Annotated in this window: 55 protein-coding genes and 1 pseudogene (1 of these 56 running past the window's edge); 23 read left to right on the forward strand and 33 right to left on the reverse strand. The window is 67.5% G+C overall.

The genetic code is table 11. The features are described from left to right. Positions 1–225: 225 nt before the first annotated feature. Positions 226–1179 (reverse strand): SMP-30/gluconolactonase/LRE family protein, encoded by a 954-nt coding sequence (locus tag JYA52_RS18190; RefSeq protein ID WP_205654664.1) that lies wholly within the window; start codon positions 1177–1179, stop codon positions 226–228. A 203-nt stretch (positions 1180–1382) separates the two neighbouring features. Here JYA52_RS18190 and JYA52_RS18195 point away from each other — a divergent pair, with 203 nt between their 5' ends. The 6 genes from JYA52_RS18195 to JYA52_RS18220 all read left to right on the forward strand — a co-directional run bounded on the left by JYA52_RS18195 (position 1383) and on the right by JYA52_RS18220 (position 7634). Further along, positions 1383–2276 (forward strand): amino acid-binding protein, encoded by an 894-nt coding sequence (locus tag JYA52_RS18195; protein ID WP_205654665.1) that lies wholly within the window; start codon positions 1383–1385, stop codon positions 2274–2276. A gap of 252 nt (positions 2277–2528) precedes the next feature. Next, positions 2529–3902, forward strand: coding sequence for an MFS transporter (locus JYA52_RS18200; protein ID WP_205654666.1), 1374 nt, complete (start codon positions 2529–2531; stop codon positions 3900–3902). An 82-nt stretch (positions 3903–3984) separates the two neighbouring features. Beyond that, positions 3985–4668, forward strand: a complete 684-nt coding sequence (locus tag JYA52_RS18205; protein WP_205654667.1) for a GntR family transcriptional regulator — start codon at positions 3985–3987, stop codon at positions 4666–4668. After that, positions 4665–5465: an aspartate/glutamate racemase family protein gene (locus JYA52_RS18210; protein ID WP_205654668.1), complete on the forward strand. Its 801-nt coding sequence runs from the start codon at positions 4665–4667 to the stop codon at positions 5463–5465. The genes JYA52_RS18205 and JYA52_RS18210 overlap by 4 nt, the downstream gene beginning before the upstream one ends. A gap of 10 nt (positions 5466–5475) precedes the next feature. Further along, positions 5476–6897, forward strand: a complete 1422-nt coding sequence (locus tag JYA52_RS18215; RefSeq protein ID WP_205654669.1) for an amidohydrolase family protein — start codon at positions 5476–5478, stop codon at positions 6895–6897. 8 nt (positions 6898–6905) lie between these two features. Beyond that, the gene (locus JYA52_RS18220) at positions 6906–7634 is read left to right on the forward strand and encodes a maleate cis-trans isomerase family protein (protein ID WP_205654670.1); all 729 of its coding nucleotides are present in this window, start codon (positions 6906–6908) and stop codon (positions 7632–7634) included. A gap of 73 nt (positions 7635–7707) precedes the next feature. On the opposite strand, the gene JYA52_RS18225 is transcribed toward JYA52_RS18220, so the two are convergent. The 16 genes from JYA52_RS18225 to JYA52_RS18300 form a co-directional block, all read right to left on the reverse strand. After that, entirely contained in the window at positions 7708–8625 is a 918-nt protein-coding gene (locus JYA52_RS18225) for a diacylglycerol/lipid kinase family protein (protein WP_205654671.1), read from the reverse strand. Between the two features lie 145 nt (positions 8626–8770). Next, positions 8771–10144, reverse strand: coding sequence for an NAD(P)(+) transhydrogenase (Re/Si-specific) subunit beta (locus JYA52_RS18230; RefSeq protein ID WP_205654672.1), 1374 nt, complete (start codon positions 10142–10144; stop codon positions 8771–8773). Beyond that, on the reverse strand, positions 10141–10503 hold the full coding sequence (locus JYA52_RS18235) for an NAD(P) transhydrogenase subunit alpha part 2 (RefSeq protein WP_205654673.1): 363 nt from the start codon (positions 10501–10503) through the stop codon (positions 10141–10143). The genes JYA52_RS18230 and JYA52_RS18235 overlap by 4 nt, the downstream gene beginning before the upstream one ends. Continuing rightward, entirely contained in the window at positions 10503–11687 is a 1185-nt protein-coding gene (locus JYA52_RS18240) for a Re/Si-specific NAD(P)(+) transhydrogenase subunit alpha (RefSeq protein WP_205654674.1), read from the reverse strand. The genes JYA52_RS18235 and JYA52_RS18240 overlap by 1 nt, the downstream gene beginning before the upstream one ends. A 187-nt stretch (positions 11688–11874) precedes the next feature. Continuing rightward, positions 11875–12678, reverse strand: coding sequence for an IclR family transcriptional regulator domain-containing protein (locus tag JYA52_RS18245; protein ID WP_205654675.1), 804 nt, complete (start codon positions 12676–12678; stop codon positions 11875–11877). Positions 12679–12817: 139 nt separating this feature from the next. Beyond that, on the reverse strand, positions 12818–13501 hold the full coding sequence (locus tag JYA52_RS18250; RefSeq protein ID WP_205654676.1) for a 3-oxoacid CoA-transferase subunit B: 684 nt from the start codon (positions 13499–13501) through the stop codon (positions 12818–12820). 1 nt (position 13502) lies between these two features. Beyond that, on the reverse strand, positions 13503–14162 hold the full coding sequence (locus tag JYA52_RS18255) for a 3-oxoacid CoA-transferase subunit A (RefSeq protein ID WP_205654677.1): 660 nt from the start codon (positions 14160–14162) through the stop codon (positions 13503–13505). A gap of 2 nt (positions 14163–14164) precedes the next feature. After that, on the reverse strand, positions 14165–15364 hold the full coding sequence (locus JYA52_RS18260; protein WP_205654678.1) for a thiolase family protein: 1200 nt from the start codon (positions 15362–15364) through the stop codon (positions 14165–14167). Beyond that, positions 15361–15807 carry a 4-carboxymuconolactone decarboxylase gene (gene pcaC, locus JYA52_RS18265; RefSeq protein ID WP_205654679.1) on the reverse strand — a complete coding sequence of 149 codons (447 nt, stop codon included), beginning with the start codon at positions 15805–15807 and terminating at the stop codon, positions 15361–15363. The genes JYA52_RS18260 and pcaC overlap by 4 nt, the downstream gene beginning before the upstream one ends. Next, positions 15804–16622, reverse strand: a complete 819-nt coding sequence (locus JYA52_RS18270; protein ID WP_205654680.1) for an alpha/beta fold hydrolase — start codon at positions 16620–16622, stop codon at positions 15804–15806. Before JYA52_RS18270 ends, pcaC begins: the two co-directional genes overlap by 4 nt. Beyond that, entirely contained in the window at positions 16615–18099 is a 1485-nt protein-coding gene (locus JYA52_RS18275) for a lyase family protein (RefSeq protein ID WP_205654681.1), read from the reverse strand. Before JYA52_RS18275 ends, JYA52_RS18270 begins: the two co-directional genes overlap by 8 nt. After that, the gene (gene pcaG / locus JYA52_RS18280; protein WP_205654682.1) at positions 18096–18677 is read right to left on the reverse strand and encodes a protocatechuate 3,4-dioxygenase subunit alpha; all 582 of its coding nucleotides are present in this window, start codon (positions 18675–18677) and stop codon (positions 18096–18098) included. The genes JYA52_RS18275 and pcaG overlap by 4 nt, the downstream gene beginning before the upstream one ends. Continuing rightward, positions 18670–19509 carry a protocatechuate 3,4-dioxygenase subunit beta gene (gene pcaH / locus JYA52_RS18285; protein ID WP_307869481.1) on the reverse strand — a complete coding sequence of 280 codons (840 nt, stop codon included), beginning with the start codon at positions 19507–19509 and terminating at the stop codon, positions 18670–18672. Before pcaH ends, pcaG begins: the two co-directional genes overlap by 8 nt. Before the next feature lie 78 nt (positions 19510–19587). Then, positions 19588–21525: a bifunctional sugar phosphate isomerase/epimerase/4-hydroxyphenylpyruvate dioxygenase family protein gene (locus JYA52_RS18290; protein ID WP_205654684.1), complete on the reverse strand. Its 1938-nt coding sequence runs from the start codon at positions 21523–21525 to the stop codon at positions 19588–19590. Then, positions 21525–22406: a shikimate dehydrogenase gene (locus JYA52_RS18295; RefSeq protein ID WP_205654685.1), complete on the reverse strand. Its 882-nt coding sequence runs from the start codon at positions 22404–22406 to the stop codon at positions 21525–21527. Before JYA52_RS18295 ends, JYA52_RS18290 begins: the two co-directional genes overlap by 1 nt. 149 nt (positions 22407–22555) lie before the next feature. Continuing rightward, complete coding sequence (locus tag JYA52_RS18300) at positions 22556–23443, reverse strand: IclR family transcriptional regulator (RefSeq protein ID WP_205654686.1); 888 nt, start codon at positions 23441–23443, stop codon at positions 22556–22558. Positions 23444–23666: 223 nt separating this feature from the next. Between JYA52_RS18300 and JYA52_RS18305 the strand changes: the two genes are divergently transcribed. Beyond that, a complete protein-coding gene (locus JYA52_RS18305; RefSeq protein ID WP_205654687.1) occupies positions 23667–24986 on the forward strand; it encodes an MFS transporter in 1320 nt (439 codons plus the stop codon). A 139-nt stretch (positions 24987–25125) separates the two neighbouring features. On the opposite strand, the gene JYA52_RS18310 is transcribed toward JYA52_RS18305, so the two are convergent. Further along, positions 25126–26193 (reverse strand): ATP-dependent DNA ligase, encoded by a 1068-nt coding sequence (locus tag JYA52_RS18310; RefSeq protein WP_205654688.1) that lies wholly within the window; start codon positions 26191–26193, stop codon positions 25126–25128. Positions 26194–26276: 83 nt separating this feature from the next. On the opposite strand from JYA52_RS18310, the gene JYA52_RS18315 reads away from it, so the two are divergent. Together JYA52_RS18315 and JYA52_RS18320 are read left to right on the forward strand one after the other, a co-directional pair. Beyond that, on the forward strand, positions 26277–27248 hold the full coding sequence (locus tag JYA52_RS18315; RefSeq protein WP_205654689.1) for a TIGR03885 family FMN-dependent LLM class oxidoreductase: 972 nt from the start codon (positions 26277–26279) through the stop codon (positions 27246–27248). After that, the gene (locus JYA52_RS18320) at positions 27245–28939 is read left to right on the forward strand and encodes an alpha-amylase family protein (protein WP_205654690.1); all 1695 of its coding nucleotides are present in this window, start codon (positions 27245–27247) and stop codon (positions 28937–28939) included. Before JYA52_RS18315 ends, JYA52_RS18320 begins: the two co-directional genes overlap by 4 nt. A gap of 22 nt (positions 28940–28961) precedes the next feature. Here the strand turns inward: JYA52_RS18320 and JYA52_RS18325 are convergent, their stop codons facing one another. Continuing rightward, positions 28962–30692, reverse strand: coding sequence for an alpha,alpha-phosphotrehalase (locus tag JYA52_RS18325; protein ID WP_205654691.1), 1731 nt, complete (start codon positions 30690–30692; stop codon positions 28962–28964). 170 nt (positions 30693–30862) lie between these two features. Then, positions 30863–34009, reverse strand: a complete 3147-nt coding sequence (locus JYA52_RS18330; RefSeq protein WP_205654692.1) for a glucan 1,4-alpha-glucosidase — start codon at positions 34007–34009, stop codon at positions 30863–30865. Positions 34010–34161: 152 nt separating this feature from the next. Here JYA52_RS18330 and JYA52_RS18335 point away from each other — a divergent pair, with 152 nt between their 5' ends. Continuing rightward, positions 34162–35415 carry an ROK family transcriptional regulator gene (locus JYA52_RS18335; RefSeq protein WP_205654693.1) on the forward strand — a complete coding sequence of 418 codons (1254 nt, stop codon included), beginning with the start codon at positions 34162–34164 and terminating at the stop codon, positions 35413–35415. A 154-nt stretch (positions 35416–35569) separates the two neighbouring features. After that, the gene (locus tag JYA52_RS18340; RefSeq protein ID WP_205654694.1) at positions 35570–35806 is read left to right on the forward strand and encodes a hypothetical protein; all 237 of its coding nucleotides are present in this window, start codon (positions 35570–35572) and stop codon (positions 35804–35806) included. A gap of 5 nt (positions 35807–35811) precedes the next feature. Here JYA52_RS18340 and JYA52_RS18345 read toward each other — a convergent pair whose 3' ends face one another. The 4 genes from JYA52_RS18345 to JYA52_RS18360 all read right to left on the reverse strand — a co-directional run bounded on the left by JYA52_RS18345 (position 35812) and on the right by JYA52_RS18360 (position 38574). Beyond that, complete coding sequence (locus JYA52_RS18345) at positions 35812–36099, reverse strand: MoaD/ThiS family protein (protein ID WP_205654695.1); 288 nt, start codon at positions 36097–36099, stop codon at positions 35812–35814. A 9-nt stretch (positions 36100–36108) separates the two neighbouring features. Continuing rightward, on the reverse strand, positions 36109–37251 hold the full coding sequence (locus tag JYA52_RS18350) for a WD40/YVTN/BNR-like repeat-containing protein (RefSeq protein ID WP_205654696.1): 1143 nt from the start codon (positions 37249–37251) through the stop codon (positions 36109–36111). A gap of 60 nt (positions 37252–37311) precedes the next feature. After that, positions 37312–37602: a hypothetical protein gene (locus JYA52_RS18355; RefSeq protein WP_205654697.1), complete on the reverse strand. Its 291-nt coding sequence runs from the start codon at positions 37600–37602 to the stop codon at positions 37312–37314. Positions 37603–37722: 120 nt separating this feature from the next. Continuing rightward, a complete protein-coding gene (locus JYA52_RS18360; protein WP_205654698.1) occupies positions 37723–38574 on the reverse strand; it encodes a LysR family transcriptional regulator in 852 nt (283 codons plus the stop codon). A gap of 338 nt (positions 38575–38912) precedes the next feature. On the opposite strand from JYA52_RS18360, the pseudogene JYA52_RS22565 reads away from it, so the two are divergent. Continuing rightward, positions 38913–39473, forward strand: a pseudogene (locus JYA52_RS22565) (EamA family transporter); the annotation flags it as partial. Positions 39474–39530: 57 nt separating this feature from the next. On the opposite strand, the gene JYA52_RS18365 reads toward JYA52_RS22565, so the two are convergent. Continuing rightward, a complete protein-coding gene (locus JYA52_RS18365) occupies positions 39531–40745 on the reverse strand; it encodes a multidrug effflux MFS transporter (protein ID WP_205655262.1) in 1215 nt (404 codons plus the stop codon). Positions 40746–40937: 192 nt separating this feature from the next. Between JYA52_RS18365 and JYA52_RS18370 the strand changes: the two genes are divergently transcribed. Further along, the gene (locus JYA52_RS18370; RefSeq protein ID WP_205654699.1) at positions 40938–41822 is read left to right on the forward strand and encodes an MmyB family transcriptional regulator; all 885 of its coding nucleotides are present in this window, start codon (positions 40938–40940) and stop codon (positions 41820–41822) included. 102 nt (positions 41823–41924) lie between these two features. Here JYA52_RS18370 and JYA52_RS18375 read toward each other — a convergent pair whose 3' ends face one another. Further along, positions 41925–42125: a hypothetical protein gene (locus JYA52_RS18375; RefSeq protein WP_205654700.1), complete on the reverse strand. Its 201-nt coding sequence runs from the start codon at positions 42123–42125 to the stop codon at positions 41925–41927. A gap of 166 nt (positions 42126–42291) precedes the next feature. Here JYA52_RS18375 and JYA52_RS18380 point away from each other — a divergent pair, with 166 nt between their 5' ends. The 4 genes from JYA52_RS18380 to JYA52_RS18395 all read left to right on the forward strand — a co-directional run bounded on the left by JYA52_RS18380 (position 42292) and on the right by JYA52_RS18395 (position 46068). Further along, the gene (locus tag JYA52_RS18380; protein ID WP_205655263.1) at positions 42292–42801 is read left to right on the forward strand and encodes a universal stress protein; all 510 of its coding nucleotides are present in this window, start codon (positions 42292–42294) and stop codon (positions 42799–42801) included. A gap of 268 nt (positions 42802–43069) precedes the next feature. Beyond that, positions 43070–43429 carry a metal-sensitive transcriptional regulator gene (locus tag JYA52_RS18385; protein ID WP_205654701.1) on the forward strand — a complete coding sequence of 120 codons (360 nt, stop codon included), beginning with the start codon at positions 43070–43072 and terminating at the stop codon, positions 43427–43429. A 56-nt stretch (positions 43430–43485) separates the two neighbouring features. Then, positions 43486–43716, forward strand: a complete 231-nt coding sequence (locus JYA52_RS18390; protein ID WP_205654702.1) for a heavy-metal-associated domain-containing protein — start codon at positions 43486–43488, stop codon at positions 43714–43716. Positions 43717–43758: 42 nt separating this feature from the next. Further along, a complete protein-coding gene (locus tag JYA52_RS18395) occupies positions 43759–46068 on the forward strand; it encodes a heavy metal translocating P-type ATPase (protein ID WP_205654703.1) in 2310 nt (769 codons plus the stop codon). 28 nt (positions 46069–46096) lie between these two features. Here JYA52_RS18395 and JYA52_RS18400 read toward each other — a convergent pair whose 3' ends face one another. Beyond that, the gene (locus tag JYA52_RS18400) at positions 46097–46369 is read right to left on the reverse strand and encodes a DUF2277 domain-containing protein (RefSeq protein ID WP_205654704.1); all 273 of its coding nucleotides are present in this window, start codon (positions 46367–46369) and stop codon (positions 46097–46099) included. 212 nt (positions 46370–46581) lie between these two features. Between JYA52_RS18400 and JYA52_RS18405 the strand changes: the two genes are divergently transcribed. Further along, positions 46582–46845 (forward strand): hypothetical protein, encoded by a 264-nt coding sequence (locus JYA52_RS18405; RefSeq protein ID WP_205654705.1) that lies wholly within the window; start codon positions 46582–46584, stop codon positions 46843–46845. A gap of 91 nt (positions 46846–46936) precedes the next feature. Here JYA52_RS18405 and JYA52_RS18410 read toward each other — a convergent pair whose 3' ends face one another. Next, a complete protein-coding gene (locus JYA52_RS18410; RefSeq protein WP_205655264.1) occupies positions 46937–47974 on the reverse strand; it encodes an EamA family transporter in 1038 nt (345 codons plus the stop codon). A gap of 97 nt (positions 47975–48071) precedes the next feature. On the opposite strand from JYA52_RS18410, the gene JYA52_RS18415 reads away from it, so the two are divergent. After that, positions 48072–48617, forward strand: a complete 546-nt coding sequence (locus JYA52_RS18415; RefSeq protein ID WP_205654706.1) for a CGNR zinc finger domain-containing protein — start codon at positions 48072–48074, stop codon at positions 48615–48617. A 22-nt stretch (positions 48618–48639) separates the two neighbouring features. Here JYA52_RS18415 and JYA52_RS18420 read toward each other — a convergent pair whose 3' ends face one another. The 3 genes from JYA52_RS18420 to JYA52_RS18430 form a co-directional block, all read right to left on the reverse strand. Continuing rightward, entirely contained in the window at positions 48640–49011 is a 372-nt protein-coding gene (locus JYA52_RS18420) for a hypothetical protein (protein ID WP_205654707.1), read from the reverse strand. An 85-nt stretch (positions 49012–49096) separates the two neighbouring features. Then, complete coding sequence (locus JYA52_RS18425; RefSeq protein WP_205654708.1) at positions 49097–49693, reverse strand: hypothetical protein; 597 nt, start codon at positions 49691–49693, stop codon at positions 49097–49099. Positions 49694–49759: 66 nt separating this feature from the next. After that, the gene (locus JYA52_RS18430) at positions 49760–51112 is read right to left on the reverse strand and encodes an MATE family efflux transporter (protein WP_205654709.1); all 1353 of its coding nucleotides are present in this window, start codon (positions 51110–51112) and stop codon (positions 49760–49762) included. 140 nt (positions 51113–51252) lie between these two features. Between JYA52_RS18430 and JYA52_RS18435 the strand changes: the two genes are divergently transcribed. Beyond that, positions 51253–51687, forward strand: coding sequence for a DoxX family protein (locus tag JYA52_RS18435; RefSeq protein WP_205654710.1), 435 nt, complete (start codon positions 51253–51255; stop codon positions 51685–51687). 110 nt (positions 51688–51797) lie between these two features. Then, positions 51798–52781 carry an acyl-CoA thioesterase gene (locus JYA52_RS18440; protein WP_205654711.1) on the forward strand — a complete coding sequence of 328 codons (984 nt, stop codon included), beginning with the start codon at positions 51798–51800 and terminating at the stop codon, positions 52779–52781. Here the strand turns inward: JYA52_RS18440 and dnaB are convergent. After that, a complete protein-coding gene (gene dnaB, locus JYA52_RS18445; RefSeq protein WP_205654712.1) occupies positions 52778–54157 on the reverse strand; it encodes a replicative DNA helicase in 1380 nt (459 codons plus the stop codon). The genes JYA52_RS18440 and dnaB overlap by 4 nt on opposite strands. Positions 54158–54863: 706 nt before the next feature. Between dnaB and JYA52_RS18450 the strand changes: the two genes are divergently transcribed. Beyond that, positions 54864–55301, forward strand: a complete 438-nt coding sequence (locus JYA52_RS18450; protein WP_205654713.1) for a hypothetical protein — start codon at positions 54864–54866, stop codon at positions 55299–55301. A gap of 4 nt (positions 55302–55305) precedes the next feature. Then, positions 55306–55872 (forward strand): hypothetical protein, encoded by a 567-nt coding sequence (locus JYA52_RS18455; protein WP_205654714.1) that lies wholly within the window; start codon positions 55306–55308, stop codon positions 55870–55872. A gap of 30 nt (positions 55873–55902) precedes the next feature. Here JYA52_RS18455 and JYA52_RS18460 read toward each other — a convergent pair whose 3' ends face one another. Then, on the reverse strand, positions 55903–56141 hold the 3' portion of the coding sequence (locus JYA52_RS18460) for a TFIIB-type zinc ribbon-containing protein (RefSeq protein ID WP_307869440.1). It continues 130 nt past the right edge of the window; 239 of the gene's 369 nt are visible here — the last part of the coding sequence; its start codon lies off the right edge, out of view; it ends in the stop codon at positions 55903–55905.

The following is a 56141-nucleotide window of genomic DNA, read 5'->3' on the forward strand; positions in this document are numbered from 1 at the left end:
ATCGCGTTTTTCTCGTCAACAGTGAAGCGACGATTGGAATGGCGGACAGGAATAACAAAATCCATCAAAGACCTTCCCCGCCCCGAGTGCCCCGTCCGGTATAGACAGAAACCTGTCACACAAGAGCCTGACACACAGGGGCCCCCGGCCGGTCGTGCGGGCGCAGGCCGGTCATGCGGGCGCAGGCCGGTCGTGCGGTGAAAAGGCGGATGACGCGGCGTGCAGCTAGTTGCGGGCCCTGACCACCACGACTTCGAACGTCTTCGCGTTCGGGACCATGAACTTCGCGTTCACGGCGGCGAGCTTATCCCCAAACAGGGCTGCCGTCGTCGGGATGTTGAAGTTCTTGTTCTTGATGACTTCCTTGACGGTTCCAGAACGGTCGCGGAAATCCACGGAGACGCGGCTGATCTGGTTGAGGAAGTTCTGGACGGCCCAGATGGTGCTGCCCTTCACCACGATGCCGTCGACATTCGGCAGGGTCAGGCCCTTGATCTGGGCGCTCGCTCCGGTCCTGGGGTTGACGGTGTACAGGGCCTGGTTCCCGGAGTGGGCCACCACCAAGGTGCGGTCATTCCGCGCACTGGCGATGCCGTTCAGGTTGAACTGATCGGCCGTGTCAGCTGCGGGCCCCGTCAGTTTCAGCGTCCGGACCGTGCCGAGGCCGCCATGGTCGCCCACCGGCACGAAGTAGAGCTCGGCCTGCTGCGAGTTGGTGAACCAGGCGCCGCGGTCGGTGAGTGCGACGTCGTTGATAAAGGCTGCCTTCCTGGTCAGCTGGATCGTCTTGACGGTCTTGCGGTCATCCGTGTCATACACGTAGGCCTTGCCGGACGCGCCGCCGGCCACGAAGAGGAGGTCGTTCTCGTTGTCAGCCTTCATGCCAACGGCAACCCGGCCGTCAGGCACGTCGATGAACTTCTTGGCGGTTCCTTTGTGGATGTCACCGCGGAAGATGTCTCCCGTGGCGAGGTCCCCCGCGAAGAACGTGCTGCCTTCGCCGGCGGTGATGCCTTCCGCGCCCTTGGCGCCGGGAAGGACGATGACCGGGAGCCGGTCCTTTGAATTGTCCTCGCCGGCCGACGCGATGGGAGCCGGGACGAGAAGAGCCGCGAGGGCCACCAGTCCGGCGGCGGCACGGCGGCGTGCGGAACCTGGATTTTTTGTACTGAAGCGCATGATGCTCTCCGGAGTTGGCTGATTTTCCGTGCGAGCTGGCCGTTGTACGGAAGCTCCGCACGATGGTCCCTTCAGTGTAGATTCGGCCGATATGCCTGACCAGATGCGCAAAACAACCGGCAGCGCCGCCGCCCGGCACATCGTTCCCGAGTTCGGAACGCGGGGGCAATGAGTCCGTAACAGCAGCACGGCAGGATGCAAGCATGAAGCCTAAAGCACCGGTCCCTGCCACGGCTGACTTGAGCTGCGAAGTCTGCGGGCAGATGCCTGAGCCGCCCAAGACCCGCCTCACGGTGGCCAACGTTGCCGTGATGCTTCCCATCGAACTGCTGGTGCATGCCCTGGTGGTGCAGACGCACCTGCCCTATGTGGCCAAGGTCCTGGTCCTGACGCTCACGGCCACGGTCCTGGTGATCTGGGTGGCGGAGCCGTCCGCGGCACGGATCTTGCGCCGCTGGCTCCACGCCCCGGCGCTGCGGCACCGGCGGCGGCTCGGCACCGCGCCCTCCCTGTGGCGGGCACGGACCATCCTGCGGGACCAGCCGGGTTCCCTGAAGAAGATCACACGGTCGCTCGCGCTGCTCGATACCAACATCCTGAGCATCCACGTCCACCCGGTGCGCGGCGGCGTCATGGATGAGTTTGTGCTGTCCGCCCCCGGTGAACTCAGCGAGCGCCAGCTGCTTGACGCACTGAAGGACGGAGGCGGCAGGCAGCCGCAGGTGTGGCCGACCACCGCCCTGGCGATGGCTGACGGCCAGACCAAAGCGCTGAGCCTGGCGGCGCGCATCGCGGCGGCTCCCGATGAGCTTCCGCTGGCCGTGGCGGAGCTGCTGTCCGCGCGGATCCTTGATCCGGAGTCGGAAACCGCCCGGATTCCGGGAGAAACGAACGACGCCGGCACCCTCCTTAAGATCCCCACCGCCTGGCACGGCCCCATCACCTTCTACCGCCCCGGCGAACCGTTCACGCCCGCCGAGTCCGCCCGCGCGCATAGGCTCGCGGAGCTCGCCGAGATCCTGGCCCACGTACCTGCTGGATCCGCGGCGGAGTCCGATCCGGGTCCGGCACCGGCACCGGCACCGGCAGGGTTATAGCCGCACGCGGCAGTCACAATCGGTATTTAGCCGCCATCCGGCTCAAGTTCACAAAAACCCTTGACAGTGTGCCGGGTCACTTCTACCTTTGATTTTGGGATCCCAAATAGGGATCCCAAATCAGCGCCTGGCGCTTCCGGAACCGCCGCTAGAGGCCCCGCTCAAAGTTTTCCGCCGCCCAATCCGCGGCCGCTCGTCCACATCATCAAAGCTCGTTCCCCTGTCCGTGAACTTCCCTGTAAAGGAGAAGCTGTGTCTATCCCCAATACCGAAACAGCGACCACCGAGGCTCAAGGCACCACCGAAGCCCCGGTCGGCGGCAAACCCGGCAAACCCGGCAAAGACGGTGTGCAACGGCGCACCACCGTCCGCTGGAAGCTGTTCCTGCTCCTTTTGGTGCTTGTCGCCGTGAACTACATCGACCGCGGGTCCATTTCCGTGGCCCTCCCCATCATCCAAAAGGAATTCAACCTTGCACCGGAGCTGGTAGGCCTGCTTCTGTCCGCCTTCTTCTGGACCTACGCCCTCATGCAGATTCCCGTGGGCTGGCTGATCGACAAGTTCGGCCCGCGCAAGGTCATGACGGCGTCGTGCGTCGGCTGGGGCGCGGCCACGGCCGCCTCCGGCATGGCCGGCGGCTTCCTCAGCATGTTCATCGCCCGGATGGGCATCGGCGTCACCGAGGCCGGCGTCATGCCGGCCGGCGGCAAGCTCAACGCGATCTGGATGCACAAGTCCGAACGCGGCCGCGGCGCCACCATCCTGGATGCCGGCGCTCCGCTGGGCGCAGGTCTTGGCGGCATCATCATCGCCGGCCTGATTGCCTCCACCGGCAGCTGGAGGTGGGCTTTCGTCATCGCCGGTGCCGCCACGGTCCTCATGGGCCTGGCCGTCTGGTGGTATGTCCGCGACAATCCCCGCGAGCACCGCGGCGTCAACGATGCCGAAGCCGCCTACATTGAAGCCTCCCACGCAGCAGAGGATGCAGAAGCTGAACTGGACGGCAGCAAGGGCAAGCGCGCCCTGCTCCCCTACCTGAAGTTCCGCTCCTTCTGGGCCATGTGCTTCGGCTGGCTGGGCTTCAACGGCGTCTTCTACGGCCTCCTGACCTGGGGGCCGCTCTACCTGGCGCAGGCCAAGGGCTTTGACCTGAAGACCATCGGCTGGTCCACGTTCGTCATCTTCGGTGCAGGCTTCGTCGGCGAAATCCTGGGCGGCAGCATCGCCGACAAGTGGCGGGCAGCCGGCGCCTCGGCCAACCGCGTCATGCGCACCCTGCTGGGCATTTCCAGCGCAGTGGTCATCGGCGGGCTGGTCGGCGTCACCGTGGTGCCCGACCCCACCACCGCCGTCGTCCTGCTCTCCCTGGTCATGTTCTTCCTCCGCTGGGTGGGCCTCTTCTGGAGCATCCCCTCCATCCTGGGCGGCCGGACTAACGCCGGTGTGCTCGGCGGGGCGATGAACTTCAGCGGCAACATTTCCGGCTTTGTCACCCCCATCGCCGTGGGCCTGATTGTCGGCGCGACCGGCTCGTACACCTGGGCGCTGCTGTACTTCGTGGGATCCGCCATCGTGATGGGAGTGTCCGTGCTGACCCTCAACTACAACAAGCGGCTTCCTGTCTAAGCTGGCAGTCCTAAGCCAGCCACGCACCGCCTCCTCCCGCCGCCGGGAGTGCAAGCCCCCCAAGAATCCGAAAGAGAGCACCATGCTTACCGCAGAAGAGACCCAGGACAAGGAACGCCCCCTCCGCGAGGCCGTCCGGGACACCCTCCGCACCCGGATTTTTGAAGGGCACTACGCTCCCGGCACGCGGCTGGTGGAACGCGACCTCGCCGCTGAATTCAACGTGTCCCGGCTGCCCGTTCGGGAAGCCCTGCGCATGCTCCGCCAGGAAGGCCTCATCAGCGACCGGGGAGCGCGCGGCGCGGAAGTCAGCACCCTCAGCCCCAAGGACGTCGAGGACCTGTTCGACGTCCGGCAGTCCCTGGAGGTGCTGGCCTGCCGGCTTGCCGCCGTCCGCGCCACCCGGGAGGACCTGGCCGGCCTCAAAGGCCTGCTCGACGAGGCGGAGCGCTGCCTCGCCAAGGGCGCCGTGATGGAGGCGCACCGGGCCAACAGCGAATTCCACGACGCCATCACCGGCATCGCCGACAACAACTTCCTCAAATCCGCACTGGAACCCCTCCAGGGACGCATGCACTGGCTCTTCCGCCATGTCAGCGACCTGCCGGAACTGATCCAGGAACACCGCGAACTCTACGATGCGATCGCCAGCGGCGACCCGGACCGGGCGGCCGCGCAGTCGGCGTCGCACATCGGCAAGTACCGCGAGCAGTTCCCCGAGGACTTCCGGAAAACCGAACCCACGCTGCATCGGAAGAAAAAATGAAACTGCTCGTCATCAACCCCAACATCAGCGACGATGTCACCGCCCTCATCGAGTCCGAGGCCCTGCGCTCCGCAGCCCCGAAGACGGAACTGGTGGTCCGCACGGCCGGCCACGGCGTGGAGTACATCGAGACCCGCTTCGAGGCCCTGATCGCGGCAGGCGCCGTCGCCGAGATCATCGCCGAATACACCGGCAGGGTCGACTCCTCCGCTGTCGACTGCCCTCCTATCGACTGTGTCGTAGTTGCCGCCTTCGGCGACCCCGGCATGCCGGCCCTGAAGGAACTGGCGGACGTGCCGGTCATCGGCATCACCGAGGCGGCCCTCTGCGCGGCGGCCCTGCAGGGGCACCGCTTCTCCATCATCGCCATCTCGGACCGGATCCGGCCGTGGTACCTGGACTGCGTCGAGCGGTTCGGCCTGGGCGGCCGGCTGGCGTCCATCCGCTCCATCAACGAATCGCTCAACGCCATCGGCTCCGTGCAGCAGGACTTCAGGGAAACCCTGCTGGCACTCAGCCGGCAGGCCGTCACAGAGGACGGGGCCGACGTCGTCATCCTGGCAGGCGCTCCCCTCGCCGGGCTTGCCCGTGAACTTCAGGGGCAGATTCCCGTTCCGGTGGTGGATGGCATTTCCGCCGGCATCCGCATGGCGGAAGCCGTGGTGGGGCTCCAGTCCGGACCCCACCGCGCCGGCGCCTTCGCCCCGCCGCCCATGAAGGCCCGCAGGGGGCTGTCAGAGAATCTCGACGCCGCCCTTGCGTCAGCCCAGACTGCGCCCGCCGCTTCAACAAACTAGGAGGACAATGATGTCCCGCACCCCAGAACTCGTCGTCGCCAACGGCACCGTGGTTAACAGCTTCGGCCGCCAAAACGCCCACATCGTCGTCCAGGACGGCACCATCGTCCGGCTGGTCCCAGCCTCGGAGCCGGTCCCCGAGGCTGAGCGCACCATCGACGCCGCCGGCCGGCTCGTGATCCCCGGCGGAGTGGACGGCCACTGCCACGTGGCCCAGGTGACCGGACGCTTCCGGACCCTGGACGATTACAAAACCACCTCCACCGCGGCGCTGTGGGGCGGCACCACCACCATCATCGACTTCGGCATCCCCCGCGACGCCCAGGAAACCCCGCTGGCGGCCGTGCTGCACAAAAAGGAGCTGGCGCAGGAATCCCGCTGCGACGTCGCGCTCCACGGTTCGGTGGTCAGCTGGGACGAGACCGTGCCGTGGCAGCTGGGACAGCTGGCTGCCGAGGGCGTGCGGTCAGTCAAGATGTACACGACCAACCGCGGCACCACCATGGCGGACGGGGACACCATCCTGAAAGTCATGCGCGAGATGGTGCGGCTGGACGGCCTCACCTACATCCACGCCGAGCACGACCCCATCATCGCGGACTGCACCGCACAGCATGCCGACGACGGCCGGATCGGCATCGAGCATCTGCACCGGACCCGCCCGGAACTGGCCGAGGAGATATCGGTCAAGGAAACCCTGGCCATGGCCGAATACACCGGGGCTCCCGTGTACTTTGTGCACCAGTCGACGCCCGGCGCCGTGGACCTGGTCGCCGAGGCCCGCAGCGCCGGCCAGGAGGCGTATTCCGAGACCTGCCCGCACTATCTGACCCTGGATGACACGGTGTACGGCTCCGCCTTTCCCGAGTGGTACGCCTGCTGCCCGCCGATGCGGAGCGCCGAAACCGTCGCCGCCCTCAAGGAGCGACTGGCTGCCGGCGCCATCCACACGGTCTCGTCGGACCACTCCTGCTACGACCTTTCGCAGAAGCGCGAGCGCACCGATGACATCCGGGCCATGCCGCACGGCCTGCCCGGCGTGGAAACGCGGATGCCCGTCACATTCACCGCCATGATGGAATCCGCCCGCAACACGGTCGAGGACTTCGTTGAGGTCTTCTCCGCCGGGCCCGCCCGGATCAACGCGGTCCCGGGCAAGGGGGCCATCGCCGAGTGCTTCGACGCCGACCTTGTGATCTTCGATCCCGCCGAGGAACGCACCGTCGACGGCGGCAGCCTCCACATGGGCACGGACTTCTCCCCGTTCGACGGCGTCCGGCTCACCGGCTGGCCCGCCGTCGTGGTCGCCGCCGGGCGCGTGGTGGTGGACGCCGGAGCCTTCCACGATCCCGGCCCGGTGGGCCGCTTCGTGGCCCGCAACGGCTTCCGCGAGCACACAACAGCACCGGCCGCTACCCCCGCGACAGTCTAGGAGCACGCATGCCATCCACAACACGCAAGACCCGCATCGGCATGATCGTGCCGTCCTCCAACACCTGCCTTGAACCGCAGAGCTACCGCATCCTGGGTGACCGGGACGACGTCACCATCCACTTCACCCGGATCCCCGTGACCCGGATAGCCCTGGACGATTCCTCCGACAAGCAGTTCGATCCGGCCGTCATGCGCGAAGCGGCCGGGCTCCTCGCGACGGCGGACGTGGACGTCATTGCCTGGAACGGCACCTCAGGGTCGTGGCTGGGAGCGGACCACGACAGGGAACTGGTGCGGGAGATTTCCGACGCCACCGGCATACCGGCCACCACGTCCACGCTGGCCTACCTGGAGGCGTTCCGGCAGTTCGGCACGGAGCGGATCGGGCTGTTCACGCCTTACACGGAGGACGTGAACCTCGCCGTCATCGCGTCCTACGAGCGGGACGGCATCAAGACGGTGGGACACCGCGGCCTGGGCCTGAGCGACAACGAGTCCTTCGGCCGGGTCACCGACGAGGAGATGCGCCCCGGCTCGCTGGAACTGGCGGCGGCAGCGCCGGACGCCCTGGTCTACCTGTGCACCAACCTGTACGGTGCCAACATCGCAGCCGAAGTCGAAGCCGAAAGCGGTGTCCCCGTACTGGATTCGGTGGCAGTGACCCTGTGGCACTGCCTTAAGCTTGCCGGGTCCCCCTTGCTCGCACCAAGGTGGGGCAGGCTGCTGGCGGACTGACCCCAGCAGCCCAGACAAGACAGACGGCGGCGGGGTGCCCACTGGGAGCGGCCCGCCGCCGTCGACTCAAAAGCTACATGCGAATCTTGAGCGCCCCCGGCTCCAGGCGGATGGCGAGGTGTTTTCCGGCGCCGACGTGGTCGCCGTCGAGCTGGAACTCCTGTTCGTGCTCCAGGGTCACCTCTGCGCTCTTGCCTTGGAAGTACTCGGCTGATTCCTTCTCGTTCTTCCTGCGGCCGAAAATGCCGGCAATCACGCCCAGCCAGCCGAACCTGCCGCGCGGGGCGAGGACCAGCAGGTCTAGGAGGCCGTCGTCGATCTTCGCCTCCGGGAAAATCTCTATTCCTCCCATGATCCGGCCGCAGTTGCCGATCATCACACTGCGGATCCGGCGTTTGACCGGATGCTTGTCGTCCACCTTTATGGTGGCCCTGATGGGCTTGCCGGGAAGCTTGCGGATGCCCGCTTCAACGTAGGCGAGCCAGCCCATTCGGTCCTTGAGGACGTCCACGGTGTCCGCCATGATTGCGGCGTCATAGCCGACGCCGGCCATCACAACGAACACGTTCTCGTCCTCCGAGCGGTCGAATCTGCTCCTGACCACGTCCACTGTGCGTTCCGTGCCGTTCAGCACGTCATAGGCGGCCGAGACGGGGTCAGAGATGTCAACGCCCAGGTTGCGCGCCAGCAGGTTGCCGGTTCCGAGCGGCACGAGCCCCAGCGGGGTGTCGGTGCCGGCGAGCACCTCGGCAACGCAGCGCACGGTTCCGTCGCCGCCGGCGGCGATGACGACGTCGACCCCCGCCTCCAGTGCCTCGCGCGTCTGCCCCACACCCGGGTCCTCAACGGTGGTCTCCAGCCACAGCGGCTCGGCCCAGCCCTGCGTATCGCACAGCCGGATCAGCGAAGCGCGGAGGTCGGCGCCAACGGCCTTGGCCGGGTTGATGACCACGGCGGCCCGTTGCGGCGGGGAGGCGTTGTTCGCTGTCATGATGTCCTTCTGCTGGTGAGGGCGGCAAAGCCACGGAATCAAATCGTAGCCGGGTTCCGCATCAATGCGCAGCATGCTTTCTTTAATTCGGCCGTTACTTCAAGCAGTCGCCTTGCTCACATGGGCGTCACCGCTCCGGGCACTCTTACAGCGCCTTGACGGCCCCTAGCACCTTCGTCAGGGACTCCTTGGCGTCGCCGAAAAGCAGGGTGGTCTGCGGCTCGTACATGAGGTCGTTCTCGATCCCCGCGAAGCCAGGGCGCAGCGAACGCTTGAGGAAGACCACCTGCCGCGCATCGGCCACCTCGAGGATCGGCATGCCGTAGATGGGCGAGCCGGCGGACGTCTTGGCCGCGGGGTTGACGACGTCATTCGCGCCGACCACCAGCGCCACGTCGGCGGTGCGGAACTGGGAGTTGATTTCGCCCATCTCCTTGAGCGACTCATAGGGCACATTGGCTTCGGCCAGCAGCACGTTCATGTGCCCCGGCATGCGTCCGGCGACCGGGTGGATGGCGAAGTCCACGCTGATGCCCCGGGACTCCAGGGCCAGGGCGAGTTCGGCGGCGGTGTGCTGTCCCTGCGCCACCGCGAGGCCGTACCCGGGCACGATGATCACCCGCTGCGCGTAGCCCAGGAGCACTGCCACGTCCTCCGCGCTGGAGGAGCGCACGGGGCGGTCGCTGACCGCCGTCGATCCCGCCGTCGAACCTCCCCGGAATGCCCCGAAGAGGATGCCGGCAACACTGCGGCCCATGGCCGCCGCCATGGCCCGGGTCAGGATGGTGCCCGACGCGCCCACCAGCGTGCCCGCCACCACCAGGAGCACGTTGCCCAGCACCAGGCCGGACGCGGCGACGGCGAGTCCGGTGAAGGCGTTGAGCAGCGAAATGACGATCGGCACGTCCGCCCCTCCGACCGGCAGGACCAGCAGCACGCCGGCCACCAGGCCGAGCAGCAGGAGTACCAGGGCGAGCGCCAGCGAACCGCCCAGGACGACAGCGGCCGCGGCACCCACCGCCGCCAGCAGCACGGCGCCCATCACGGCCGGCAGCCCCGGGAACACCACCGGGCGGGTGGTCATCAGCTCCTGCAGCTTGGCGAACGTGACGGCGGAACCGGAGAAGGAGACGGCACCGACCAGCAGCGTGAAGACGACTGCGAGGCGCATCCAGCCGTCGTCGGCCGCCGGGAGCTCGAGGAGCGCGACTAACGCGGCCGCACCGCCACCCACCCCGTTGAAGAGCGCCACGAGCTGCGGCATCTGGGTCATCTTGACCCGCCGGGCCACCGGAGCGGCCACGCCGGATCCCACCGCGATGGCGCCCAGGATCCACGGGATGTTGTCCAGCCGGACGGAAAAGAAGACGGTCACGACGGCGACCAGCGCACCAAAGGCGCCGATGAGGTTGCCGCGGCGTGCCGTGCGCGGCGAGTTCAGGCCCTTGAGGGCGAGGATGAAAAATACGGCCGCCGCGAGGTAGAGCAGCGACGTCAGCGTGGGGTCAAGGAGCGTCACTTGACACTCTCCTTGCCTTCGCGGGACATGTCTTTCTGGGCCGTGCCCTTGCGGGACGTGCCGGGCTGTTTCTCCACCTTGCCCGGGCGTCCCCTAAACATTTCCAGCATCCGGTCCGTCACCACGAAGCCGCCGACAAGGTTGGCGGTGGCGAGCACGACGGCGAGGAGCGCGACGGCGAGCACCCACGGGTGTGCGGCCTGGCCTGCCACAATGATGGCACCCACCAGGATGATGCCGTGGATGGCGTTGGCCCCGGACATCAGCGGCGTATGCAGCGTGCTGGAGACCTTGGAAACCACTTCGAAGCCCACGAAGACCGCCAAAACGGTGATCGTGAGCAGGCTGATGCCGTCCATCAGACCACCCCCTCGTTCTCTGACGCCTTCTCTGTTTCCGCGGCGAGCACCGCGAGCGCCTCCGCCGTGGGCTGATGCCGCACCACGCCGTCGTGCGTCAGGCAGGCACCGGCAATCACATCGTCGTCGAAATCCGGCGCGACTGTGCCGTCACGCGTCATCAGGGCCAGCAGGTTGGCCACGTTCTTTGCGTACAACCGGGAGGCGTCGGTGGGCATGGCGGACGGCGCATCCTTCAGGCCCACGACGGTGACGGCGCCCCGGCCGTCGGCGGTGGGGAACTGGACGTCCCGGCCCGGCAGGGAGCCCTCCACGTTGCCGCCGGACTCCGCGGCAAGGTCGACGACGACAGATCCCGGACGCATGCCCTGCACCATCTCCCGGGTCACCAGGAGCGGTGCGCGCCGCCCGGGGACGGCCGCCGTCGTGATCAGCACGTCCGCCTCGGCGACGTGCGGCGCCAGCAGCCGGCGCTGCAGGGCACCGCGGTCGGCGCTGAGCTCGCGCGCGTAACCGCCGGACGCCTCCGCCGTTTCAAGGTCCAGTTTGATGAACGTGCCGCCCATCGACGTGACTTCTTCCGCAGAGGAGGGGCGGATGTCATTGGCCGAAACGCGCGCCCCGAGCCTCTTCGCCGTGCCGATGGCCTGCAGCCCGGCCACGCCGACGCCGAGCACCAGCACCCGCGCGGGCGGGACGGTTCCTGCCGCCGTCATGTAGAGGGGAAAGAACCGCGGCAGCCGGATGGCCGCCTCCAGCACGCAGCGGTAGCCGGCCACGAGCGCCTGCGAGGACAAGGCATCCATGGACTGGGCGCGGGAGATCCGCGGGACGAGTTCCAGGGCGAACGACGTGACGCCGCTGTCGGCGAGTTCCCTCACGGTGGCGAGTTCGGACGACGGCGACGCCAGCCCCACAGTGACGGTCCCCCGGCGCAAGGCGGCCGCCGTCGGAAGCTCAAGCGGGCGGACATGGGCGTACACATCGAGTTCCCCGAGGTCCAGGTCCTGCACCACCATGGCGCCGGCCTGAAGGTAGTCGTCGTCACCGTGCCCCGCGAAGATTCCTGCCCGCGACTCCACCTGCACCTCAAGGCCCAGTCCCGTCAGCTGCTTCACGGTCTCCGGCGTCGCGGCGACCCGCCGCTCGCCCTCCCGGCGCTCACGCGCTATGCCCAGCTTCACCCGCCACTTCCTTCCAACGGGTGCAGCGGCGCTTACTCTCCGGAGCGGCGCTGCTGCACGTAGTTGGCTAGAGTCTATGGCCCCCGGGCGCCGGAGGGTACGCCAACGATGGGGGCAAATTTCGCGGGGAGCTGGGCTGATTTGCCGCCGGGCCTAGAGAGTGAACCCAGCTGCTGAGGACGGGCTGCTACCTGCCGGTGGAAAAGTCGGCGGAAATCTTTTCTGCCGTGGCCACGATTTCCTTCCGCACGGATTCCAGGAACGCCTCCGGATCGGGCTTGGCTGCCACGGACTGGGCCTGCAGGGAAACGTTGACGGCGGCCACCACCTTCGGGCCGTGATAGACGGGCGCGGCCACGGACATCAGCCCCAGTTCGAGCTCCTGGTCCAGCAGGCACCAGCCTTGGGCCCGTACTGTATCGAGGACGGCCAAGAGTTCCTTCACCGTGCCGATGGCGCGGGGCGTGAGCGGCTTGATCTCCGCCGCGGCCAGGTATTGCTTGAGCTGCTCGGGCGGGAGCGCTGCGAGGAGCACCCTGCCCATCGAGGTGGCATAGGCGGGAAACCGCGTGCCCACCGTGATGCCGATGGTCATGATCCGGCGCGTGGTGACCCGGGCGATGTAGGCGATGTCGGTTCCGTCCAAAACGGCCGCCGACGTGGACTCGCCGAGCTTCAGGGACAGCTCCTCGAGGTGCGGCTGCGCCATCTGCGGAAGGGACAGCCCTGACAGGTAGGCGTAGCCGAGCTGCAGCACCTGGGCCGTCAGCGCGAAGGTCTTCCCGTCGGTGCGGACATAGCCGAGCTCCACGAGGGTGTGCAGGAAACGGCGGGCGGTGGCCCGGGTCAGGTCGGTGCGGGCGGCCACTTCGGTGAGGGTCATGACGGAGTGGTCGGTGTCGAATGCCCGGATCACGGCCAGCCCGCGCGCCAGCGACTGCACGTACTGGTCACTCGCTGCCGGTGCGGTCCCTGCTGCTGCGTCGCTCATGGTTACCAATCCTATGGGCGCGAACGGACACTTAAGCCCCACCCTCCACGCGCGAACTGGCAGCTAATGACCTCAAAAGACGGATTTGAGGGCATTTGCTGCCAGTTCGCGCCGGAAGGAAGGATGGAATTAGGCGGGGTTAGCGTTCGACGGCGGGGGCTGCTGTGAGGGCGACGGGCACCAGGGCCTGGAGCTCCTCGAGGGTGCAGCCGAAGGTCTCGCGGACCTGGACGCCGTCGGGGCCCGTGAGGAACACCGCCTTGTCCGTGTACACCCGCGTCACGCAGCCCACTCCGGTGAGCGGGTAGGTGCAGGCCTCCACGATCTTCGAGGCGCCGTCGCGGGTCAGGAGCGTCATCATCACGAACACGTCCTTCGCGCCCGTGGCCAGGTCCATCGCCCCGCCCACGGCAGGAATCGCGTCCGGCGCCCCGGTGTGCCAGTTGGCGAGGTCGCCGGTGGCGGAGACCTGGAACGCGCCGAGGACGCAGATGTCCAGGTGCCCGCCGCGCATGATCGCGAATGAGTCGGCGTGGTGGAAGTAGGACGCCCCGGGCAGCTCGGTGACGGGGATCTTGCCGGCGTTGATGAGGTCGCCGTCGATCTGGTCCCCGGTCGCCTCAGGGCCCATGCCCAGCATCCCGTTCTCGGTGTGGAGCGTGATGTTCTGCTCGGGCTGGAGGTAGTTGGACACCAGGGTGGGCTGGCCGATCCCGAGGTTCACGAACGAGCCGGGCTTGATGTCGCGGGCCACCAGCCGGGCGAGGTCGTCGCGGCCCAGGGGCTTGTCGCTGGTCTGGATGGACGCTGTCTGGATGCTCATGTCAGGCCACCTTCACAATGCTGTTGACGTAGATACCGGGGGTCACGACGTTCTCCGGGTCCAGCCCGCCGGTCGGCACGATCTCCGACACCTGGGCAATGGTGTGCTTCGCGGCGGCGGCCATGATCGGGCCGAAGTTGCGGGCGGTCTTGCGGTAGACGAGGTTTCCGACGCCGTCGGCCTTGAGCGCCTTGATGAGGGCAACGTCGGCGTGGATGGGGGTCTCGAAGACCTGGCCGCGGCCGTCGATGATCCGGGTTTCCTTGCCCTCGGCGAGCATGGTGCCGTAGCCGGTGGGGGTGAAGAAGCCGCCGATACCGGCGCCCGCGGCTCGGATGCGTTCGGCAAGGTTGCCCTGCGGCACCAGCTCCAGCTCGATCTGCCCGGCCTTGTACATGGCATCGAAGTGCCAGGAATCGGACTGCCGCGGGAAGGAGCAGATCATCTTCCTCACCCGGCCTTCCTTGATCAGCAGCGCCAGGCCCTGGTCGCCCTGGCCGGCGTTGTTGTTCACCACGGTCAGGTCCGTGGCGCCGCCGTCGAGCAGTGCGTCGATCAGTTCGAACGGCTGCCCGGCGTTGCCGAACCCGCCGATCATCACGGTGGAGCCGTCCTTGATGCCGGCCACGGCCTCGCCGACGGTGTCAATGAAATTCAGCATGGTCAGCCCTTAACTCCCGAAGTTACGTTTTCCAGCACCACGGCCAGGCCCTGGCCGACGCCGATGCAGATCGCCGCGACACCCCAGCGTTCGCCGGAGGCCTGCAGTGACCGGGCGAGGGTGCCGAGGATGCGGGTGCCGGAGGCGCCCAGCGGGTGGCCCATGGCGATGGCGCCGCCGTGGCGGTTCACGATCGTGGGGTCGATGCCCCAGGCGTTGATGCAGGCCAGGGACTGTGCGGCGAACGCTTCGTTAAGTTCGACGGCGCCCACCTGGTCCCAGCCGATGCCCGCCTTTTCGAGGGCCTTGTTCGCGGCCTCCACCGGGGCGTAGCCGAAGTACTGGGGATCGTTCGCGTGCGCGCCGCGGCCGGCGATCCGGGCCAGCGGTTCCATTCCCAGCAGCCCGGCGGCGCTCTCGGATCCGATCCAGGCCGCGGAGGCGCCGTCGGACAGCGGGGAGGCGTTGCCGGCGGTGACGGTGCCGTTCTCGGTCCGGAACACCGTCTTCAGCCCGGCGAGCTTCTCGGCCGAGGACCCGGCACGGATGCCCTCGTCCCGGACCAGGTCCGTGCCCGGCACCGGGGCGACGAGGTTGTCGTAGAACCCCTCGTCCCAGGCCGCGGCGGAGAGGTTGTGCGAGTTCGCGGCGAACTCGTCCTGCTGCTCGCGGGTCACGCCGTACTTCTCCCGCAGCCGCTCGGTGGCCTCGCCCAGCGAGATGGTCCACTCCGCCGGCATGGCCTTGTTCACCAAGCGCCAGCCCAGCGTGGTGGAGGCCAGGGTCATGTCCCCGGCAGGGTAGGGCTTCTCCGTCTTCGGCAGCACCCACGGCGCCCGGGACATCGACTCCGCCCCGCCCACCAGCACCAGCTCGGCGTCGCCGGCGTTGATCTGCCGGGAGGCGATGATCGCCGCATCCAGGGACGACCCGCAGAGCCGGTTGACCGTGGTGCCGGGGATCGAGACCGGCAAACCGGCCAGCAGGGTGCCCATCCGGGCGATGTTGCGGTTCTCTTCGCCGGCGCCGTTGGCGTTGCCGAACACCACCTCGTCGATCCGCTCCACGTCGAGCTTCGGGGCACGCTTCACGGATTCACCGATCACGTGCGCTGCGAGGTCATCCGGGCGGACGGCGGCGAGGCCGGAGCCGAACTTCCCGAACGGCGTGCGAACGGCGTCGTACACAAAAGCCTGGTTCATGCGGTCTGGTCCATTTCTGCTGTATCGATTTCTTTGAAGACCTGCTGCGCGGTCTTGAAGGCGGTGTTGGCGGAGGGAACTCCGCAGTAGATGGCGGTCTGCAGCAGGATTTCCTTGATTTCGTCCCTGCTCAGGCCGTTGGTGATGGCCGCGCGGAGGTGCATGGCCAGTTCTTCCCAGTGTCCGTGCGCCACCATGGCGGTGATGGTGACGGCGGAGCGCATCTGGCGGGGCAGGCCCGGACGGGTCCAGATACCGCCCCACGCGATGCGGGTGATCATGTCCTGGAAGTCCTCGGTGAAGGCGTCCTTGTTGGCGTTGGCCCGGTCCACGTGCGCGTCGCCGAGCACTTCGCGCCGGACCACCATGCCGCCGTCGTAAATCTCCTGGCTGGTGGCGTCCGGCTGGACCACACCGTTGCGGGCTGCTTCGCTGCCGCTCATTTGGCTGCTCCTCGGGATTCGGCCCAGAAAATGAGGCTCCGCAACAGCTCGGCCACGTGGGCGGGTGCCTCGGCCGGTGCCAGGTGCGCCACGCCCTCGAGGGTGGCGGCGGAAGCGGTGCCGCCGCCGGCGGTGATTCCGGCCGCCACCTCTTCGGCGAACGACGGCGGCGCAACAGAGTCCTCCGCGCCGGCCACCACCTGGGTGGGGACGGTGATGCTGCCGAGCTCGGCCCGGACGTCGAAGCCTGCCAGGGCCCCGCAGCAGAAGGCGTAGCTGAAGCGGTCGGTGTCGCGGAGGGAGTGCAGCAGGCGGCTGCTCAGCTCCGGTTCGCGGTCCATGAAACCGGGCGCGAACCAGCGCCCGGCCGAGCCCTGGATCATCACGGCGGTGCCCTGCGTGCGGACGGTTTCCGCGCGTTCCTGCCAGGCTTCGGGCGTTCCGAGCTTGGCGCCGGAGCACTGCACGGAAAGGCTCTTCAGCCGGTCCCCGTGCTTGATGGCAAGCTGCAGGCCGGTGGCCCCGCCCAGCGAAACGCCGGCATAGTGGAACGTCTCGCCGGGGGCGATCGAGTCGACGAGTTCGACGACGGCGTCCGCCAGTTCCGCGACGCTGAACGGTTCCGTAGCGGCCGGAGAGACGCCGTGGCCGGGCAGGTCCCAGGCGACGACGTCGACGTCGTTGGCCAGGAGCGAACCGGCCTGCGCCCACACCACCGACGAGGTGCCGAGCGACGGCCCCACGATGAGGAGGGGTTTGTCGCCCAGCGTGCGCTGGGGAGAAAGCAGCACTGCCTTCAGTGTTGGTCTAGCCACGGGAGTCTCCGTTTCCGTCTTTTTCGGTTGGGGTCGGCGCAAAGTCCGGGAAGGCGGCCAGGATCCGCCGCGAGATCCCGGCGGCCTCGCCGAGGTAGCTGGCGGGGTTAAGCAATTCCTCCAGCCGGGCGTCCGAGAGTGTGTCTGCCGGGACTGCCTCGCGGAGCAGCCGCCGGTAGGTGTCCGCCTGCTCGTCAGCGGGAGCCTGCAGGGTCCGGTCGACGACGGTCTGCAGCTGCTGCTTGCCGTCGGCGCCGGATCCGTCAGCGGAAAGCAGCGGCGCCACGGCGGCGGTCACGCCCTCGCTCAGGAGCAGCGGCCCGGACAGGTCCAGGTTGCGGCGCATGCCCTCCGGGAAGACCTGCAGCCCTTCGGCGAGTTCGCGCAGGTGTCCGGCCGCACCCAGTGCCAGGGCGAGCAGCTGGCGCAGGGCCGGCCATTCGCTGTGCCAGGCGCCGTCCGGGCGTTCGTCGTTGAAGGTTGCCGCCGCAAGGTGCAGCTGGGCTGCCAGCGCCGGGGCCTGGAGTGCGGCGCTGCGCACCAGCACGGACAGCACCGGGTTCTGCTTTTGCGGCATGGCGGAGGAAACGCCGCGGCCCGGCGCCCGGGGTTCGGCCACCTCGGCCACCTCGGGGCGGCTCAGGAACAGCACGTCGGAAGCGATCTTGCCGAACGCGTCCACCACTCCGGCCAGGGAATCCCCCAGCGAGGTGACGGCGAGCCGGTTGGTGTGCCACGGCGCCGGGATGGCAGCGAGTCCCAACTGGCTGGCAAGGTCATCGGACAGGGCGAATGGATCCGTGGCCGATCCGGCCGTCAGCACGGTGCCCGCGGCCAGGGTGCCCGCCGCGCCGCCGGTCTGGACGGGCAGCTGGAGGACCTCGAGCCGGCGCGCAGCGGCGGCCAGCCCGTGGAACCACTGCGCTGCCTTGAGCCCGAACGTGAACGGCAGCGAATGCTGCGTCAGGCTCCTGCCTACGCACAGCGTCTCCGCATGCTGCTCCGCGAGGCGGGCGAGCGCCGCCGTCGTGCCTTTCACGTCCGCGAGCAGCGCCGAAACGGTGTTCCGCGCCAGCAGCATGAGTGCGGTATCCAGCACGTCCTGGCTGGTGAGCGAGGTGTGCACCGCACGCAGTGCACCAACACCGGGTGCACCGGCACTCCCGGTGTCCAGGGCCTTGACCTGCGCGCGGAGGTCCGCCAGCAGCGGGATGACCGGGTTGCCGCCGCCCTGCGCCCGCACGGCAATGCCGGCCGGGTCGTAGCGGGACGCGTCGGCAGCGTGGGCCACGACGGCCGCGGAGCCGGCCGGAGCGAGGTCGTGCTTCTCCAGCACCGCAGCCCAGCCGGCCTCGACGGCCAGGATCGCAGCCAGGACGGCACGGTCGCCTGTCAGCGCCGCCACCAGGGGCGACGCCGAAACGGGACTGAGCAGCCCGACGTCACCGTCGCTGCCGGCCGGCTGGGACGTGGTCACTGTGCGGCACCCTCGGTTCCGGTTCCCTCGAAGTCGAGGAAGACGGTTTCGCCCTCGCCCTGGAGGCGGATGTCCCAGGTGAGTCCGCCGTCGGCATCGCGGCGGGCGATCAGGGTCTTGCGGCGCTCCGGGTCCAGCGAGGACAGCAGCGGGTCCGCCGCCAGCGCTTCCTCGTTCTCCGGCAGGTAGATCCGGGTGAAGAGGCGGTTCATCAGGCCACGCGCAAAGACGGCGACCGAGATGAAGGCCGCGGCACCGGGTTTGGTGGGTCCGGGGTTCAGCGTGGTGAAGGTGTACACGCCGGAATTGCCCACGGCGCTGCGGCCGAAACCGGTGAAGGTGTAGCCGTCGCGGACCAGCGAGCCGGTCCGGCGGACGATGTTGCCCTCGGAGTCCGGCTGCCAGATTTCCAGGATGGCGTCGGGGATCGGGTGGCCGGCGCCGTCGTACACGGTGCCCTGCAGGCGGAGGGAACCCGGGGAACCCGGTGCCAGCAGCTCGCGGTCCTTCTCGTAGGGCAGGGCGTAGCCGTAGAAGGGGCCCACCGTCTGGCCGGGTGTTGCGGTCAGCTTACTCATGATCGTCACCTTCCGCCCCGAGGGCTTCATTTTCGGTCCAGGTCCGCTTGGAACCGGTCAAGACGATGTCCCAGTTGTACCCCAGGGCCCATTCCGGCTCGGTGAGGTCGTGGTCGTAGGAGGCCACGAGGCGGTCGCGGGCGTCCTGGTCCACGATCGACTGGTAGATCGGGTCCAGCGGGAAGAGCTGGTCGCCCGGGAAGTACATCTGGGTGACGATGCGCTGGGTGAACTCCGTGCCGAACAGCGAGAAGTGGATGTGCGCGGGCCGCCAGGCGTTGAGGTGGTTCTTCCACGGGTAGGCGCCGGGCTTGATCGTGGTGAAGCGGTAGGAACCGTCCGGGCCGGTGATGCAGCGGCCCACGCCGGTGAAGTTGGGATCCAGCGGCGCCGGGTGCTGGTCGCGCTTGTGGATGTAGCGGCCGGACGAGTTGGCCTGCCAGATTTCCACGAGCTGGCCGGCCACGGGGCGGCCGTCGCCGTCGAGCACGCGGCCGGCAACGATGATGCGTTCGCCCTGCGGCTCGCCGTTGTGCTGGATGGTCAGGTCTGACTCCAGGGCGTGCACGTCCTGGTGGCCGAACGCGGGGGAATGCAGCTCGATGGTCTCCGGGTCCGCGTGGTGCAGGCTCTTGGTGGGGTGGCGCAGGATGCTGCTGCGGTACGGTGCGAAGTCCAGCCGTGGCTGGGTTTCCTTGGGCGCACCGCCCTTCAGGGCCTCGGCGTAGGCCTCGCCGAGCGCCTTGATCTCGGCGCTGAGATCCTGCTGGGTTTCGACGCGGGGCGCCGGAGCAGGGGCAGCCTGGGGGGCCGGCTTGTGCAGGTCGGTCACTGCGTCGGCGAGGTCCTCGGTGAGCGCGTCAGCGTTGTACGTCTCAAGATTCACGTCTTCAGGCACAGCAGCCTCCTTTCAGTGGGTGGTGGAGTGGGTTGAACTGGTCAGTTGGTGCAGGTGGTCGTACTGGACGGCGTGGCGCACCGGGGCGTTCGGCGCCCCGTAGCCGTCATAGCTGCCGCGGCGTTCCACCATTTCGAAGAACACGCTGCCCACCGTGGCGGTGTAGAAGTGCAGGAACTCACCGTCCCCGTCACGGTCGTAGAGCAGGTTCAGCTCCTGGAGCGTCGCCAGGAACGCGGGGTCCAGCCCGAAGCGGGCGTCCAGGTCCTCGTAGTAGTTCGCCGGGATCTGCAGGAAGTTCAGGCCCCGCTCCCGTGCGGAGCGTGCCGTGGCCACTAGGTCATCCACCGCGAACGCGATGTGCTCCTGGTAGGTCTTGTGCCGCGTCCCGTCCTGCTGGAGGAGCGGAGCCAGGTTCAGCACCAGCCGCACCGCCCGGTCCGAGGTCTGCATGACCTGGGAGCGGACCAGTCCGCTGGGGCTGGCCACCTCGGCGTAGGGCTGCGGTTCCAGGGCGAGGGCGCTGGTGTAAAACAGGACGGCCTCGTCGAAGTGCTGCCACGGCTGGGCCAGGTTGACGTGGTCGATCACGGCGCTCCGGCCGCCGGAGTGCACCTCAAGCCCCTCGCCGAACCCGCGGGGCTCGCCAAATTCGTTGATCCAGGCCGCGGTCCCGTCGGGGCTCCCCTGGCACAGGAAGATCTCGGTGGAGTCCGGGGCGGCGAAGCCCTGGAACACCTCCTCGTTGGCCTGGCTCTTGCGCGGCACCGCCGGCGCCTTGAGCTGCTGGGCGCGGGCCGAGGCAATCACCGGCGAATCGACGTCAAAGCCGAGGGCGGCGATGGCCGGCGCGGCAGAGCCCGATGGGGCCTGTTCGTTGATGATCACCCGGGCGTGGCCCATGGTCCACAGCTGCACGTCCTTGGTGCGGTGCCGGCCGTTGAACTCGAAGCCGAGCTGGCCCAGGACGGTTTCCAGGGCGGCCGTGTCCGCTGCCTTGACCTCGGCGAAGTTGAAGCCTGCCGGTTCGGCGACCTGCGGGAGCGTGGCCAGTTCCATGGGATAACGACGGCGGGCAGGGGCCGGAGGACCACCAGCAACAGTGCCCGCGGCGCCGTTGGCAGCGTTCGCCTCGAGCCACTTGGCGCTTTGTTCCTCGAGCCAGATCAGCGAGCGCATGGCGTCAACGGCGGTGCGTTCGACGTCGGACTGGCGGAAGACGTCGTTGAAGACCTCTAGGGACACCGGGCCGGTGTAGCCGGCGCGGACCACGTGGCCCATGAACTTGGCCAACTCGAACTGGCCCTCGCCGGGGAAGACGCGGTAGTGACGGCTCCAGGACAGCACGTCCATGGAGAGCTTGGGGGCGTCCGCCACCTGGACGAAGAAGATCTTCTCGGCGTTGATGACCTCGATGGGCGCGGTGTCCCAGTCGCGGGCCAGGATGTGGAACGAGTCCAGGCACGTGCCGAGGTTGGGATGGCCCACCATTTCCACGAGACGGTGCGCATGCTCGTAGTCATTGACGTACTTGCCCCAGGCGAGTGCCTCGTAGGCCACCCGGACGCCGTGGTCACCGGCCAGTTCCGCCAGGGCGGCGAGCTGCCTGGCGCGCAGCCCGTCGTCGTCGATCGTGGCGGTGGCGACGTTGGAACAGACCAGCATGGTGTCCATGCCCAGCCGGGACATCAGCCTGAACTTGGCGTCAGCGCGGCGGAGGTTGGCGGCCAGCAGGTCCTCGGGAACACTGTCAAAGTCGCGGAACGGCTGGTACAGGTCCAGGGTGAGGCCCAGGTCGGCCGCCATCTTGCGGACGTCCTCCGGGCTCAGCGGGGAGGTCACCAGGTCCTGCTCGAAGATTTCAATGCCGTCGAAGCCCGCAATGGCGCAGGCCTGCATCTTTTCCTTGAGGGTGCCGGACAGGCATACGGTGGCGATGCCGGTTCGCATCAGACAGCCACCTCTTCCGCGGCGATGAGCTCCAGGAAGTGCGCGCGCATCCGCTCGGCGTCGGCGTCGAGGCCGGTGAAGATCCGGAAGGCGTCGGCGGCCTGGCCCACCGCCATGCGTCCGCCGTCGAGCACGTCGCAGCCTTTGGCGCGGGCATCCCGGACCAGTTCGGTTTCGATGGGCCGGTAGACGATGTCCGCCACCCAGTGGCGGGGCTCCACGAGCGCCATGTCGAGCGGCGTGCCGGGGTGGGCTGCCATGCCCACGGGGGTGCAGTGCACCAGGCCGTCGGCCTGGGCCATGAGCTGCGGCAGCGCCGCCGTCGGGCGCCCTGTGATGACGCGGTCCGGGAAGAAGACGGCCAGTTCGGCGGCCCGTTCTGCGCTCCGCGCCGGGTCCATGTCCACGAGGTCCAGCGTCTGGACGCCGGCGGTGAGGAGGGCGTAGGCGACGGCGGAGCCGGCACCGCCCGCTCCCAACTGGACCACGCGGTCCAGCTTCGCGTCGGGGAGGCCGGAGGCGAGGGCGGCGGCAAAGCCGGAGAAGTCGGTGTTGTGGCCGATAAAGCGGCCGTCCTGGATGACCACGGTGTTGACGGCACCCAGGCGTTCGGCGTCGGGGGCGATCTCATCGAGGTGCTCAAGGACCAGCTGCTTGCACGGGTGCGTGATGTTCAGCCCGTTGAAGCCCATCCGGGAGGCGCTCTGCAACAGGTCGCCGATGGACGTGGCGGGAAGGCCCAGCTCCAGGAGATCAATGGGGCGGTACAGGTAGCGCAGCCCCTGCAGATCGCCTTCGCGTTCATGCATGTGGGGAGAGAGTGACGGCATTACGCCATCGCCGACCAGTCCCACGAGGTAGGACTCAGTTCGATTGCTCATGCGTGCGGCTCCTTTGACAACGGCACACGGCCTGCGGGGCGCGGAAGGCGCCGTGCCGGCCAGGTGATAGGGATTACGGTACAACAAAAGTTCATATGATGCACTCTTGTTCTCTATACGAACAAAATCAGCAGGGAGTGGGCGTGAGATCAGCGCTGCGGCAGCCTGGCGGCCAGCTCCGCCGCGGCGTCCTGCAGCAACGGCACCAGCGCCACGAGTGCCTCCAGACTGAGCCGGAACACGGGAACGGCGGTGGCCAGCGAAGCGAAGGCAACACCCTGGGAGTTGAAGACCGGCACGGCCACGGCACGCATGCCGAGCTCGTTTTCCTCGTCCATGACGGCATAGCCCTGGCGCCGGACCTTGTCGATTTCGGCGCGGAACTGGGCGCGGTCGGTAATGGAAACTTCCGTGAGCGGTTCCAGCGGCAGCTCCGCCAGGAGCCGTTCCCGCTCGGAATCCTCGGCGAACGCAACAAGAGCCTTGCCCACGGCTGTCGTGTGGAGGGCCCCGAGATGGCCGGGGTCGCTGGTGACGCGGAAGGTCTGCGGCCCGTCCACCTTGTTCACAGTGAGGTGGTGGATGCCGTCCCGCACAGACAGGATGGTGGCCTCCCCCGACTGCTCGGTGACGCGGCGCAGGATGGGGAGCGCGGTGCCGGCAAACCCGTGGTGGTTGGACACCCGCTGACCCAGCTGGAAGATGCGCAGGCCCAGGTGGTAGCGGCGGCCGTCCGGCTCGTAGTCCACGAATCCGTCGCGGGTCAGCGAGCCCAGCAGCCGGTAGGTGGTGCTGAAGGGCAGGTCCGCCCGGCGGGAGAGGTCGGACGCGCTGGCGCCACGGGGCTCATCGCCGAGCAGTACGAGCAGGCCCAGGGCCTTGCCCACCATGTCCGTCCGGGAGTCACCCTTCGCGGATTTTGCCGGCTTGGCCTGCACCCCCGGCTCATTGGCCGGCTCATTGACTGACCCTTCTGCCGGTGCTTCTTCCGGGGACTGGATGCCGGCGTCGCCGCCTGTGGCTTCTTTCACACTCATACCTCGATGTTGCCACAATGTGAGAGCTATTTCTAGATCGTGAATAAGATTCTTGACAGGTGACTGCCCTCACAGTCATCATTGCTGTATCGCACAAGTAGCTCTCACCATGTGGCTACTTCGTCCGGGTCCGAGGACCTCCAGCCGCCCCTTCCCCACCACGGACGGCGGCTGCACCACTCCTGATACATCCGCGACAACGTCGTCACACCGAAGGAACACCATGAGCCAGACACTCCCGTCCGCAGAGCCGGGCACCGTTGCCCCGGCCGGGACCCCGAAGAAGGCAGCCCTTGCCAGCTTCCTCGGCAGCGCCGTCGAGTACTACGACTTTTTCATCTTCGGCTCCGCCGCCGCCCTGATCTTCCCCACGGTCTTCTTCCCGAATGCTGACGCGAATGCAGCCATCATGTCCTTCGCCACCTTCGGCTTCGCCTACGTGGCGCGGCCGGTCGGCGCCGTCATCCTGGGCCACTTCGGCGACCGGGTGGGCCGGCGCAAGGTCCTCATGTTCACGCTGCTGCTCATGGGCGCGTCGACGTTCCTGATCGGCTGCCTCCCGGACTTCAACACCGTCGGCTGGTGGGCCCCGGCCCTGCTGGTGCTGGCCCGCCTCTGCCAGGGCCTCTCCGCAGCCGGCGAGCAGGCCGGTGCCTCCTCCATGACCCTGGAGCACGCCCCGGACAACCGCCGTTCCTTCTTCACCTCCTGGACCCTCACCGGCACCCAGGGCGGCCAGATCCTCGCCGCACTCGTCTTCATCCCGGTCCTCGCCCTGCCCGACGAGATCAAGTACGGCATCGGCTGGCGCATCCCGTTCTGGCTCAGCGCCGTAGTGGTGATTGTGGCGTTCTTCATCCGCCGCACGCTGCACGAGCCGCCCGCCTTCGAGGAAGCCCAGAAGACCGCCCAGATCGCCAAGCTGCCCGTGGCCGACCTGCTGAAGACCCACTGGCGCGATGTCCTGCGCGTCATCTGCTGCGCCTTCATTGCCGCCGTCTCAACCGTGTTTGGCACCCTCGCCATCAGCTACGCCAAGACCGTGGCCGGCGTGGACGGCACCACCACCCTGTGGCTCGTTGTCGGCGCCAACCTCGTGGCCCTGGGCACGCAGCCGCTGTTCGGCCGGCTCGCCGACAGGATCGGCCGCAAGCCCGTCTTCATCTACGGCGCCCTGTCCAGCGCCATCCTCACCCCGGTCTTCCTGCTCAGCCTCGAATCGGGCAGCGTGCCGCTGATGTTCCTGGCCGCCATCGGCTTCTTCTCCTGCGGCTACGCAGCCTCGAACGCCGTCTGGCCGTCCTTCTACGCCGAGATGTTCAGCACCAAGGTCCGCTTCTCCGGCCTGGCCATCGGCACCCAGCTCGGCTTCCTGATGGCCGGATTCGCGCCGGCGATCGTGGCAGCCATGGGCGGCATCAAGCCCGGCGGCTGGGTCCAGATCAGCGTCTTCACCGCCGTCATCTGCACCATCGCCGCGGTCTCTGCCCTGACGGCCAAGGAAACCTTCAAGGTTCCCACCCAGCAGCTCGGCCTCAAGTAACCCGGCTGGCACCCGACCGGCCCAGGTGCGCCCCGCCGTCGTGACCCTGTTTGCCCGCTAAACACCCCGCGACACGGCGAATCGCCGCCTCTGCGGCCGGTTTAGCTTCAAAGAAGGTCACGACGGCGGCCCGTCCCGTTTAAGTTGCCAGCACCTCGGCGAGGTCGAACTTCACCGGCTCCTCCAGCTGCTCATAGGTGCACGACTCCGGCCCGCGGTCCGGGCGCCAGCGCACGAACTGGGCCGTGTGGCGGAACCGTTCGCCCTCCATGTGGTCGTACTTCACTTCAAGCACCCGTTCGGGACGCAGCGGCGTGAAGGACAGATCCTTGCCGGCGCTCCAGCGGCTGCCCTCGGCGTTGCGCGGGGTGCGGGTGCCGTCCTCCTGTTTGGCCCAGGCCCACGGGTGGTTGTCGAAGTCAGTGACGAGCGGCTGCAGTTCCTCGAAAAGGTCCTTCCGCCGCTGCATCGGAAAGGCGCCCACCACGCCCACGCTGGCGAGTTCACCGTCGGGCCTGTACAGACCCAGCAGCAGCGATCCGATGGCGTCCGGGCCGCTCTTGTGCAGCCGGTATCCGGCCAGGACGCAGTCCGCCGTCCGCTCATGCTTGACCTTGAACATGACCCGCTTATCCGGTTGGTACACGCCGTTGAGGGGCTTGGCGATGATCCCGTCCAGCCCGGCACCTTCAAACTGGTGGAACCATCGCCCGGCCAGCTCCCGGTCCTGCGTGGCGGCGGTCAGGTGGATCGGCGGGCCGGCGCTGGCCAGGACCTGTTCCAGGGCGGCGCGGCGCTCCGCGAAAGGCCTGCCGCTGAAGTCGTCGTCACCGAGTGCCAGCAGGTCGAAGGCCACGAACTTCACCGGCGTCTGTTCGGCCAGCATCTTGACCCTGCTCGCCGCCGGGTGAATCCGCTGCTGCAGGGCGTCGAAGTCGAGCCGGTCCCCGGAGGTACCCACCAGCACGATCTCGCCGTCGAGCACGCATTTTGGCGGCAGGTTGGCCTTCAGCGCCTCCACGAGCTCGGGGAAGTAGCGCGTCATCGGCTTTTCGTTGCGGCTGCCGATCTCCACGTCGTCGCCGTCGCGGAAGATGATGGACCGGAACCCGTCCCACTTAGGCTCGTAGCTCATGGCCCCGTCCGGGATGGCGGCCACCGATTTGGCAAGCATCGGAGAAACGGGGGGCATGACCGGCAGCTGCATAGGCCCCATTCTTACCCGGGTCCCGCAAAGGCGCCACCCCTGGAGCCCTCGACACTGGCACCGGGCCCCGGTAGACATTAACGATGGCAGCCATCGGTTTTCACGCGTCGCATGAACAGATCAGCCCGGGACAGCTTTTGAAGGATGTCCAGCACGCGGAGGAGGCCGGTTTCGACGCCGCCATGTGCTCGGACCACATCGAACCCTGGTCCGCCCGGCAGGGGCATTCCGGATTCGCCTGGTCCTGGCTGGGGGCGGCACTGGCAACCACCAAGATGCGGTTCGGAGTGGTCAACGCGCCGGGCCAGCGGTACCACCCCGCCATCGTCGCCCATGCCGCCGCCACGCTGGCCTCCATGTTCCCGGAACGGTTCTGGGTGGCCCTGGGCAGCGGGGAGAACATGAACGAGCACATCACCGGAGACCCGTGGCCGCTGAAGGAGACCCGGCAGCAGCGGCTCGAGGAATGCGTGGACGTCATCCGGCGGCTGCACGCCGGCGAGGAGGTCACCCACCACGGCCTGGTGACGGTGGAGCAGGCCCGGATCTGGGACGTTCCGGAGCCCCCGCCGCCGCTCATTGCGCCGGCCATCAGCGTGGAGACGGCCAGACGCTCCGCCGCCTGGGCGGACGGCCTGGTCACCGTGAACCAGCCCCATGACAAGCTCCGGGAGATGCTCAGCGCCTACCGCGACAACGGCGGCCGCGGCAAGGCGATCCTGCAGATCCACCTGTCCTGGGCGCCCGATGAACAGGATGCCGTGGCCATTGCCATGGACCAGTGGAGGTCCAATATCTTTGCCCCGCCCATACCCTGGGACCTGCCCACCGCCGCCCATTTCGACGGGGTCAGCACCGACGTCGGCGAGGAACAGCTCCGCAAATCGGTAAACGTCTCCGCCAGCCTGGACCAGCATGCCGAGTGGCTCGGGGAATACGCAGGCCTCGGCTTCGACGAGCTGTATCTCCACTTCGTGGGCCAGGAGCAGGCCCCGTTCATCGACGCGTTCGCGGACAAGGTGCTGCCCCAGCTCCGGGAGGTGCGCACCGCATGAGAATCGCTGAAACCTCGGACCTGTGGTGGAAGAACGCCGTGATTTACTGCCTCGACGTCGAGACTTTTTTCGACGACGACGGCGACGGCACCGGCGACTTCGCCGGACTCACCCAGCGCGTGGACTACCTCGCGGCGCTGGGCGTGAGCTGCATCTGGCTCATGCCCTTCTACCCGACCCCGGACCGGGACGACGGGTATGACGTCACCGATTTCTTCGGCGTCGACCACCGGCTGGGCACCATGGGCGACCTCGTGGAGTTCATCCGCACCGCCAAGGACCGCGGCATCAGGGTGATCGCGGACTTCGTAGTCAACCACACCTCAAACCAGCATCCGTGGTTCCAGGAGGCACGGAAGTCCGTGGACAACCCCTACCGCGACTACTACGTGTGGCGCAAGGACACCCCGCCGGACACCTCCTCCGAAGTGGTGTTCCCGGGAGAACAGACGTCCATTTGGACCCAGGACGACGCCACCGGCGAGTGGTACCTGCACATGTTCAAGGAGCACCAGCCGGACCTCAACGTCACCAACCCGAAGGTCCGGAACGAGATCGCCAAGGCAATGGGACTGTGGCTGGAGCTGGGGCTGGAGGGATTCCGGCTCGACGCCGTGCCGTTTTTCCTGGAGACCCGCGGGCAGCCGAAGGATGAAGCCGCGAACATCGATCCGCACGACTACCTGGCTGCCCTGCGCAGTTTCCTCGGCCGGCGCAACGGCAGCGCCGTGCTGCTGGGCGAGGTGAACCTGCCGTACAAGGAGCAGCTCGAATACTTCGGCGGGGCCGAAGGGAACGAACTGAACATGCAGTTCGACTTCATGTCCATGCAGCACCTGTACCTTTCGCTGGCCCGCGGGGACGCCCGGCCGCTTGCGGAGACGCTGAAGGCCAGGCCGGCGCTGAATCCGGACAACCAGTGGGCCATGTTTGTCCGCAACCATGACGAACTGACTCTGGACAAGCTCAGTGACGGCGAGCGTGAGGAGGTCTTCGCCGCGTTCGGCCCGGAGAAGAACATGCAGGTGTACGGCCGGGGCCTCCGGCGCAGGCTGCCGCCCATGCTGGGCGGCGACGCCGGCCGGATCCGGATGGTGTACTCGCTGATGTTCTCGCTGCCGGGCACCCCCGTGCTCTATTACGGCGAAGAAATCGGCATGGGCGAGGACCTGCGGCAGAAAAGCCGTGCCGCCGTCCGCACGCCGATGCAATGGAACGACGAAAAGAACGGCGGCTTCTCGGACGCCAAGGTCTCGGACCTCGTGCAACCGATGGCGCGCGGGGACTTCGGCCCGGAGAAGGTCAACGCGGCGGCGGCCAAGCGGGATCCGGGCTCGCTGTGGAATTTCATCGCCACGCTCATCCAGCGCTACCGCGAGTCACCGGAACTGGGCTGGGGCGACTTCGCCGTCATCGACCAGGCTGAGCCGGCGGTCTTCGCGCACACCTGCAGCTCCGCCGGGGCCACCCTGCTGCTGCTGCACAACTTCGGTGAGGATACCGTGAAAGTCAGCGGGAACGTCGGGCCGCAGGACGGCCCGCCCCGGGCCTTCAAGGGCGCGGTCCTTTTGGACCTGTTCGACGGCGGCAATGAAGACCTGGAGCCCGACGGCGGGTTCACCGTCGAGCTGGGGCGCTACGGCTACCGCTGGTTCCGCGTGCACAAGCCCGGCGACAGGCTGGCTCCCTGAGGCCCGCCTTTAGAAGGGCCGGCTACAGGTTCCGGCGGAACACCTTCACTTCCCAGGGCCGCAGCCCGAGGCCGGGCGCTGCCGGGTAATTTCCGAGCACCTGCTCGGCGTCGCCCCAGGAGCCGTCAACGCCGGCCGACTGCTCAGTTCCCGAAAAGTTGCCCAGGACCAGCAGTTCGGCGTCCGGCAGGGAGCGCCGGAACGCGTAGACGTGTTCGTCGTCGGGCAGCAGCATCGTGAAGTCACCGTAGGCCACCACCGGATCGGCGTGGCGCAGGGCGATCACGCGGCGGTAGAAACTGAAGACTGAGGCGGGATCGTCCACCTGCGCTGCGGCGTTGATGGTGTTGGCGTTCGGATTGACCGCGATCCACGGCGCGCCCGTGGTGAAGCCGCCGTGGCGGCTGGCATCCCACTGCACGGGGGTGCGGGCGTTGTCCCGGTTCAGCGGAGCCAGGGCCGCGAGGACTTCGGCATCGGTGTGGCCGAGGTGGGTGGTCGCCTCCCGGTGGTGGTTGAGAACCTCGATGTCGCGGTAGTCGCTGATGGCACCGAACGCCATGTTCGTCATGCCCAGCTCTTCGCCCTGGTACACGTACGGGGTGCCGCGGTGCAGGTGGAGGACGGCGGCCAGCATCTTGGCGGACTGCTCGCGGTATTCGCCGTCGTCCCCGAAGCGGGAGACGGCCCGGGCCTGGTCGTGGTTGCCCCAATAGAGGCTGTTCCAGCCGCGCTCCCCCAGGGCTTCCTGCCAGCGGCCGAGAGATTTCTTCAGGTCGGTCAGCAACAGCTTCTTGGGCCGCCACTTGTTGCCGCCCTCCTGGTCCAGGGCCACGTGCTCGAACTGGAACACCATGTCCACTTCCCGGCGTCCGGGGTCGGTGAACAGCACGGCGTCATCCACCGTCACCCCGGGCATCTCACCCACGGTGAGCAGGTCCTTGTCCCGCCCGGCAAACACTTCCTGGTGCATCTCCTGCAGGAATTCATGGATGCGGGGGCCACAGATGTAGTGCGGGCCGCCGTCGCCGTACAGCATGCCGTCGGCCCGGGGACCGTCCGGCAGGGACTGGTCCTTGGAGATGAAGTTGATGACGTCCATCCGGAAGCCGTCCACGCCGCGGTCCAGCCACCAGTTCATCATGTCGTAGACGGCGGCCCGGACCTCCGGGTTTTCCCAGTTGAGGTCCGGCTGTTTCCTCGAAAAGAGGTGGAGGTAGTACTCCCCGGTCGCGGCGTCGTACTCCCAGGCAGAGCCGGAGAATGCGGAACCCCAGTTGTTGGGCTCTGCCCCTGCCGTGCCGGGCTCCGCCCCTTCCCGTGCGGGCCGCCACCAGTACCAGTCCCGCTTCGGGCTGTCCTTGCTGGAGCGCGACTCCGCGAACCAGGGGTGCTCGTCGGAGGTGTGGTTGACCACGAGGTCCATGACCAGCTTCATGCCGCGGGCGTGCAGGCCGTCAAGCAGCTCATCCAGGGTTTCCAGGCCGCCGAAGACGGGGTCAATGTCCCGGTAATCGCTGATGTCGTAGCCGTTGTCATCCTGCGGCGAGCGGTACACCGGGGAAAGCCAGACGACGTCGACGCCGAGCTTCTGCAGGTAGTCCAGCTTGCCGATGATCCCCCGGAGATCGCCCACGCCGTCACCGTCGGAATCGGCGAAGCTGCGGGGGTAGATCTGGTACACGACGGCACTCTTGAACCATTCCCTGCCGGCCCGGTAGGTTGCTTCTTCCTCGGTTTCCTCGATGGTCATGGCTGGTTCCTCCCGGTCGGCGGCGTAGGGGCTGCGGGCCCAGTGAAAGTCTTGTCCGGGAAGATTCCCGGGTCAATCCCTGCCCACGGCAACGCCGGCACCCGCCCGGAAAGGCGGGTGCCGGCGTCGTTATTCTGAACGGCCAGGGAGTAGCGTCGCCGGAACCGCAGTTACGGCTGGAGGCCCAGCATCGGCACCACCACGGGCGAGCCCGCGCGCCAGTCCAGCACGGCTGCCTGCGTCTGGCCTTCGCCGACGAGGACGTCCAAGGCGTTGGGATCGCCGGTGTCCGTGTCCCGGGACGGGATGGTGCCGTCGAAGACACCCGCTCCGCCGCCGAAGCGCCATTCCTTGATCCAGGCCGGGTCGCCGGCTTCCCAGTAGGCGCCGTCGTAGACGGGCCGCACGTTGCCGATTCCCTCGCCGGCCTCGGCGTTGCCGAACATGGCCACGGACATCCGGGCCGTCGCGGGATCCAGCCCGCCGAGGGCCGCCTTGGGCACGCGGGTCACGATCTGCCGCGCCTCGGGGACGCCCAGGAGCGAGACCGCGGAGATGCGCGTGCCGTCCGGTGCGTACACGCCGGCGCCGTCGAACCGGCCGTCCGTGACGATCACCGAATCCCAGGCATGCTCCAGGTTGATGTTGGTGCCGGGCAGTCCCGGGGTGGCCCCGCCCTCGCCCTTGCCCAGGTAGATATTGACGCGCTGGTGCGAGATGGCCTGGCCGCCCCAGGGGTTGGTCACTTCGCCGGCGACGGTGGAGACGAACGCGTAGTCATCGCCGGCGTCGTAAACGTCCACTCCGGTCAGGTCAAAGGCGCCCGGAACGTATGCGCTGTTGGTCGGGTACCTGTAGGTTCCGGGGCCGTTGTCGTCGCCCGCAGGGTCGCTGAGGGCGCCGATCCGGCTGCCGTAGTAGAGGACCGTGCGGTCCTCGACGGCGGTGCCGCCGTCATGCGCGACCGCCGCGACGGTGATCTTGTTCCTGGCCCCGGTGAGCGCGACGTCGAGGGTGAACGTTCCGTCAGTTACCGGCGCTTCCGTGGCAGTCCCGTTCACGGACACGTACACCTTCGCAGCGCTTGTGGTTCCGCGGACGACGGCGGTGGCCGAATCCGCCGTCGACAGCGCCTCCGGTGCGGTAACGGAGAGTTCCGGGCTCGAGAGCGGGGCTCCGGCGGCGTAGCGGGCGGCAACATTCCGTGGCGTTTCCACGGGGGCGCCGGCCTTCACGCCGGCGGCCAGGCGGACGTACTGGGCCATGGCCCAGGAGAGCGGCGACGCCGATCCGGTGCTGCGGCCCAGTTCGTGGCCGTAGGAGGTGGGCTCGTCCCGGTCCCAGACCTGCTCGGGGATCATGTAGCCGGCGTTGGCCGCGGAGTGCATGGTCTCCAGGTACGGCAGTGCGTCCTGGCCGTTGGCGAGCGCGTACTCGCCGCGTTCACCGCTGAGGAGGGGCCAAAGACGGCCGATGCCCGTGCCGTCCCAGGGCGAGCCGTCGGCCTTTTCGCCGTACCCGTCGTAGGTGTAGCGGTGCCACATGCGGCCGCCGGGGGTCTCCTGGGAGATCGACGCGTCGGTCTCGGCCAAAGAGTCCGCAACGTGGGGGTCCGCCGGTGCCTTGACGCCGAGCCGGACGAATTCCAGGAAGCCGCCGTCCAGGACGGCATTCTCAGGGTGCACTCCGGCGCCGTTCCCCCAGTCCCGGGTGGCGCCGTCGTTCGGGTTGCCGGTGGCGCTGATGCGCAGGTAGTACTTGCCGTCGCCCACCGGCCCGTTCGTGGTGAACATCCACTTCTCGGTGCTGCGCTGCCACTCGTCTGCGGTGGCGCGGTAAACGGCGGCGGAACCGGCGTCGCCGTTCTTTCCGGCGATATCCGCCGCTGCGGCGAGTGCTGCGATCTGGGAGGCCAGCGTGGACGTCGAGTAGCCGCCGGTCTCCTCCCAGCGTTCCTGCGGTGTCTTGGGGCCTGCCGCAACGAGATAGTCGGCTGCGGGCTTGAGTTCGTTGCGGTAGAAGCCGGCGTCGGTGCGGCCGATCTGGTTGGCCAGCAGGATGGGGAACGCCGTTTCATCCAGCTGGATGCCGTTCTGGCCGATCGTGCCGTCCACACGTGAGGTCTGCGGGAAGTGGCCGTCCGGCTGCTGCTGGTACGTGAACAGCCATTCGACGCCGCGGGCTGCAGCCTCCTCGTCGCCGGCGGCAAGGAGGGCGGTGACCGACTGGTACATGTCCCGCGCCCAGACGGCGTGGTACCCCTCGCGGTGGGTCTCGGCGCTGGCCGCCTGGCCCCACGGGATGGTCAGCGAGGCGATGAAGGCGCCGGGGAAGGTCTTGTCCTCGTGGGACTTCACGGTCATGAGGGAAACGTCGTACTGCGTGCGCAGTGCGCCCGTGAGCGACGTGGCGGGCTGGTCAAGGGAGTTCAGGTACTTCTTCCACTCCCCCGTGTAGCTCTTGCTCACCTTCTTGTAGCCGGTGCCGAGGCTCGCCTTGGCGGTCGCGAGTGCCTCGGCTGTGTCCGCACCGAAGCCGAGGGCGAGCGAGAACTCGGTCTTCCCGCCTGCTGCCAGTGGAATCTGGCCGGTCTGGGAAATGTTGCCGGGGCCGGCGGTGGCGGACGCGTTGTCCAGCCGGCCGTCCGCGGCGAGGTCGGTCCACCCGTCGCTGGTTCCCACGTAGCCGTTGGAGACGGCGCCGAACCCCACGGAGGATACGAGCGCGGTGGCAACGGGAGTGGCTGCGTCGGCGAGGTCGGAGGCGAGGAGGGCGCCGCCGGACACGCTGCCGGAGTCGCCGCCGGAGGTCCCGGCCAGCGACGGGTCGGAGAGGACAAACAGCTGGTAGTCGCCGCCGTCGAGCACTTCGAACGTGACGCCAAGCATCACGGTGGAGCGCCGGGGGTCGGTGACGTAGGTCTTGGTGAGCCGCCAGCGGCCGGCGTTGTCCGTGGTGGTCTGGCGGTAGCTGAGGGCTTTCGGATCGGCAAGTTCAACGGTGCGGGTGGTCTGCTCACTCTCGCGCTGGGCGGTGCTGCCGTCACTGACGGCGAACTGCAGCTCCCGCGTATTCGGGGTATCGGCCCGAGGGTAGTAGACCTCGCTCATGGTGCCTTCGGTCAGGGTGTACCAGACCTTGGAGGCGGGGTTGAGGGACGTGCCGACGCCCTCCTTGTCCCCCTTGGTCCAGGTGGCGGCGGCTCCGGGCGAACCGGGCGGCTCGGCTGTTTCCGCGAGGGCGGGGCTCAGGCCCAGCGCCGAAACGGCCACCGCCAGGGCGGTGGCACTGCAGGCGGATTTGAGGCGTTGCTTCATTGCTCTCCTCGGTGAGTGCGGGAATTGTCCGGCCAGAGGACCCCAGAAGCCTCTAAGCCAAACCGTGGACGGGGTTTATTAATAGCTTTAATAAACCGCTGCCAGCTAGTATGGGAGAGCATTTGTCCGGACGTCAAGGGGGTGGGGAAAGTATGTCGCCGAAGCGAACGGCCGCCACCGCTCCCGTCCTGCGGCGGATCACCGCGGAAGCCGTACTGCAGGCGTTGGTGTCCGGCGACGAGCTGACCGCCGGGGACCTCATGTCGGCTACCGGCCTGTCACGGCCCACGGTGCACTCCGTCTGCGACGAACTGATCGGCCGCGGCTGGGTGACGGAAACCGGGGCAGCTCACGCTCCGGCGTCGGTCGGGGAACGCACCGCGATACAGGTGGCGGCGAGCACCGGCGGCAGGCCCTCGCGCCGGTATGCCCTGAACGCCGGTGCGGGGCTGGTTGCCGGCATCGACTTGGGAGCCACCAAGATTTCCTGCTGCCTGGCCGATCTCCGGGGACGGATCGTGGTGGAAGCCACCGAACCGTGGCGGGACGAACACGTCGGCGCGCCCGAGCGGGTCATGATTGCCCGGCGGATCATGAAGGAGCTGCTCGCCGAAGCCGGCGGGGATCCCGGCCGGGTGCTGGCCGCGGGGATGGCCGTTCCGGCCCCGGTCACAGACGACGGCCATGCGGTGGCCCTTGAGTCCTATCTGCCAGGCATGGCAGCCCTGGACCTGCGCACGGCGCTGCGGCCGGATTTCGACTGGCCGCTGCTGGTGGACAACGACGCGAACCTGGCCGTGATGGCGGAGCGCTGGCGGGGTGCCGCCCGGGGGGTGGACAACGTCATTGTCCTGCTTGCCGGATGGCGCCTCGGGGCCGGCATCTGCCTCGGCGGACGGCTGATCCGCGGCGCGGGGGCAGCGGGTGAGATGCGCTTCCTGGAGCTCGTCGAGGGCGTGGGCAACACCGACGCCGTGGGAGGCATGTGCCGGGAGCTTGGTGCCGTCGCCGCTGCCGAGATTATCGCCGGCGACCGCCCGGCAACACCGGAGGACAGCGTCCTCGTGGAACTGTGCGCCGGTGACCCGGAGACCGTCACGGCCGAGATGGTGGTGGAGGCTGCCCGCCGCGGCGACCAGGCCGCCGTCGACGTTGTGGACGTCGTCATGGAACGCACGGCGCGGGCGGCGGCGGTGGTGAGCACACTGCTGGACCCGGAGCTGCTGGTCCTGGCCGGCGGGCCAGCCGACGCCGGCGACGTGCTGCTTCCAGTTTTCGACCACCATCTGGGCAGGCTGAACTCGGTTCGGCCCAGGCTGGCGGCATCCATGCTCGGGGACCATGCGGCGCTTATGGGGTCCGTCCGCGCGGCGCTGGACCACGCATTCGAACACCTCCTTGACTAGCCCCTGCGGACGGCAGCCGCTTTCCCCGCGAAACGGGCCCGGCGCCTGAAACTAACCGGGCCCTAACGGGCAGGAAACGAAGGCGCAACAATGTCCCGCCAGACTGGACTTGCCGGCAATAGCAGGCGCCAGCTCCAGCCCAGGAGGCCATGCCATGTTGAAGGAAGCCAAAGCACACACGAGGCGCATCCGCGCCCTGGACCAGCTCCACCGCGGGGATGAGATCGAAGCCCGCCTCTCGGTGGGCCCCAATTACGACGACGTCATCATCCGCCGCGGCAGCGTCGAGGAGACAGCGCCCGGGATCGGTGTCGTCTGGATCATGGACCATCACACGGGCATGCGCAAAGCAATCAATGCCGATGAGTGCAGCGTTTGGCGCGTCGCCTGAGCCAGCTATCCCCCGGCCACGGACTGGATGATCAGCACTTCCTGGCCCCCAGCAACTTCCGTGTCCAGGCCTTGCAGACGACGGACCTCGTCACCGTTCACGTAAATATTCACGTAGCGGCGGAGGGCACCGGTTTCGTCCCGCAGGCGCCTGGCCAGCACCGGGTAGTCCCCGGTCACGGCATCGAGCAACCAGCCCACAGTCACCGTCCCGTCGGCGGGCGCAGTCAGCAAGGACTGCCCGCCGGCGAGCGGCTGGAGGACGCTGGGAAGCACCACGCTGATCTCAGCCACAGACGGACCTCATGCGGACGACGCCACCGCAGCATCCGCCACAACCGCGGCATCCACCACAACCGCGGCGCGGACGCACAGGACGTCCGGCAGGTGCGATGCCACCTCCGCGAAGGTTTCGCCCTCGTCGGCGCTGGCGTACACGGCACCTCCGCGCGTGCCGAAGTACACGCCGACCGGCTCGGCGGCATCCACCGCTGCGGCGTCACGGAGCACGGCGTTGAACTCGGACTGCGGCAGGCCTGCGTCCAGCCGCTTCCAGGTTCCGCCGGCGTCGTCCGTGCGGTGCACGGCGAGCTTGCCTTCGGGCGGAATCCGCTCGCCGTCGGCCTTTAGCGGAACCACCCATGCCGTGCCTGCCCTCCGCGGGTGGGTCAGCATCACAAACCCGAAATCGGCGGGCAGGCCCTCGGCAATGGATTGCCAGCTTTCCGCGTTGTCGTCAGTGCGGTAGACGCCGTGGTGGTTCTGCGCATAGAGGCGGCCTTCGACGGCGGCATCCGCGGCGATCTTGTGCACACACTGGCCGAATTCCGGGTTGGGGTCCGGCATGAAGTAGGCCGAAATGCCCCTGTTTCGGGGCTCCCAGGACGTTCCGCCGTCGAGTGAACGGTAAACGCCGCCGGTGCTCATGGCCACATGCACGTTGTCTCCGGACGGGTTGACGACGATCGAGTGCGCGGCGGCGCCGCCGTAGCCTGCGCCCCATTCACTGCGGTGCGGGTGGTCCCACAGTCCACGGTTGAGTTCAAAGTGCTGGCCGCCGTCGGTGGACTTCCAGACCGAAATCGGCTCGGCACCTGCCCACACCACGCCGGGCCGCGACTCGGCATCGGGGTGGATCTGCCAAATGCGTTCCACGGCGGCGTCGGTGCCTTCGGGAAACTTGATGGCGCCCTGTTCCGGTTCGGTCCAGGTGGCGCCGAGATCATCCGAATGGGCGACGGTGGGCCCCCAGTGTTCGGAGCGCACCCCCACCATGATCCGGGTTCGGCCGTCCCGTGTGTCGATTCCGATACTCGGGATCTCACTCATCAGGAAGTGCGGGCCGGAGAAGGACCATTGCCTGCGGTCCTGGCTGGTCGCCAGCCAGAGTCCTTTTTTGGTCCCGATCGCTAAGAGGTACGTCTCTGGGGTAGCCATGAAGCCCATCGAACCACTCAGGCCGGGCAGCCGCAATGGTTTTTCCCGGCAATCAGTGGACGGGACAGCTCAGCCCTTGGACAGGAACCGCGTCCGGGCCGCGGCCCGGAGCGCGCCGCGCCGGCGCTTGCGCCACCAGCGGCGGACCAGGTCGACGGCGGCCAGCAGCCCGGCCAGCGGGGACAGCACAGCGACGGCGTAGACGAAAAGCAGCCAGGTCAGTGTCGCGAGGGGCGGCTGGCTCCTGCTCAACAGCGACAGGCCACCGAACAAACCCGCGGTCCAGAAAAGCACCACAAACACCAGCACGGCTGCCGCCGGAAAGTACTCATTCCGCACGACCTTCATCAGGGTCCTCATGCCCGTGCCCCCACCCTTTCCCCACAAATGGCCTCTTCGTTCCAGTATGCGACGCGCCGGGCGGAGTTCCTGCCGCGCCACGGTTGGATGTGAGCAAAGAGACCGCGGCCGGACGGCAGGTCAGGCGTAGAGGCCGGCCAGCAGCCCAATGACCTCTGTGCGCTCACGGGGCGGGTCGGTTCTGGACCACGCCAGGTAGACAGGCACCGGCGGGGCGTCGCGCACCGGCCGGTAGACGACGCCCCGGCGCCTGTACTGGTGGGCCGTTGATTCGGCAGAGATGCCCCGGGCACGGCCGCTTCCGATGACAGTCAGCCAGTCGTCAATGTCATCAATCTGCACAACGTGCCGGGGCCGTTCACCGTCGGGCCAAAGGTCGAGTCCGGTGCTTCCGGTGCGTGCATCCAGGGCCAGCGGACGGCCTGCCACCTGGGCGAGTGAGACCGACCGTTTCGCGGCCAGGGGATCATCGGCCGCCATAGCGCAATAGCGCTTCTCGAGGCCAACAAGGACAACGTCGTAGGCCGCGGTGTCCGGGACACGCCGCAGGATCGCGAAATCACTCCTTCCCTCGGCCAGGCCGGCCGTGGAACTGTTCGTCCGCACGAGGAGGACTTCGATGTTCGGGAAAGCCGCGGCCCACCTGCGCTGGAACTCGACCGTGTGCTTCCCGAGTGCGGACCAGGCATACCCGATACGGATCGAGTTCCTGCCGGTTCGGGCATCACGTTCCAGGAGCTCCAGGACCGACAGTGCCTGCCGCGCGTGACGCACGGTGCGCTCCCCCGCGGGCGTCAGCCGGACGCTGCGCGTGGTCCGCTGCACCAGGCGGACACCCAGGGTCTCCTCGAGGGCCGCCACATTCCGCGAGACCGCCGCCTGGGACATGTTCAGGTCTATGGCAGCGTCGGTGAACGTTCCTGCATCATTTAGCGCAACCAGGCACCTCAGCTGGCGAAGTTCAACACCCATGCTGCCACCCTATTCATGCATTGAACGCATGAATAGCCCCTTCTATGCATTTCTCGTATCGCCCGGACCGGGCACATGCTTTTTTCATGAGCACATCCAGCACGGGCCCATCGGAGCGGAAGAAGGGGACCGCCACCCTCGTTGCCAGCGCCCTGTCGACGCAGCTCGGCGCCGCCACCGGATCGCTGGCGTTCCCCGCCATGGGACCGGTGGGCGTCGTGGCGGTGCGCCAGGTCATTGCGGCGGCAGTCCTGCTGCCGCTCGTGCGGCCGCGTCTGCGTACGCTGACTTGGCCGCAGTGGTGGCCCGTGCTCCTGCTGGCCGTCGTCTTCGGAACCATGAACCTGGGCTTGTACGCGGCCATCCAGCGCGTGGGCCTTGGCCTCGGTGTGACGCTGGAGTTCCTCGGTCCCCTCGCCGTCGCCCTGTCCGGGTCCCGCAGCAGGGGCACTGCCGTGTGCGCCATCGCTGCCGGGGCCGGCGTCGTGGCCGTCACCCAGCCGTCGGCCTCCACCGACTACCTCGGCGTGGGACTCGGCCTGCTGGCCGCAGGCTCCTGGGCGGCCTACATCCTCCTCAACCGCACCATCGGAGAGCGCATCCCGGGCGTCCAGGGAGCTGCAGCCGCGACGGGCGTTTCCGCCCTGCTGTTCCTGCCCGTCGGGCTCGTCATCTTTTGCAGCAGCCCGCCCAGCAGCTTCGCCGTGCTGTGCGCTGTGGGCGCCGGAGTGCTCGCGTCCGTCGTGCCGTACCTGGCGGACCTGCTGACACTCAGGCATGTCCCCGCCACCACGTTCGGTGTCCTGATGAGCATCAACCCCGTCTTCGCCGCATTGATCGGAGCGGTCGCACTGCACGAAGGGATCAATGCACTCACCTGGGCCGGCATAGGCATCATCGTGTGCAGCAACGCCGCCGTTCTGCTGCTTCCTCCCCGGACGGGTATTCGAGCCGGCCTAGATCCTGCCCTCGACATCCTGGCCCTCGCGGCGCCTGCCGACGAGTGCGAGGCAGAATGCAGCCGACGCTGCGGAGACGAACGCGACGATGCCGAACGGAACCGCATTGTCGGCGCCGCCGATGCCAACCAAAGGTGCGGCTAGCCCGCCAAAAGCGAACCGGGCCAGTCCCAGAAGTGAGGAGGCTGTGCCTGCGACGTCCGGATAGTCCTTGAGCGCCAGCGAGGTGGCCGGCGGGCTGGTGACGGCCACGCCGCTGACCATCGTGAACAGGGACAGGACGATGGCGCTCAGGGGCAGGTGCAGGAGTGCCGTCGCGAGCAGGCCGAGGGCACCGGAAGTGGCCATGGCCAGACCCATTGTGAGGGTTCCCCTTTCGGACCAACGCTCGGACAGGCGGCCGGCGAAGAAGCCGAAGATGACGAAGCCGAGCGAGTTCAGGCCGAACGCGAAGGAATAGCCCTGCGGGGACAGCCCGTACACGCCCTGGAGAATGTAGGTTGCCCCGCTCAGGTAGGCGAAGATCGCGGAGTAGGTGCAGCCTGTGATCAGCACCGCGCCAACGAACACCCGGTCAGCAAGGAGCCTGCGGAAGTCGTTCAGGGTATGGGAGAACCCTCCGGTGACGCGTCGGTCGGCCGGCAGCGTCTCCCGGAACACCACCAGGGATGCCACGAGGATGGCGACTCCGACGGCGGCCAGGAACAGGAAAACTCCCCGCCAGTCCGTGACGGTTGCGAGCTGGCCCCCGATGACCGGGCCAATGATGGCCGCGAGTCCTCCCAGCACTGTCAGGCGGCCATAGAAGCGCAGCAGCTTGCCGCCCGAGTAGACGTCCCTGCCAGCGGCTTGGGCGATGACGATGCCTACAGCCCCGGCGAGGCCCTGTACGAACCTCGCGGCTATGAGTGTTTCGATGGTTGGGCTGAGCGCACACAGGGCTGATGTGACGGTGTACGCGATGACTCCAACGAGCAGGGGGGTTCGCCGGCCGAAGCGGTCCGACAAGGGACCGGCGATTATCTGGCCTATTGCCAGGCCGAGCAGGCAGGCCGTGATGGTCAGCTGGGCAACTGAGGTCGTGCTTTGCAGCTCTGCGGTGAGGGCTGGAAGGACGGGCAGATAGAGGTCCATGGAGATGGGACCGAAGATTGTCAGCAGGCCGAGTACCGCCGCCAGCGGGCGGCCGACGGTCTGTTCACGTGCGGTCATCGGGGTGTGGACGGCGGTCACGCTGGCTCCGTTCTGGGGTAGGCGCGGCCCGGGCGTCGCGGGCTGCCTTCAAGAGTGGGATGAGGTTCAGATCCAATGGAACAGGTTCACGCCATATCCAGCGAGGGCTCTGCTTATCCGGGTACTGGCAGTACCTCGCTGCCGGCCGGCGCTCCGCGGTAGCGTGGAGGCGTGGACAACAGGATGGCGGTACGCGAGTTCCTCGCCTCGAGACGGGCCAAGATCACTCCAGAAATGGCCGGGCTGACCTTTGTGCACGGCCGACGCCGGGTCCCCGGCCTCCGCCGTGAAGAGGTGGCCATGCTCGCCGGGGTCAGCGTGGATTACTACACGAAGCTCGAGCGCGGGAACCTGGCCGGCACCTCCGAAAGCGTCCTCGACGCCATCGCCAGGGCGCTGAAGCTTGACGATTCCGAACGCGAGCACCTCTACAACCTTGCCCGTGCAGCCGGGCCCTCCGCCAGGACCCGGCAACGCCCCCTTCAAAGCGGAACGGTCCGTCCCACCCTGCAATTCATGCTCGACTCCATCACAACGTCGCCGGCCATCATCGGCAACCACTACATGGACATCGTGGCGGCCAACCAGCTCGGCTATGCCCTGTACTCGGAGATGTACCGCGGATCCACGAGGCCTGCCAACCACTCCCGGTTCATCTTCCTCGATCCCACGGCCCGGGACTTCTACCCCGACTGGGAGCTGGCAGCCAACACCAACGTGGCATTGTTGCGCACGCAGAGCGGGCGCAATCCCTTCGACAAGCGCCTGGCCGACCTGGTCGGGGAACTGTCCAAGCGCAGCGAAGACTTCCGTAAGCGCTGGGCCGCCCACAACGTCCGGCGTCATCACGCCGGGATCAAGGTCTTCCGCCACCCGGTGGTGGGAGAACTCGAACTTGCCTACGAATCCATGGAGCTCGCCATGGATCCTGGCTTCAGTCTGATCATCTACCCCGCCATTCCCGGATCCCCCTCAGATGAAAGACTCCGCCTGCTCGCCAGCTGGGCAGCAACTGAACGAATCCAGGACCTCGCCGGCGCACCCCAGGGAGCATGACTCTGACACAACGCCAGACGTGACCCTGAATCGGACGCGACAAAGCCGCCGCGTATCTGGCAAGCGTCAGTTCACCGGGCTGACCGCAGCGCCACTGGCGCGTCAGTCCACAAATTCCGACTGTGTCTCGATGAAATCCCACTCGGCGTCGGTCAGGACGCTCTGCGGGGTCTCCGGATGCGGGCCCCCGGCTTCTGCGATTCCCTGCATGACAAAGAGCGGAAGCTCCTCGGCACGGAGGTGTTCCCTGAGCCACTCTTTGCTCTTCAGATCCAGATCAAGCCACCACATGTAAATCTGCATGTCCGCCGCCTCTCTACGACTCAACGCTATGCGCGCGGCACGCCGGATACAAGGGACGCACAGCATTCAGCCCGCAGGCCGGCCGGAGCCCCTCCGTGCACCCCCTACCGGACGAACGCCCAGCTCAAAGGCTAGTCAATCCACAGCGCGGGGAACACAATTGAGTATGCCTCCAGAGCGCTTCAGCGGCCCGCCTCCCCTGCTCGTCGGCGTAGTGCCCGGCCAGCATCCCGAAGTGCTTCAGACCGCCGTCACCCTCGCCCAACAGCTGACGGCACCCCTGCTCTTTGCCTACGTGGACGAGGCCAGCTACCTCGTGGAGTGGGATCCGGCGCGTTCCACGCACCGCCTCTCCCTCCATCCGGACAAGAACGACGACGACATCCGGTCCGTGACGGAAGACCTCAAGTCCGTCATTGTCTCCGCCGTCCGGCCCGGGACACCCACGGAGTGGACCCTCCGCACCCTGGCCGGCGATCCGGCGAGGGCACTCGGAAGGCTCGCGGCGGAGGTGAACGCCCCCATGATCATCGTGGGGACGCCGGAACGCGGGTTCGGGCACCGCATTACGGAGCTCCTCAACGGCTCCGTCGCCGCCTGGCTCACCCACCATCAAAGCCGTCCGGTCCTGGTGGTGCCGTTCAAGATGCCCGCCCACGAAGAACAGCCGGAATGAGGCCTTTCAGGGTGAAATGCCCGCATTTCCGCCGTCCCGAAAGTAAAGCGAAAGTAGTTATTCGTGGTGGTGGCGAACGCCGTTACGCCCAAGTAGGCTGGAGTTCGCAGGTTGATCCAGCGCCTGCCTAAAGACCGCTCCGGAGTGCGTATCCCCCAATAACGCACTCCGGAGCTTTTTTGTGCCCGGGTAGCGCGGCGCCCAACGACTGCATCAGCGCGGCAGAACTCCCGTTGACTGATACCCCCTAGGGGTATAGCGTGGAGACATGAGCACTCCCGAAGGACCAACGGCGGCGGTCAGCGAAGAGTCGGCGACCGAGGAATCACCGCCTCAGCACGGCTATACCGCGGACAAGGATGCCTACTTGCGCAGGCTCCGCCGCATCGAAGGGCAAGTGCGGGGAATCGCGCGGATGGTGGAGGAGGACAAGTACTGCATCGACATCCTGACCCAGGTCGCGGCCGTCACCAAGGCGCTGCATGCGGTCAGCCTCGGCCTCGTCGAGGAACACATCGGCCACTGCGTCATCGGCGCCGCCTCGGAGCCCGATCCCGGCCTGCGGGCCGAGGCGATCGACCTCAAAGTGAAGGAAGCCGCGGACGCCATTGGGCGCCTGCTGCGGTAACGGCAAAACCATCCATCCGGCCGGCCCACGCGTCGGCCCATCACAAGGAGCCAGCAATGAGCACCATCTCCACCATCGTCCACGTTTCCGGGATGACCTGCGGACACTGCGTGTCGGCCGTCAGTGAAGAGCTCGAATCGCTCGACGGCGTCGAGGAGATCGACATCGATCTCAATGCCGGTGGCGTCTCCAAGGTCACCATCACCTCTACGCAGGAACTGTCCCCGTCCGAAATCGGCGAAGCCGTAGCCGAAGCCGGCTACCTCGTTGTCGCCAACGAGGCCTAAAGCCCACTCCCTGCACCCACGCACAGCCGCCCAGGAGCCGCTATGAGCGCCGACCAACTGCCCAGCCGACCCGACAACAGGGTTATCGAACTCGAAATCGAGGGGATGACCTGCGCATCCTGTGTCAACCGGGTGGAAAAGAAGCTCGGCAAGCTCGACGGTGTCCAGGCGTCGGTTAATCTCCCGCTGGAGTCTGCCCACGTCACGGTTCCGGCCGGCATCACGGACCAGCAGATAACAGACCAAGTGGCATCGGCAGGCTACAAGGCCACGATCAGACGGCCCGAGCATGCAGAGCATGTCGCCGGTGGCGTCGCTCACGGCGGCCACGAGGACCACATGGCCCACGGCGGCACCGCCCAAGCACTCAGGCCCCGCGTGATCGCCGCGGCCCTCCTGACCGTTCCGGTTTTCCTCATCTCGATGCTTCCGGCCTTCCAGTTCCCGAAGTGGGGCTGGGTTGCCGCTGCCTTGGCTTTCCCGGTGGTCACCTGGGCGGCGTGGCCGTTCCACCGGGCGGCGGCCATCAACGCCAGGCACCTGGCGTCCACCATGGACACGCTGGTGTCCCTCGGCGTCATCGCCGCCTATGCCTTCTCGGCCGGGCAGCTCCTCGCCGATCCACGGCTGACCGAGCATCCCGGCATGGAAGGGATGAGCGGGTCCGGAGGCCTGTACTTCGAGGTCGCCGCCGTGGTCACCACCTTCTTGCTGCTGGGCCGCTTCCTCGAAGCGAACGCCAAGGCAAAGGCAGGCGATGCCCTCAAGGCGCTGCTCAATCTCGGGGCCAAGGACGCCACGGTCCTGGCCAACGGCTCCGAAGTGAAGATCCCCGCCGATCAGCTGGCCGTGGACGATGTCATCGTGGTGCGCCCGGGCGAGAAGATCGCCACCGACGGCGTCGTCATCGACGGCTCGTCCGCCGTCGACGCCTCCCTCGTGACCGGCGAAGCGGTGCCCGTTGAAGTGGGCCCCGGCAGCCCCGTCACGGGCGCCACCATCAATACCTCCGGCCGACTGCTGGTCCGCGCCACCCGCGTCGGAGCGGAAACGACGCTGGCCCAGATGGGCCGCCTCGTGGCCCAGGCACAGACCGGAAAAGCGCCGATCGCGCGCCTCGCCGACCGCATCAGCGCAGTCTTTGTCCCCGTGGTCCTCGCCATCGCAGTCCTCACCTTTGCCGTCTGGCTGCTGCTTGCGGGTCCGGACATCACGGGTCCCGAGTTGCGCGCCTCGTTTACGGCGGCAGTCGCGGTGCTGGTGATCGCCTGCCCCTGCGCGTTGGGCCTGGCCACCCCGGTGGGTCTCCTGACCGGCACCGGCCGGGGCGCCCAGCTCGGCATCCTGATCCGCGGCCCGCAGGTGCTGGAGGACACGCGCACCGCGGACACCATCCTGCTGGACAAGACGGGCACCGTCACAAGCGGTCACCTGGCCGTCGATTCCACCGTTGCCTTCGAACCGTTCAGTGAGGCCGACGTGCTGCGGCTCGCCGGTGCCGTGGAAGCCGCCTCCGAGCACCCGATCGCCCACGCCATTGCTGCTGCCGCGCGCGCTGCCGTGCCCGCGGCAGCAGTGTCCGACGGCGGCCAGCTCCCCGCCGTCGTGGGCTTCCGTTCCGCTCCCGGCGGCGGAGTGGCGGGAACGGTGGAAGAGCGGCCGGTCGTTGCCGGGCGGACCGGCTGGCTCCAGGAGAATGGCGTGTCCCCGGATCCGGCAATGCTCGGCGCACTGGGAGCCGCTGAGGATTCAGGGGCCACCGCCATCTGGGTCGCCGTCGACGGCGAGCCCGCCGGCATCATCTCTCTGCGGGACACGATCAAGCCGGGCTCCGCGGCCGCCATCAGCCGGCTCCGGCGGCTGGGCCTGCGGCCCATCCTGCTGACCGGGGACAATGGTGCGGTGGCCGCCCACGTGGCCGCCGCCGTCGGAATCGCGGCGGAGGACGTTTTCGCGGGCGTGCTGCCCGAGGGCAAGGTGGACGCGGTCCGGCGGCTGCAGGCCGGCGGCGCCACGGTGGCCATGGCCGGCGACGGTGTCAACGACGCCCCTGCCCTGGCACAGGCGGACCTGGGCATCGCGATGGGTTCCGGCACGGACGTGGCCATTGAGGCGGCGGACCTGACGGTCATGGGCAACGACCTCGGTCAGGTCGCAACCGCCATCGAGCTGTCCCGCCGCACCCTGGCCACCATCAAGACCAACCTGTTCTGGGCGTTCTTCTACAACGCCGTGGGCATTCCGGTGGCTGCGCTCGGACTGCTTAACCCGATGATCGCGGGCCTGGCCATGGCTGCCAGTTCCGTGCTCGTGGTGGCGAACTCCCTGCGGCTGCGCGGATTCGGCCGGTAGATTCCCGCCCGATTCCCCGTTCCGCCGTTCAGGCGGCGCCGAAGCGGACGGCAGCCCTGGCCTTCGCCTTTGCGGCTTCCTCGGCCCGGTCCTTGGCCGGGGCATGCGTCACGAGGGCATCGAGCAGGTGCTGCGTCGCGTGCGCCACCTCATGCACGGCACGTTCGAAGGCTTCCTCGTTGGCCTTGGATGGCGTGGTGCTGCCGCTGATCTTGCGCACGTACTGGAGCGCGGCGGCGTGTACCTCCTCGGACGTCGCGTGCGGCTCGTAGTTGTGGAGGGTTCGGATGTTCCGGCACATAAGGTCATGCTAGGCTCTGGACCGCCTGAAATCGACCCTCCGGACACTCTCGGGGAGGGCGCCGCAGCCATGGGGAGGACTGCATGGGGAGCGGTGCCCATCGACACCGTTTCGTCATGGAGGATAGCTTGTAGGCAATGGATCTTCCGGACGAGCCGGAGGCCGCTGGGGATGCCGACTGGATCGGGTCCGTTGATTAAAGGAGATATCGAATGGCTATGTGGGGTGCAGACATTGCTCAGCTGAAGGACCTGGGCACCAAGCTTCAGGCTGGTTCAGCTGAGATCGAGAAGCAGAAGAACATGCTGGCCCGTGCCCTCCAGAGCACCGACTGGAAGGGGCCGGATGCTGACAAGTTCCGCAGCGAGTGGGAAGGCCAGCACGCCAACGCCCTTGCCAAGGTTGCACAGGCGCTCGAGGAAGCCGGGAAGCATGCTTCCCGCAACGCCACCCAGCAGGAGGAAGCTTCCCGCTAGGGCAGGGATTTACACGGAGGGCCGGACGCCATGGCGCCCGGCCCTCCGTGCGTTTAAGGAGCCGCTGCTGAGACGCACGGCAGCGTCTGGCCTAGGGAACGGGTTCGACGTCGTTTGCGTGGGCCAGCGGTGCGCTTACGCGGGTCCGCGGTCCCGTTCGCCTCCCCGGCCCCCTCAGCTCGTCCAGCCTGACCAGCACAACACCGCCCACGATAAGCCCGCCGCCGACGAGCTGGATGGCCACCGGGAGTTCTCCCAGCAGCAGCCACGCCCAGATCACCGCGAACAGCACCTCGGTCAGCGATACGAAGGAGGCCACCTTGGAGCCCAGGGCGCGGGCGGCCCTGATTCCGGCAACGTAGGCCAGGACAGTGGAAAGGACCACGAGTCCGGCCAGCGAAACCCACCAGGGCGTGGTCCATGGCCCAAGTTCGGTGTCAGCGGTGCTGAAGGCCATGGGAAGGATGCCGGTGGCTGCCGCCAGCCACATCACCACAGCACCCACCAGGAGTCCGCCCGAGGCAAGGACGATCGGCGGAAGGGTGTCGTTTTCCTTGGCCGTGATGAAGAAGTAGATGGCCAGGCAGACGGCCGCCGCAAGGCCCCACAGCACGCCTACGAAGTCCACTTTCACCGCGCCGGTCAGGTCGAGGACCAGGACCAGGCCGCCCAGCGACAACAGTGCCCCGGCGATCGTCAGCGGCCGCGGACGCTTCCTGCCGGCCCCCCAGAGCCACAGCACGATCAGGATCGGGGCGAGGTACTCCAGCAGGAGCGCAACGCCCACTGAGAGCAGGGAAACCGCGTTGAAGTAGAACAGCTGGCAGGCCGCCACACCGATCAGGCCGAACAGCACGATGGTCAGCCAGTTCGTCCTCAGCTGGTGCCAGCGCCCGCGAAGGGCTGGAACGGCGGGGACCGCCAGGATAAGCGCAGCGCCGGTCAGCCGGGCCGTCACAGCCGCGCCCGGGGTCCAGCCCGTTTCCAGGAGTGCCTTGGCAAAGGAGCCCGAAAGCCCGAACACGGCAGAGGAAAAGAGGGCAACCCCCAGGCCGGACGCCAGGAAACCCCGCGCCGAAGCGGTCGAAGGGGACGCCGCAGGAGAGTCCGTCCCGGCCCGGGGTGGCATGTTGGCGTGGTTGCTGGCTGCAGACACGGCATTCTCCTGTCAGGAGTAAAGTGGGGTATTGGTCATGACATTACGCCGGGCCAAGTAAGGAGTCAAGATGGTCTTTGCCCCTGACACAGAGGTTGCGTTGCGCACCGTGGTGAACCTCATCAACAGCGCGGCGAACGGGGAGGAAAAGCTGGCCACCGTGGCCGACCTCGACCGGTTCCTCGAGGCCGAGGGCTTCAGCGGATCGCGGACCCGGGACGCGGCGGAACTGGCCAGCGTCCACGCCCTAAGGGCGGAGCTCGCGGGCCTGTGGACCGCCGACGAGGATACGGCCGTGGAAGGAGTCAACCGGCTCCTGCGCGAAGCCCGCGCCCTCCCGCAGCTGCTCAAGCACGACGAGTGGGACTGGCACCTTCACGCCACTACCCGCGACGCCCCGCTGGCGGACCGGATGGGCACCGAAGCCGCGATGGCACTCGTGGATGTGATCCGCAGCAAGGAAATGGACCGCATGCTGGTCTGCGCGGCGGACGACTGCGACGCCGTGGTGCTGGACCTCAGCCGCAACCGGTCAAAGAGGTACTGCGACACAGGAAACTGCGCCAACCGCGCGCACGTGGCGGCGTATCGAGCCCGCCGCGCCGCAGGTGGGTAAGCCGCAGGTGGGCAGACAGACGCTAGGGCTTGCCGCCGTCGGGCGTTGATTCGTCAGCGGGGCCGGAAGCCTCCGGAGGCGTCTGGGGCCGGCCGCCGCCAAAGCCGTGCGTGGGCCGCTTGGCCGAGCTGAGGTTCACGCCGGAACCCTTGCCCAGGTGTGCGGCGTTGTCCTTGTAGCTCATGGACAGCATGGCCGCGATGACAAGCGTGACGATGAAGGCAATGCCGGCGCCGGTGAAGGCGAGGTCGAAGCGCGGGACCCGGGAACTGCCGCCGGAAGCGAAGATCAGCACCGCGAAGAACGCCACCACGGCCCAGAAGGCGGAGAACATCAGCGGTCCCTTAACCGAGGTCCGCATATTGCGCGGTTCTCCTGGTTTCTGGTTTGCCACGGCGTGTCCTCTCATGCGGGCGGCGACAGTCAGGCCGGCCCGTGGTGATGTGTATTTATTCTACAAGGAGTAGAACCCTTGCCTTCTAGTTTACGGCCTTCGCGGTGCCCGTCCGCGCATCGTGCCTGAGCGAAAGGCCTGCAAGGATCCAGAGCACGCCGGAGATTATGGCACCTCCGCCGGCCACCCCCAGCAGGGCGTGCGGGCCGAGCGGGATGAAGAACGGCAGGGCGACCGCCGTTCCCAGTCCGATGACGCCCGAGGCGAGCCAGTCCCGGCCGAGGACGTGCCGGCCCCGGAAACGCCAGCCGAGGTACAGCTCCACTGCGGCGAGCAGGCCGATTCCGAGCGCCGCGATGACGCCGAACAGCAGGCTCCCCTGCAGGATCATCACCGTGACGCCCGCGCCGATGAGGATGGAGGCCGCCGCCGACATGGCCCGGCCGGGCGACTCGTCGCGGCGGAGGCCAGCCCGCGGGATACCCCGGAAAAGCGCAGCGCCGGTGGCCAGGAAGTACAGCCCTCCGGCCAATCCCATGCCCGCCACTGACGGGGCCGCCCAAAAAATGGTCACGGCACCGAACACCAGGGCGGCCACCGCCCGGAGCAGCACAGGCTTCCACAGCTCCGCTTGATGGGCAGCCGCAGGGGCAGGCTCGGCAGGGTTCACGGGGAAAGTCACCGCTCCAGTTTAGTGCGGCCGGGTGCGGCGTCGAACCTGGTGCTTCGTCAATGAGGGAAACGGACGTCAGGAACCGAGCACCATCCAGCGGTCCGTCCTCGCCCTCAGCCCCAAAGTCACGGCGCGGGCCAGCATGTAACCCAGCGAAAAGGCAACCCACACCCACACCAGTGCCGCCGCGCCGGCTGTCCCGGCGAGAGGAACTGCGAGGAGCAGCGGCAGGTATGCCGCCAGGTTCACGACGCCGGCAACCGCCAGGTACTTCGCGTCACCTGCGCCGATCAGCACGCCGTCGAGGACGAACACGTAACCGGCGATCGGCTGCCCGGCGGCCAGGGCCCAAAGGGCGAGCGTCAGCACGGACTGCACGCCGGGGTCGGAGGTGAACAGCGCACCGGTGAAGGGCGCCGCAGCCGCGAGCAGCGCGCCCGTCACCACGCCAAAGCCGGTGCCCCAGCGGATCATGGTGCGGGTCAGCAACCGCGCGTTCTCCGGGTTGGAGGCGCCCAACTCCTTGCCGATGAGGGCCTGGGCGGCGATCGCCAGGGCATCCAGCGCGAAGGCAAGGAAGGTGAACACGGTCATTGCCAACTGGTGCGCTGCGAGGTTTACCGCGCCCTGGCCGGTGACCACCAGCACCGTGGCCAGGATGGCGATGCGCAGGCTGAGGGTCCGGAGCATCAGCCAGGAGCCCACCTTGGTCAGCGCCCGGATCCCCCGCCAGTCGGGCAGCAGGGAAACCCCATGGCGCCGGGCATTGCGCTGCACCATGACCAGGTAAACCGCTGCCATGGCCCACTGCGCAATGCTGGTGCCTGCGGCCGATCCCGCCACCGACCAGCCCAGCCCGTAGACCAGCACAAGATTCAGCACGACGTTCAGGCTGAAGCCGGCAGTGGCCACCACCAGAGGGGTGCGCGTGTCCTGCAGTCCACGCAGCACACCTGTTCCGGCGAAGATCAACAGCATGGCCACCAGCCCGGGCATGGACCAGCGCAGATAGTCCACGGCGAAGGACCGGACGTCACCACCGGCACCCATCAGGCCCACCAGGGGCTCGGCCGCAAGGAAACCCGCCACGGCCAGCACAATCCCGAGCAGCAGCGCGAGCCAGACGCCGTCGCGCCCGGCGGCGAGGGCCTTGCCAAACTGGCCGTCGCCCACCGCCCGGGCCACTGCGGGTGTGGTGGAGTAGGCGAGGAACACCATCAGCCCAACCGCCGTATGCAGCACAGCGGATGCGAGTCCGACGCCGGCCAGCTGGGCGACGCCCAGGTGGCCGACGATGGCGGAGTCGGCGAGCAGGAAGAGCGGCTCGGCGATCAGCGCGCCGAAGGCCGGAACGGCGAGGCGCAGGATGTCGCGGGCATGGCTGGCAGGTTTGACGGCCGGCACGGCAGCGGCAGGGGAATCAGGCACGGTTTTAGCCTAGCGTGCGCATCATCACAATTACTTGACACTTCAACCAATTGTGCGGGACAGTGGAAGGGAAGCATCACGGCGGCGATCGCATCGTCCGACCACCAGACCCAATGCAACCGACACGAACGGTGATCCCCATGAACCAGTCCACCCTGACCACTACCGCATTGACCGTCCTGCGCGTTGTTGCAGGATTCCTGTTCGCCGCCCATGGCTGGCAGAAATTCAACGAATTCACGATCGCCGGGACCCAGGCCGCCTTCTCGAAGATGGGTGTTCCCGCGGCCGAGGCAGTGGCTCCCGTCATCGCCACGCTGGAACTGGTCGGCGGCGTCGCGCTGATCCTGGGCGTGCTGACCCGCGTCTTTTCCGCCCTCCTGGCGCTGAACATGCTCGGCGCCTTCTTCCTGGTGCACGCCCCCGCCGGCGTCTTCGCCACAAACGGCGGCTTCGAACTGGTCCTGCTGCTGGCCGCCGCGGGCCTCGCTGTTGCCCTCACCGGAGCGGGCCGCCTCTCCGTGGACCGCGCCCTCTTTGGCCGGCCGGGCTCCAAGCTGAGCGTCCTCGCCTAGCCCCTCCCCGACAAGTCTTCTCCGGTTCAATCGGACGACGGCGGCTGCGCACCCTGGGTGCGCAGCCGCCGTTTTCGTTGGGTCACCGAATGGCTCAGTAGACTCACAGCATGAGCGAACGCGCCGCCAATTCCGTGACCCTCCGCTTCCTCGCGGCTCCCACCGACGTCGGCCACAGCGGCTCCGTGGATGCAGGCACCGTCCTGGAGTGGGTGGACAAGGCCGCGTACGCCGCCGCCGTCGGGTGGGCCAAGTCCTACTGCGTCACGGCCTATGTTGGGAACATCCACTTCGCGGACCCCGTGAACAGCGGCGACATGGTGGAGGTCACCGCCACCATCGTCTATACGGGACGGTCCTCCATGCACATCCGGACGATGGTGTCCTCCGGAGACCCCAAGGGCGGGCCCGCCACCATGCGGAGCCAGTGCATGGTGATTTTCGTGGCCGTGGGCGAGGACGGCAAGCCCATCCCGGTCCAGCAGTTTGAACCCTCCACCCCGGAGGAGCTGGAGCAGCGCGACCATGCCCTGGCGCGTATCAAGATCCGCGAGCAGATCGTGGAAGCCATGAGCGCCCAGGAATATACCGATGCCGGGACCGCCGAGCGCGTGGTGCTCCGGTTCATGGCTGCGCCCACGGATGTCAACTGGGGCGGCAAGGTCCACGGCGGCATCGTCATGAAGTGGATCGACGAGGCGGCTTACGTCTGCGCATCGCGCTACTGCGGCAAGGACACCGTCGCGGTGTTTTCCGGCGGCGTCCGGTTCTACCGTCCGCTGTTGATCGGGCACGTGGTGGAAGTGGAGGCGCGGCTCGTCTACACGGGCACCAAAGGCATGCACGTGGCGGTACATGTCCGGTCAGGGGACCCCAAGAGCCGCGAGCTTAACCTGACCACCTACTGCCTCACAGTGATGGTGGCCCGGGATGCCGAAGGTAACTCGGTTCCGATTCCCCAGTGGGTCCCGGTCTCGGACGAGGATAAACGCCTCCACGCGCATGCGCGCCACCTCCTGGAGGTCCGCGCAGCTGCCCCCGGGAACCGACTGCCAAACCACCTGCTGCCGGCGGGGCAGCAAGCGGCCGGTTAGAAGCCGCCGCCGCCAGCGTCTGCTGCCATGTTGGCGAAACGGGAGTAGTGGCCCTGGAAGGCCACCACGATGTCCTTGGTGGGGCCGTTACGGTGCTTGGCGATAAGGATGTCCGCTTCGCCGGCACGCGGTGACTCCTTGTCGTAGACATCCTCGCGGTGCAGGAGGATGACCATGTCGGCGTCCTGCTCGATTGATCCGGATTCGCGGAGGTCCGAGACCATGGGCCGCTTGTCCTGGCGCTGCTCGGAACCACGGTTCAGCTGGGACAGGGCAATGACAGGGACCTGCAACTCCTTGGCCAGCAGCTTGAGGGCACGGGAGAACTCAGACACTTCCTGCTGGCGCGACTCCACTTTCTTGCCGGAGCTCATGAGCTGCAGGTAATCGAGAATGACGAGTTTCAGGTCGTGCTGCTGTTTCAGCCGGCGGCACTTGGCCCGGATTTCCATCAGGGACATATTGGGGCTGTCGTCAATGAAGAGCGGGGCATCATTCATGCGGCCCATGGTGGTGGCGATCTTGGACCACTGCTCATCCTTGATGGTGCCCTTGCGGAGGTCCTGGAGGCCGATGGTGGCCTCGGCCGACAAGAGGCGCATGGCGATCTCGTTGCGGCCCATTTCCAGGGAGAACATGACGGTGGCGAGATTGTTCTTGATGGCGGCGGAACGCGCGAAATCCAGAGCGAAGGTGGACTTTCCCACGGCGGGGCGCGCGGCTATGACGATCATCTGGCCGGGGTGCAGGCCGTGCGTCAGTTCGTCCAGCTCGTAGAAGCCGGTCGGAACGCCCACCATGCCTTCGCCGCGGTGGCCGGAGGCCTCAATCTCGTCCACGGTGGACTCCATGACGTCCTTCAAGACCACGTAGTCCTCCGCGGTCCGGCGCTCGGCGACGGCATAGACCTCCGCCTGGGCCTGGTTGACGAGGTCCTCGACTTCGCCGTCCTGGCCGTAACCCAGCTGCACGATCTTGGTGCCGGCGTTCACCAGCCGCCTGAGAACGGCGCGCTCGGCCACGATTTCGGCGTAGTAGCCTGCGTTTGCCGCTGTGGGAACCGTCTGGATGAGCTCGTGCAGGTAGGCGGGTCCGCCGATCCTGTTGATCTCACCGCGCTTGGTGAGCTCGTCCGAAACGGTTACCGCATCGGCGGGTTCGCCGCGGCCGTAGAGGTCGATCACCGCCTCGTAGATGGTCTCGTGGGCGGGACGGTAGAAGTCCTGGCCCCGAAGGATCTCCACGACATCGGCAATGGCGTCCTTGGAGAGCATCATGCCGCCGAGGACGGACTGCTCGGCCGGAATGTCCTGCGGAGGTTTGCGGCTGCCCTCGGTACGGGTGCTCTCGATTGAGTCCAGGTGCGTAACTGACAAAACTGCCGTCCTCCATTGTGTCCGCAGCCCCTCAGGAGGCCTGCGGCAAGTCTGCCTGTGCCGTTTGGATGCGTCTCGCCGCGGAAGCTGCTGCGCCGGCTAAGGCAATATCTACCAGCCGGCCCCGACAATTTCCGCGGAGGCCGCGAGTCCAAGGCGACGCCTCATCCACAGGTTTTCCACAGGGCACAGCCCACCCGCAAAGGCCCCTAAAAGGGGGTCCCCAGTCCGGTTGGCTGATGTGGCGCGCATGTCCTGAATCGGTGTCTCCGCTACGTTAGCGCCCGCCGGGCAACACACAAAGCGGCGAGTTTTGCACCTCTGTGGATAACCTGTGCACAATGCCTCCCTGCTTGTGCACAGTCTGTGGGCGGAGGTGTGGATAACAAATTTCTTTCCAGCCTATATGCCGTCTGACCTGCGGAAACGTCCTCGGGAGGCTGTGGACTCAATATTTTTTTCTTGAACGTTCATCCACAGGCAAAAGCGGCGCATTGGGGATACCGGCCGGTAGGTTGAGGGTTTTTGGCTTGGAATATGCCCGCAGTGTGATCAATCTCGCCGACCCGGCCGGGCAATTCCTGCCTGTCCTGGGCCGCTCCCGCGGTGCTTCATGCGGCCAGCGTCAGCAGCGGCCCGGTTCGGGCGCCGCATACGTGTTCCTGCATATGCTGTGGATAACACTTAACTGGCCTAAGCTCTAGATATGGGCGACGCACTGATAGTCATACTGCCTGTCCTCGTTCTCGTTGCGGTCCTGTGGGCCCTGTCCACCGCGCTGAGGCCACGCGATTCCGGGATGTCGGAGGCGGAACGCTATCAGCTGGATCTCGCCATGCGGTCACAGGCGCACTATGCCGCCCAAGTCCAGGCGGCAACCGCGGCGCGTGCCCGCGTTGACGCGGCTACGCGTCCCAGCCAGAACGAACAGCAACATACCCAGCAGCAGGATCACGCCCGGGATGCAGTCCTCGCCCAGGCCTCCCACGGCGCTGTTTTGCCCGGCGGCCAGCTCAACCCCCAGCTGGCGATCCAGCTGCAGTCAATGGTGCGCAACGGGCAAAAGATCCAGGCAATCAGGCTCCTGCGCCAGGCAACCCGTTCGGACCTCTTAACCGCCAAGCAATATGTAGATCGGCTTTAGAACCATGGAATCGCTTGTGATCCCCCTCCTGATCCTAGTGGCCGTCACCGTCGCCGTGACACTGGCCGCTCGCGCATGGAGCCGGCGGCAGCGGCCCGCCGGCGGTCCCGCCCAGGCTCCGCCGGAATCCGCTGACCTGGCCAAAGTGGCTGCGGCAAGGCTTTCCGAGGACGAGCACCGGAGGCTCTATGCCCTGATCGCCCAGGGCCAGGCCATGGCTGCCATCAAGCTCTACTACGAGGTTTCCGGACTCGGGCTCCGTGCCTCCCGGGACGCCGTGGCCGCGCTGGCCGCCCACCCGCAGCCCTACCGTGCCGAACCGGCTGCGCCCAGCGAACCGGAAGCCGACGACGAAACTCCCCAGCGGTTCCCCTACCGGTACCGGGCGATCGCCAGCAAGGGTGATGTCACACGCGAGGTCAGCAGCAACATGCTCAATGACGAGATCTACGGCCGCATCCGCACCCTGGCCAAGAGCGGCAACACCGAGGCCGCCGCCACCGCCCTCACAAAGCACTCGGACATCACCATGAAGCAGGCACGCGAGTTCATCGCCCTGCTGGACGATTAGCCAGTCCGGCGCTAATCAGTCGGGCGCCCCTTAGAAGTCGAAGAGGTCGCCCAGCCAGCCTTCCTTCTTCTTCGGCCGGCGCCGGTCGTAGTCGCGGTCATAGCCCTTGCCGTGGCCGCGGTCGTCATATTGCGGCTTGTCATACTGCGGCTTGTCATACCGCGGTTTGTCGTAGCGGGGCTGCTCCCGCCGCAGGTCGTGATTCGGATACAGGGGCGGCGGGACCATGCCCGGAGCCGGCGGGGCGGCCGGCGAAGTCGCCGCGGCTC

The organism is Arthrobacter pascens (genome assembly GCF_017052465.1).
Lineage (GTDB): Bacteria > Actinomycetota > Actinomycetes > Actinomycetales > Micrococcaceae > Arthrobacter > Arthrobacter pascens.

Bases quoted from the DNA above. Each gene is read 5' to 3' on its own strand.
- JYA52_RS18190 (WP_205654664.1), bottom strand. From the start codon at position 1,179: ATGCGCTTCAGTACAAAAAATCCAGGTTCCGCACGCCGCCGTGCCGCC.
- JYA52_RS18350 (WP_205654696.1), bottom strand. From the start codon at position 37,251: ATGGGCTTCATGGCTACCCCAGAGACGTACCTCTTAGCGATCGGGACC.
- pcaG (WP_205654682.1), bottom strand. From the start codon at position 18,677: ATGAGTAAGCTGACCGCAACACCCGGCCAGACGGTGGGCCCCTTCTAC.
- JYA52_RS18415 (WP_205654706.1), top strand. From the start codon at position 48,072: ATGGTCTTTGCCCCTGACACAGAGGTTGCGTTGCGCACCGTGGTGAAC.
- JYA52_RS18360 (WP_205654698.1), bottom strand. From the start codon at position 38,574: ATGGGTGTTGAACTTCGCCAGCTGAGGTGCCTGGTTGCGCTAAATGAT.
- JYA52_RS18205 (WP_205654667.1), top strand. From the start codon at position 3,985: ATGCTTACCGCAGAAGAGACCCAGGACAAGGAACGCCCCCTCCGCGAG.
- JYA52_RS18245 (WP_205654675.1), bottom strand. From the start codon at position 12,678: ATGAGCGACGCAGCAGCAGGGACCGCACCGGCAGCGAGTGACCAGTAC.
- JYA52_RS18310 (WP_205654688.1), bottom strand. From the start codon at position 26,193: ATGCAGCTGCCGGTCATGCCCCCCGTTTCTCCGATGCTTGCCAAATCG.
- JYA52_RS18375 (WP_205654700.1), bottom strand. From the start codon at position 42,125: ATGCAGATTTACATGTGGTGGCTTGATCTGGATCTGAAGAGCAAAGAG.
- JYA52_RS18340 (WP_205654694.1), top strand. From the start codon at position 35,570: ATGTTGAAGGAAGCCAAAGCACACACGAGGCGCATCCGCGCCCTGGAC.
- JYA52_RS18330 (WP_205654692.1), bottom strand. From the start codon at position 34,009: ATGAAGCAACGCCTCAAATCCGCCTGCAGTGCCACCGCCCTGGCGGTG.
- JYA52_RS18290 (WP_205654684.1), bottom strand. From the start codon at position 21,525: ATGCGAACCGGCATCGCCACCGTATGCCTGTCCGGCACCCTCAAGGAA.
- pcaC (WP_205654679.1), bottom strand. From the start codon at position 15,807: ATGAGCGGCAGCGAAGCAGCCCGCAACGGTGTGGTCCAGCCGGACGCC.
- JYA52_RS18225 (WP_205654671.1), bottom strand. From the start codon at position 8,625: ATGACAGCGAACAACGCCTCCCCGCCGCAACGGGCCGCCGTGGTCATC.
- JYA52_RS18305 (WP_205654687.1), top strand. From the start codon at position 23,667: ATGAGCCAGACACTCCCGTCCGCAGAGCCGGGCACCGTTGCCCCGGCC.
- JYA52_RS18255 (WP_205654677.1), bottom strand. From the start codon at position 14,162: ATGCTGAATTTCATTGACACCGTCGGCGAGGCCGTGGCCGGCATCAAG.
- JYA52_RS18260 (WP_205654678.1), bottom strand. From the start codon at position 15,364: ATGAACCAGGCTTTTGTGTACGACGCCGTTCGCACGCCGTTCGGGAAG.
- JYA52_RS18390 (WP_205654702.1), top strand. From the start codon at position 43,486: ATGAGCACCATCTCCACCATCGTCCACGTTTCCGGGATGACCTGCGGA.
- JYA52_RS18440 (WP_205654711.1), top strand. From the start codon at position 51,798: ATGAGCGAACGCGCCGCCAATTCCGTGACCCTCCGCTTCCTCGCGGCT.
- JYA52_RS18210 (WP_205654668.1), top strand. From the start codon at position 4,665: ATGAAACTGCTCGTCATCAACCCCAACATCAGCGACGATGTCACCGCC.
- JYA52_RS18400 (WP_205654704.1), bottom strand. From the start codon at position 46,369: ATGTGCCGGAACATCCGAACCCTCCACAACTACGAGCCGCACGCGACG.
- JYA52_RS18215 (WP_205654669.1), top strand. From the start codon at position 5,476: ATGTCCCGCACCCCAGAACTCGTCGTCGCCAACGGCACCGTGGTTAAC.
- JYA52_RS18235 (WP_205654673.1), bottom strand. From the start codon at position 10,503: ATGGACGGCATCAGCCTGCTCACGATCACCGTTTTGGCGGTCTTCGTG.
- JYA52_RS18395 (WP_205654703.1), top strand. From the start codon at position 43,759: ATGAGCGCCGACCAACTGCCCAGCCGACCCGACAACAGGGTTATCGAA.
- JYA52_RS18355 (WP_205654697.1), bottom strand. From the start codon at position 37,602: ATGAGGACCCTGATGAAGGTCGTGCGGAATGAGTACTTTCCGGCGGCA.
- JYA52_RS18450 (WP_205654713.1), top strand. From the start codon at position 54,864: ATGGGCGACGCACTGATAGTCATACTGCCTGTCCTCGTTCTCGTTGCG.
- JYA52_RS18300 (WP_205654686.1), bottom strand. From the start codon at position 23,443: ATGAGTGTGAAAGAAGCCACAGGCGGCGACGCCGGCATCCAGTCCCCG.
- JYA52_RS18295 (WP_205654685.1), bottom strand. From the start codon at position 22,406: ATGAGCAATCGAACTGAGTCCTACCTCGTGGGACTGGTCGGCGATGGC.
- JYA52_RS18435 (WP_205654710.1), top strand. From the start codon at position 51,253: ATGAACCAGTCCACCCTGACCACTACCGCATTGACCGTCCTGCGCGTT.
- JYA52_RS18365 (WP_205655262.1), bottom strand. From the start codon at position 40,745: ATGACCGCACGTGAACAGACCGTCGGCCGCCCGCTGGCGGCGGTACTC.
- JYA52_RS18315 (WP_205654689.1), top strand. From the start codon at position 26,277: ATGGCAGCCATCGGTTTTCACGCGTCGCATGAACAGATCAGCCCGGGA.
- JYA52_RS18335 (WP_205654693.1), top strand. From the start codon at position 34,162: ATGTCGCCGAAGCGAACGGCCGCCACCGCTCCCGTCCTGCGGCGGATC.
- JYA52_RS18320 (WP_205654690.1), top strand. From the start codon at position 27,245: ATGAGAATCGCTGAAACCTCGGACCTGTGGTGGAAGAACGCCGTGATT.
- JYA52_RS18195 (WP_205654665.1), top strand. From the start codon at position 1,383: ATGAAGCCTAAAGCACCGGTCCCTGCCACGGCTGACTTGAGCTGCGAA.
- JYA52_RS18380 (WP_205655263.1), top strand. From the start codon at position 42,292: ATGCCTCCAGAGCGCTTCAGCGGCCCGCCTCCCCTGCTCGTCGGCGTA.
- JYA52_RS18455 (WP_205654714.1), top strand. From the start codon at position 55,306: ATGGAATCGCTTGTGATCCCCCTCCTGATCCTAGTGGCCGTCACCGTC.
- JYA52_RS18385 (WP_205654701.1), top strand. From the start codon at position 43,070: ATGAGCACTCCCGAAGGACCAACGGCGGCGGTCAGCGAAGAGTCGGCG.
- JYA52_RS18220 (WP_205654670.1), top strand. From the start codon at position 6,906: ATGCCATCCACAACACGCAAGACCCGCATCGGCATGATCGTGCCGTCC.
- JYA52_RS18410 (WP_205655264.1), bottom strand. From the start codon at position 47,974: ATGCCACCCCGGGCCGGGACGGACTCTCCTGCGGCGTCCCCTTCGACC.
- JYA52_RS18405 (WP_205654705.1), top strand. From the start codon at position 46,582: ATGGCTATGTGGGGTGCAGACATTGCTCAGCTGAAGGACCTGGGCACC.
- JYA52_RS18325 (WP_205654691.1), bottom strand. From the start codon at position 30,692: ATGACCATCGAGGAAACCGAGGAAGAAGCAACCTACCGGGCCGGCAGG.
- JYA52_RS18250 (WP_205654676.1), bottom strand. From the start codon at position 13,501: ATGAGCATCCAGACAGCGTCCATCCAGACCAGCGACAAGCCCCTGGGC.